General features: G+C 45.7%; 59 protein-coding genes and 2 tRNA genes (1 of these 61 cut by a window edge). 49 read left to right on the forward strand and 12 right to left on the reverse strand.

The features are described from left to right. Nucleotides 1-142 precede the first annotated feature (142 nt). The 3 genes from ACLROL_RS02885 to ACLROL_RS02895 all read left to right on the forward strand — a co-directional run bounded on the left by ACLROL_RS02885 (nucleotide 143) and on the right by ACLROL_RS02895 (nucleotide 2,735). Nucleotides 143-223, forward strand: a tRNA-Leu gene (locus tag ACLROL_RS02885). 95 nt (nucleotides 224-318) lie between these two features. Further along, the gene (locus ACLROL_RS02890; protein ID WP_413067294.1) at nucleotides 319-1,008 is read left to right on the forward strand and encodes a hypothetical protein; all 690 of its coding nucleotides are present in this window, start codon (nucleotides 319-321) and stop codon (nucleotides 1,006-1,008) included. Between the two features lie 311 nt (nucleotides 1,009-1,319). After that, complete coding sequence (locus ACLROL_RS02895) at nucleotides 1,320-2,735, forward strand: APC family permease (protein ID WP_087201653.1); 1,416 nt, start codon at nucleotides 1,320-1,322, stop codon at nucleotides 2,733-2,735. A 61-nt stretch (nucleotides 2,736-2,796) separates the two neighbouring features. Here the strand turns inward: ACLROL_RS02895 and glgD are convergent, their stop codons facing one another. After that, entirely contained in the window at nucleotides 2,797-3,912 is a 1,116-nt protein-coding gene (glgD, locus tag ACLROL_RS02900) for a glucose-1-phosphate adenylyltransferase subunit GlgD (protein ID WP_413067295.1), read from the reverse strand. Between the two features lie 2 nt (nucleotides 3,913-3,914). Further along, nucleotides 3,915-5,054: a glucose-1-phosphate adenylyltransferase gene (locus ACLROL_RS02905; protein WP_087201657.1), complete on the reverse strand. Its 1,140-nt coding sequence runs from the start codon at nucleotides 5,052-5,054 to the stop codon at nucleotides 3,915-3,917. 255 nt (nucleotides 5,055-5,309) lie between these two features. Here ACLROL_RS02905 and ACLROL_RS02910 point away from each other — a divergent pair, with 255 nt between their 5' ends. From ACLROL_RS02910 to ACLROL_RS02935, 6 genes are all read left to right on the forward strand, one after another. Then, nucleotides 5,310-5,915, forward strand: a complete 606-nt coding sequence (locus ACLROL_RS02910; RefSeq protein WP_221919446.1) for a DedA family protein — start codon at nucleotides 5,310-5,312, stop codon at nucleotides 5,913-5,915. A gap of 83 nt (nucleotides 5,916-5,998) precedes the next feature. Further along, nucleotides 5,999-7,726 carry an ABC transporter ATP-binding protein gene (locus ACLROL_RS02915; RefSeq protein WP_413067296.1) on the forward strand — a complete coding sequence of 576 codons (1,728 nt, stop codon included), beginning with the start codon at nucleotides 5,999-6,001 and terminating at the stop codon, nucleotides 7,724-7,726. Next, nucleotides 7,726-9,579 (forward strand): ABC transporter ATP-binding protein, encoded by a 1,854-nt coding sequence (locus ACLROL_RS02920; protein ID WP_221919444.1) that lies wholly within the window; start codon nucleotides 7,726-7,728, stop codon nucleotides 9,577-9,579. Before ACLROL_RS02915 ends, ACLROL_RS02920 begins: the two co-directional genes overlap by 1 nt. Before the next feature lie 7 nt (nucleotides 9,580-9,586). After that, nucleotides 9,587-10,015 carry a MarR family winged helix-turn-helix transcriptional regulator gene (locus ACLROL_RS02925; protein WP_087201665.1) on the forward strand — a complete coding sequence of 143 codons (429 nt, stop codon included), beginning with the start codon at nucleotides 9,587-9,589 and terminating at the stop codon, nucleotides 10,013-10,015. Between the two features lie 13 nt (nucleotides 10,016-10,028). Continuing rightward, nucleotides 10,029-11,747: a glycoside hydrolase family 2 protein gene (locus ACLROL_RS02930; RefSeq protein ID WP_221919442.1), complete on the forward strand. Its 1,719-nt coding sequence runs from the start codon at nucleotides 10,029-10,031 to the stop codon at nucleotides 11,745-11,747. Further along, nucleotides 11,744-12,628 (forward strand): ribokinase, encoded by an 885-nt coding sequence (locus ACLROL_RS02935; RefSeq protein WP_221919441.1) that lies wholly within the window; start codon nucleotides 11,744-11,746, stop codon nucleotides 12,626-12,628. The genes ACLROL_RS02930 and ACLROL_RS02935 overlap by 4 nt, the downstream gene beginning before the upstream one ends. Nucleotides 12,629-12,691: 63 nt before the next feature. Here ACLROL_RS02935 and ACLROL_RS02940 read toward each other — a convergent pair whose 3' ends face one another. Beyond that, nucleotides 12,692-13,354: a sugar O-acetyltransferase gene (locus ACLROL_RS02940; protein WP_246599099.1), complete on the reverse strand. Its 663-nt coding sequence runs from the start codon at nucleotides 13,352-13,354 to the stop codon at nucleotides 12,692-12,694. A gap of 209 nt (nucleotides 13,355-13,563) precedes the next feature. On the opposite strand from ACLROL_RS02940, the gene ACLROL_RS02945 reads away from it, so the two are divergent. The 8 genes from ACLROL_RS02945 (at nucleotide 13,564) to ACLROL_RS02980 (ending at nucleotide 20,997) form a co-directional block, all read left to right on the forward strand. Then, entirely contained in the window at nucleotides 13,564-14,538 is a 975-nt protein-coding gene (locus tag ACLROL_RS02945) for an ABC transporter ATP-binding protein (RefSeq protein WP_287449366.1), read from the forward strand. Next, the gene (locus ACLROL_RS02950) at nucleotides 14,522-15,388 is read left to right on the forward strand and encodes an ABC transporter permease (protein WP_087201673.1); all 867 of its coding nucleotides are present in this window, start codon (nucleotides 14,522-14,524) and stop codon (nucleotides 15,386-15,388) included. Before ACLROL_RS02945 ends, ACLROL_RS02950 begins: the two co-directional genes overlap by 17 nt. A 12-nt stretch (nucleotides 15,389-15,400) precedes the next feature. Further along, nucleotides 15,401-16,822, forward strand: coding sequence for a Gldg family protein (locus ACLROL_RS02955; protein WP_413067297.1), 1,422 nt, complete (start codon nucleotides 15,401-15,403; stop codon nucleotides 16,820-16,822). Nucleotides 16,823-16,831: 9 nt separating this feature from the next. After that, nucleotides 16,832-17,386: a DUF4340 domain-containing protein gene (locus ACLROL_RS02960; protein ID WP_413067298.1), complete on the forward strand. Its 555-nt coding sequence runs from the start codon at nucleotides 16,832-16,834 to the stop codon at nucleotides 17,384-17,386. Nucleotides 17,387-17,515: 129 nt separating this feature from the next. Further along, nucleotides 17,516-17,833, forward strand: coding sequence for a PadR family transcriptional regulator (locus ACLROL_RS02965; RefSeq protein ID WP_087201679.1), 318 nt, complete (start codon nucleotides 17,516-17,518; stop codon nucleotides 17,831-17,833). Next, nucleotides 17,830-18,603, forward strand: coding sequence for a DUF1700 domain-containing protein (locus tag ACLROL_RS02970; RefSeq protein ID WP_087209692.1), 774 nt, complete (start codon nucleotides 17,830-17,832; stop codon nucleotides 18,601-18,603). The genes ACLROL_RS02965 and ACLROL_RS02970 overlap by 4 nt, the downstream gene beginning before the upstream one ends. A gap of 3 nt (nucleotides 18,604-18,606) precedes the next feature. Then, nucleotides 18,607-19,134, forward strand: a complete 528-nt coding sequence (locus tag ACLROL_RS02975) for a hypothetical protein (RefSeq protein ID WP_087209690.1) — start codon at nucleotides 18,607-18,609, stop codon at nucleotides 19,132-19,134. 222 nt (nucleotides 19,135-19,356) lie between these two features. Continuing rightward, nucleotides 19,357-20,997, forward strand: a complete 1,641-nt coding sequence (locus ACLROL_RS02980; RefSeq protein ID WP_413067299.1) for a Na/Pi cotransporter family protein — start codon at nucleotides 19,357-19,359, stop codon at nucleotides 20,995-20,997. Nucleotides 20,998-21,115: 118 nt separating this feature from the next. Here ACLROL_RS02980 and ACLROL_RS02985 read toward each other — a convergent pair whose 3' ends face one another. Genes ACLROL_RS02985 through ACLROL_RS02995 form a run of 3 tightly spaced genes read right to left on the reverse strand, consistent with a single transcriptional unit; the run spans nucleotide 21,116 to nucleotide 22,839 of the window. Next, nucleotides 21,116-21,355 (reverse strand): hypothetical protein, encoded by a 240-nt coding sequence (locus ACLROL_RS02985; protein WP_087201687.1) that lies wholly within the window; start codon nucleotides 21,353-21,355, stop codon nucleotides 21,116-21,118. Next, on the reverse strand, nucleotides 21,355-22,461 hold the full coding sequence (locus ACLROL_RS02990; protein WP_413067300.1) for a M56 family metallopeptidase: 1,107 nt from the start codon (nucleotides 22,459-22,461) through the stop codon (nucleotides 21,355-21,357). The genes ACLROL_RS02985 and ACLROL_RS02990 overlap by 1 nt, the downstream gene beginning before the upstream one ends. A 3-nt stretch (nucleotides 22,462-22,464) precedes the next feature. Continuing rightward, nucleotides 22,465-22,839: a BlaI/MecI/CopY family transcriptional regulator gene (locus ACLROL_RS02995; protein ID WP_087201690.1), complete on the reverse strand. Its 375-nt coding sequence runs from the start codon at nucleotides 22,837-22,839 to the stop codon at nucleotides 22,465-22,467. 242 nt (nucleotides 22,840-23,081) lie between these two features. On the opposite strand from ACLROL_RS02995, the gene ACLROL_RS03000 reads away from it, so the two are divergent. The 6 genes from ACLROL_RS03000 to ACLROL_RS03025 all read left to right on the forward strand — a co-directional run bounded on the left by ACLROL_RS03000 (nucleotide 23,082) and on the right by ACLROL_RS03025 (nucleotide 26,796). Beyond that, a complete protein-coding gene (locus ACLROL_RS03000) occupies nucleotides 23,082-23,315 on the forward strand; it encodes a DUF2712 domain-containing protein (RefSeq protein ID WP_087201692.1) in 234 nt (77 codons plus the stop codon). 85 nt (nucleotides 23,316-23,400) lie between these two features. Continuing rightward, the gene (locus tag ACLROL_RS03005) at nucleotides 23,401-24,189 is read left to right on the forward strand and encodes a hypothetical protein (RefSeq protein WP_087201694.1); all 789 of its coding nucleotides are present in this window, start codon (nucleotides 23,401-23,403) and stop codon (nucleotides 24,187-24,189) included. A 4-nt stretch (nucleotides 24,190-24,193) separates the two neighbouring features. Further along, the gene (locus tag ACLROL_RS03010; RefSeq protein ID WP_287449084.1) at nucleotides 24,194-24,913 is read left to right on the forward strand and encodes a WxPxxD family membrane protein; all 720 of its coding nucleotides are present in this window, start codon (nucleotides 24,194-24,196) and stop codon (nucleotides 24,911-24,913) included. Further along, the gene (locus tag ACLROL_RS03015; protein WP_087201698.1) at nucleotides 24,903-25,622 is read left to right on the forward strand and encodes a DUF2705 family protein; all 720 of its coding nucleotides are present in this window, start codon (nucleotides 24,903-24,905) and stop codon (nucleotides 25,620-25,622) included. Before ACLROL_RS03010 ends, ACLROL_RS03015 begins: the two co-directional genes overlap by 11 nt. Before the next feature lie 11 nt (nucleotides 25,623-25,633). Beyond that, nucleotides 25,634-26,272, forward strand: coding sequence for an ABC transporter ATP-binding protein (locus ACLROL_RS03020; RefSeq protein WP_087201700.1), 639 nt, complete (start codon nucleotides 25,634-25,636; stop codon nucleotides 26,270-26,272). Continuing rightward, a complete protein-coding gene (locus ACLROL_RS03025; protein ID WP_087201702.1) occupies nucleotides 26,269-26,796 on the forward strand; it encodes a hypothetical protein in 528 nt (175 codons plus the stop codon). Before ACLROL_RS03020 ends, ACLROL_RS03025 begins: the two co-directional genes overlap by 4 nt. A 118-nt stretch (nucleotides 26,797-26,914) precedes the next feature. Here the strand turns inward: ACLROL_RS03025 and ACLROL_RS03030 are convergent. After that, a tRNA-Leu gene (locus ACLROL_RS03030) sits at nucleotides 26,915-26,998 on the reverse strand. Nucleotides 26,999-27,087: 89 nt separating this feature from the next. Continuing rightward, nucleotides 27,088-27,750: a YwaF family protein gene (locus ACLROL_RS03035; protein WP_087201704.1), complete on the reverse strand. Its 663-nt coding sequence runs from the start codon at nucleotides 27,748-27,750 to the stop codon at nucleotides 27,088-27,090. 178 nt (nucleotides 27,751-27,928) lie between these two features. On the opposite strand from ACLROL_RS03035, the gene ACLROL_RS03040 reads away from it, so the two are divergent. The 11 genes from ACLROL_RS03040 to ACLROL_RS03090 all read left to right on the forward strand — a co-directional run bounded on the left by ACLROL_RS03040 (nucleotide 27,929) and on the right by ACLROL_RS03090 (nucleotide 37,797). Beyond that, nucleotides 27,929-28,912, forward strand: a complete 984-nt coding sequence (locus tag ACLROL_RS03040) for a beta-ketoacyl-ACP synthase III (RefSeq protein ID WP_087201706.1) — start codon at nucleotides 27,929-27,931, stop codon at nucleotides 28,910-28,912. Between the two features lie 88 nt (nucleotides 28,913-29,000). Next, the gene (gene acpP, locus ACLROL_RS03045) at nucleotides 29,001-29,219 is read left to right on the forward strand and encodes an acyl carrier protein (protein ID WP_024733589.1); all 219 of its coding nucleotides are present in this window, start codon (nucleotides 29,001-29,003) and stop codon (nucleotides 29,217-29,219) included. Nucleotides 29,220-29,257: 38 nt separating this feature from the next. Continuing rightward, a complete protein-coding gene (gene fabD, locus ACLROL_RS03050) occupies nucleotides 29,258-30,178 on the forward strand; it encodes an ACP S-malonyltransferase (protein ID WP_413067301.1) in 921 nt (306 codons plus the stop codon). Nucleotides 30,179-30,235: 57 nt separating this feature from the next. After that, nucleotides 30,236-30,967, forward strand: a complete 732-nt coding sequence (gene fabG / locus ACLROL_RS03055) for a 3-oxoacyl-[acyl-carrier-protein] reductase (RefSeq protein WP_087201710.1) — start codon at nucleotides 30,236-30,238, stop codon at nucleotides 30,965-30,967. 22 nt (nucleotides 30,968-30,989) lie between these two features. Further along, nucleotides 30,990-32,228 carry a beta-ketoacyl-ACP synthase II gene (gene fabF / locus ACLROL_RS03060; protein ID WP_413067302.1) on the forward strand — a complete coding sequence of 413 codons (1,239 nt, stop codon included), beginning with the start codon at nucleotides 30,990-30,992 and terminating at the stop codon, nucleotides 32,226-32,228. Between the two features lie 12 nt (nucleotides 32,229-32,240). Next, nucleotides 32,241-32,702 (forward strand): acetyl-CoA carboxylase biotin carboxyl carrier protein, encoded by a 462-nt coding sequence (accB, locus tag ACLROL_RS03065; RefSeq protein WP_087201714.1) that lies wholly within the window; start codon nucleotides 32,241-32,243, stop codon nucleotides 32,700-32,702. Between the two features lie 12 nt (nucleotides 32,703-32,714). Beyond that, complete coding sequence (gene fabZ / locus ACLROL_RS03070; RefSeq protein ID WP_087201716.1) at nucleotides 32,715-33,143, forward strand: 3-hydroxyacyl-ACP dehydratase FabZ; 429 nt, start codon at nucleotides 32,715-32,717, stop codon at nucleotides 33,141-33,143. 40 nt (nucleotides 33,144-33,183) lie between these two features. Beyond that, nucleotides 33,184-34,518, forward strand: coding sequence for an acetyl-CoA carboxylase biotin carboxylase subunit (locus ACLROL_RS03075; RefSeq protein ID WP_087201718.1), 1,335 nt, complete (start codon nucleotides 33,184-33,186; stop codon nucleotides 34,516-34,518). A 12-nt stretch (nucleotides 34,519-34,530) separates the two neighbouring features. After that, on the forward strand, nucleotides 34,531-36,243 hold the full coding sequence (locus ACLROL_RS03080; protein WP_087201720.1) for an acetyl-CoA carboxylase carboxyltransferase subunit alpha: 1,713 nt from the start codon (nucleotides 34,531-34,533) through the stop codon (nucleotides 36,241-36,243). A gap of 15 nt (nucleotides 36,244-36,258) precedes the next feature. Beyond that, nucleotides 36,259-37,323, forward strand: a complete 1,065-nt coding sequence (locus ACLROL_RS03085; protein ID WP_413067303.1) for an NAD(P)H-dependent flavin oxidoreductase — start codon at nucleotides 36,259-36,261, stop codon at nucleotides 37,321-37,323. 21 nt (nucleotides 37,324-37,344) lie between these two features. Continuing rightward, a complete protein-coding gene (locus ACLROL_RS03090; RefSeq protein ID WP_087201722.1) occupies nucleotides 37,345-37,797 on the forward strand; it encodes a MarR family winged helix-turn-helix transcriptional regulator in 453 nt (150 codons plus the stop codon). 77 nt (nucleotides 37,798-37,874) lie between these two features. Here ACLROL_RS03090 and ACLROL_RS03095 read toward each other — a convergent pair whose 3' ends face one another. Both ACLROL_RS03095 and ACLROL_RS03100 read right to left on the reverse strand, forming a co-directional pair. Then, the gene (locus ACLROL_RS03095; RefSeq protein WP_087209670.1) at nucleotides 37,875-38,273 is read right to left on the reverse strand and encodes a hypothetical protein; all 399 of its coding nucleotides are present in this window, start codon (nucleotides 38,271-38,273) and stop codon (nucleotides 37,875-37,877) included. A 54-nt stretch (nucleotides 38,274-38,327) separates the two neighbouring features. Then, a complete protein-coding gene (locus tag ACLROL_RS03100; RefSeq protein WP_221919436.1) occupies nucleotides 38,328-39,215 on the reverse strand; it encodes a YitT family protein in 888 nt (295 codons plus the stop codon). A gap of 173 nt (nucleotides 39,216-39,388) precedes the next feature. On the opposite strand from ACLROL_RS03100, the gene ACLROL_RS03105 reads away from it, so the two are divergent. Both ACLROL_RS03105 and asnB read left to right on the forward strand, forming a co-directional pair. Then, on the forward strand, nucleotides 39,389-40,111 hold the full coding sequence (locus ACLROL_RS03105; protein ID WP_221919435.1) for an NAD-dependent protein deacylase: 723 nt from the start codon (nucleotides 39,389-39,391) through the stop codon (nucleotides 40,109-40,111). 108 nt (nucleotides 40,112-40,219) lie between these two features. Further along, nucleotides 40,220-42,094: an asparagine synthase (glutamine-hydrolyzing) gene (gene asnB / locus ACLROL_RS03110; protein ID WP_087201731.1), complete on the forward strand. Its 1,875-nt coding sequence runs from the start codon at nucleotides 40,220-40,222 to the stop codon at nucleotides 42,092-42,094. A 91-nt stretch (nucleotides 42,095-42,185) separates the two neighbouring features. Here asnB and ACLROL_RS03115 read toward each other — a convergent pair whose 3' ends face one another. Further along, on the reverse strand, nucleotides 42,186-42,791 hold the full coding sequence (locus ACLROL_RS03115) for a putative ABC transporter permease (protein WP_413067304.1): 606 nt from the start codon (nucleotides 42,789-42,791) through the stop codon (nucleotides 42,186-42,188). A gap of 211 nt (nucleotides 42,792-43,002) precedes the next feature. On the opposite strand from ACLROL_RS03115, the gene sdaAB reads away from it, so the two are divergent. From sdaAB to ACLROL_RS03160, 9 genes are all read left to right on the forward strand, one after another. Next, a complete protein-coding gene (gene sdaAB / locus ACLROL_RS03120; RefSeq protein WP_087201736.1) occupies nucleotides 43,003-43,671 on the forward strand; it encodes an L-serine ammonia-lyase, iron-sulfur-dependent subunit beta in 669 nt (222 codons plus the stop codon). Nucleotides 43,672-43,683: 12 nt separating this feature from the next. Continuing rightward, entirely contained in the window at nucleotides 43,684-44,559 is an 876-nt protein-coding gene (sdaAA, locus tag ACLROL_RS03125; RefSeq protein WP_087201738.1) for an L-serine ammonia-lyase, iron-sulfur-dependent, subunit alpha, read from the forward strand. Between the two features lie 24 nt (nucleotides 44,560-44,583). Then, entirely contained in the window at nucleotides 44,584-45,567 is a 984-nt protein-coding gene (locus tag ACLROL_RS03130) for a type II CAAX prenyl endopeptidase Rce1 family protein (RefSeq protein ID WP_413067305.1), read from the forward strand. A 22-nt stretch (nucleotides 45,568-45,589) separates the two neighbouring features. Further along, on the forward strand, nucleotides 45,590-45,976 hold the full coding sequence (locus ACLROL_RS03135; protein WP_087201743.1) for a DUF6483 family protein: 387 nt from the start codon (nucleotides 45,590-45,592) through the stop codon (nucleotides 45,974-45,976). A 4-nt stretch (nucleotides 45,977-45,980) separates the two neighbouring features. Further along, nucleotides 45,981-46,511, forward strand: a complete 531-nt coding sequence (locus ACLROL_RS03140; RefSeq protein ID WP_413067306.1) for a cob(I)yrinic acid a,c-diamide adenosyltransferase — start codon at nucleotides 45,981-45,983, stop codon at nucleotides 46,509-46,511. 24 nt (nucleotides 46,512-46,535) lie between these two features. Then, complete coding sequence (locus ACLROL_RS03145; RefSeq protein ID WP_413067307.1) at nucleotides 46,536-47,666, forward strand: exonuclease SbcCD subunit D; 1,131 nt, start codon at nucleotides 46,536-46,538, stop codon at nucleotides 47,664-47,666. Then, complete coding sequence (locus ACLROL_RS03150) at nucleotides 47,663-50,455, forward strand: AAA family ATPase (RefSeq protein WP_413067308.1); 2,793 nt, start codon at nucleotides 47,663-47,665, stop codon at nucleotides 50,453-50,455. Before ACLROL_RS03145 ends, ACLROL_RS03150 begins: the two co-directional genes overlap by 4 nt. Before the next feature lie 86 nt (nucleotides 50,456-50,541). Further along, the gene (locus ACLROL_RS03155) at nucleotides 50,542-51,876 is read left to right on the forward strand and encodes an FAD-dependent oxidoreductase (protein ID WP_413067309.1); all 1,335 of its coding nucleotides are present in this window, start codon (nucleotides 50,542-50,544) and stop codon (nucleotides 51,874-51,876) included. 43 nt (nucleotides 51,877-51,919) lie between these two features. Beyond that, the gene (locus tag ACLROL_RS03160) at nucleotides 51,920-52,402 is read left to right on the forward strand and encodes a hypothetical protein (protein ID WP_087201751.1); all 483 of its coding nucleotides are present in this window, start codon (nucleotides 51,920-51,922) and stop codon (nucleotides 52,400-52,402) included. Here the strand turns inward: ACLROL_RS03160 and ACLROL_RS03165 are convergent. Then, on the reverse strand, nucleotides 52,377-53,375 hold the full coding sequence (locus tag ACLROL_RS03165; RefSeq protein WP_221919432.1) for a DegV family protein: 999 nt from the start codon (nucleotides 53,373-53,375) through the stop codon (nucleotides 52,377-52,379). The two genes, ACLROL_RS03160 and ACLROL_RS03165, sit on opposite strands and share 26 nt — an antisense overlap. 244 nt (nucleotides 53,376-53,619) lie before the next feature. Here ACLROL_RS03165 and ACLROL_RS03170 point away from each other — a divergent pair, with 244 nt between their 5' ends. The 4 genes in view from ACLROL_RS03170 to cobA are tightly spaced (at most 6 nt apart) and all read left to right on the forward strand, a layout consistent with a single transcriptional unit that may run on beyond the window. After that, nucleotides 53,620-54,402, forward strand: coding sequence for a sirohydrochlorin cobaltochelatase (locus tag ACLROL_RS03170; RefSeq protein WP_087201755.1), 783 nt, complete (start codon nucleotides 53,620-53,622; stop codon nucleotides 54,400-54,402). After that, nucleotides 54,399-55,145 carry a precorrin-2 C(20)-methyltransferase gene (cobI, locus tag ACLROL_RS03175; RefSeq protein ID WP_413067310.1) on the forward strand — a complete coding sequence of 249 codons (747 nt, stop codon included), beginning with the start codon at nucleotides 54,399-54,401 and terminating at the stop codon, nucleotides 55,143-55,145. Before ACLROL_RS03170 ends, cobI begins: the two co-directional genes overlap by 4 nt. 6 nt (nucleotides 55,146-55,151) lie before the next feature. After that, nucleotides 55,152-56,036 (forward strand): hydroxymethylbilane synthase, encoded by an 885-nt coding sequence (hemC, locus tag ACLROL_RS03180; RefSeq protein ID WP_413067311.1) that lies wholly within the window; start codon nucleotides 55,152-55,154, stop codon nucleotides 56,034-56,036. Continuing rightward, nucleotides 56,033-56,614, forward strand: partial view of a uroporphyrinogen-III C-methyltransferase gene (gene cobA, locus ACLROL_RS03185; RefSeq protein WP_413067312.1) — the beginning only. Its footprint extends 1,008 nt past the window's final position; only the first 582 of its 1,590 coding nucleotides appear in the window; it begins with the start codon at nucleotides 56,033-56,035; the stop codon falls past the right edge of the window. Before hemC ends, cobA begins: the two co-directional genes overlap by 4 nt.

Raw genomic sequence — 56,614 nt, forward strand, 5'->3', positions numbered from 1 at the left:
GAGCACTTGACTTTTAATCAAGTTGTCCGGGGTTCGAATCCCCGATGCTTCATTTCAGACAAGCTGTAAGCTTGTCTGATTTTTTGTCTGACCGAAGAATTCAGGCGGAGCAGCCGCAAGGTTCCTCGGCAATATATAGTAAGCGGATGTGGCGGAACTGGCAGACGCGCCAGACTTAGGATCTGGTGTCTCCGACGTGCAGGTTCGATTCCTGTCATCCGCATTTTTGAACGGAATATGAGAGATAAACATGGCGGAAAAACTTAGGCAAATCAAGGTTTTCCGCCATTTCTCTATCTTTGGATACCTGGACTAATTGTGACTATATTCTTTGCAGTTAAGAAAAGTCCTGATAAACGTAAAAAGAGGAAGAGAATCCTCGTTTTTGGTATTATTACAATAATATCTTTCATAATAATGCTTGCTTTTCCATCTACTCCTGATTTACAGAAGCTGGATGTAAATTGGGAGGAAAATCAATTTGAGATTTCTGATGAGGTATATCTTGATTTAGATTACATGCCAGATAATGCCGAAATAACCTCTCTCGAAATTTCAGATAACGATATCGCATCTGTGGAATATAAAGACGGTAAAGCTTTATTAACATTTAAAAAAGAAGGAACGGCTGAGATATTTTTTATCGCGAATGACTCTGTTGAAAGCAACAAGGAAACAATAACTGTTGTTGACCCGATTGCCGAAGCAAAACGTGAAGAAGCCAAAAAAGAAGCGGAAGAAGCTCGTTTGAAAGCTGAACAGGAAGCTCAGAGAAAAGCCGAAGAAGAAGCGCAGCAACAGGCAGTCCTTCAAGCACAACAAGAAGCACAGGAAAACCAGCAATCATCTCAATCACAAGTTCAATCCGGGGGAACTGTATATTGGGTAACAAACGGCGAGGTGTATCACTCAACTGCTGATTGTCCTACACTTAGCCGTTCAAAAAATATTTATAGTGGTACTATTTCAGAAAGTGGTAAATCGCGTCCATGCAAAGTATGTCATTAATATAGAACCAGATTTGTCCGGTCTTTGGTTCGATGGAGCTGCTGGATTTAACTAGGAGGACATTTCTGAACCTTGTGGCATAACAAGAGACGTGAAAGATCAATTAGTGGGAATTTCGGACTTTTGCACAAAAGACAACTTGCCATATATTACAAGTTGTCAGTAGAAAAATTGTGCAGAAGGTAGAAATTTGCAGGTGGGTAAATTTATTTGTTGTTTCTATATAAGTATCATGTTATTCTTTGGTAGAAAAATGTTTCATGAAAATAGTTTCATGGTATGTGAAACGAGGGTTAGAAAAGGAGAAAATTATGGAACAACAACAAAAGAATGACAAGAGAATTATGTGGTACAGCCTCGCGTTCATGGCATTTGGAGGAGTTTGGGGCTTCGGAAATGTCATCAACGGATTCTCTGAATATGGCGGCCTGAAATCTATTTTTGCATGGATTATTGTCTTTGCGATTTACTTCGTGCCGTATGCACTGATGGTAGGGGAACTGGGCTCAGCGTTTAAAAATGCGAGCGGAGGAGTAAGTTCCTGGATTTCAAAGACAGTAGGACCTAGAATGGCTTATTATGCGGGTTGGACGTACTGGGTCGTACATATGCCGTATATTTCACAGAAACCGAATTCTGCAGTAATTGCTACGAGCTGGGTGCTGTTTCAGGACAGCAGAGCCAGTGAGATGAATACGACGGTCATGCAGATCATCTGTCTGGCGATCTTCCTTTTTGCTTTATTCCTTGCATCAAAAGGGGTTTCTATGCTGAAGAAGATTTCAACACTGGCAGGTACAACGATGTTCATCATGTCCATCCTTTACATCGTCCTGATGGTAGCTGCACCGGCTATTACCAATGCGCCGCTCCTGGATATTGAGTGGTCACTTGATACGTTTATGCCGACCTTTGACGTGAAGTTCTTTACGAGCTTTTCTATCTTGGTATTTGCAGTAGGCGGATGTGAAAAATTCTCCCCTTATGTAAATAAGATGAACAATCCTGCAAAGGATTTCTCAAAAGGAATGATTTCCCTTGCAATCATGGTTTCCGTGTGTGCGATCTTGGGAACCATTTCCATGGGAATGATGTTTGATTCCAACAACATACCGGATGACCTGATGACAAATGGTGCTTACTATGCATTCCAGATGCTTGGCGATTACTACAATGTAGGAAATCTCTTTGTTATCCTGTACGCCATTACTCAGTTTTTGGGACAGTTTTCAGTTATGGTTATTTCTATCGACGCGCCGCTATGTATGCTGCTCGGAAATTCCGACGAGAATTACATCCCGAAATCTCTGTTCAAACAGAATAAATACGGCGCTTACACAAATGGACACAAACTTGTTGCAGTTATCGTAAGCATTCTGATCATTATCCCTGCTTTTGGTATTGAGGATGTGGATGCGCTTGTCAGATGGCTCGTGAAGTTGAATTCCGTATGTATGCCGCTTCGGTATTTGTGGGTGTTTGCCGCGTACATTGCGCTCAAGAAAGCCGGAGACAAGTTTACAGCAGAATACAGATTTGTTAAAAATAAAAAGGTTGGTATCTTCTTTGGAGGATGGTGTTTCCTCTTTACGGCGCTTGCGTGTCTGGGAGGAATCTACTCAGAAGATCCATTCCAGCTTGCACTTAATATTTTAACACCGTTTGTCCTTCTTGGACTTGGTCTTATCATGCCGGCCATCGCACGGAAAAGCAGAAATAAGGCATAGAACAGCTTTAATATAAAAGACAGAGACTTTAGCGTCTCTGTCTTTTGTATTGCATGATTTTTTAAATTGTGTCGTGACGGCGGATATATCCAGGTTTTTCCGGGGATGCGACTACCTCGGAAGTATGCACGATCTTTGCGTATTTATCTATTACAAAGTTTTCAACATGAACATCTTTGTCGATGGATGTACCTGGAAGAAGGATAGAGTTTTTAACTACAGCATCCTTTTTGATGACACATCCGCGTCCGATTACAGAATTTTCCACCGTACCTTCGATAAGACACCCGTTAGAAACGTAGGAGTTCTTTACATTGGCTGTCTCAAAATACTGTGTCGGGCAAGAATCATTTGTTCTTGTATAAATTGGCCAGTCGCTGTTAAAGAGTCCCATAGCTGTTTTCAGATTCAGAAGAGAAAGGTTGGCGTCGAAATAACTCTTAAAGTCAGTGATGGCTGCAAAGTAACCATGGTGTGCAACACCGCGGATATCAAGCTCCTCGCATTCGTAGTTGACGACCTGGGAGAGGGTGTATGTGGAAGAAAGCTTCCGTGCCTTCTTGATCAGATCCAGGAAAAGATCCTTGGACATGATGTATGTATCCATGAAGATGTTGCGGTTTTTTGCGCTTCCCTTATTGTGTTCGATGGAAAGGACCCCTTTTTGTTTATTCAGGTTTAGAATATCACAGTTGAGGAATTCTTCCTTTGCATTGTCAACGCTATGATAAAGCATCGTAATGTCGGCGCCGGACTCAATATGAGTCTGAAGAAGAGTGCTGAAATCGGCTGAGTACACCATATAGCTTGGAGCGATCACTACGTATGGGTATGTAGCTTCCTTGATATAATCAAGGTTTTCCACATATGCGGAAATATCTGTGTTATAGATATTGTTTTCTGCATTCGTCTCAGAGAAAAGAGGAATCAGTTTTCCGCGCTTGGAGTTGATATTGTAGTGACGGCCGGTACCGAGGTGTTCGATCAGAGAGCGCGGTTTCCGGCGGATATACACCTGGATTTGGTCAATTCCGCTGTTGCTCATATTGGAGATAGGGAAATCGATAACCCGGTATCTTCCAAGAAAAGAAAATGCTCCGATCGGACGATACTCGTGGAGTCCGTCTACGGTAATATGATTTCCGGCAAAATTTATAATACCAAATGCTTTGCTCATAATTATTCAGCCCCCTTTACATTTTTGGCAACCAACTCGATATGTTCGCTGTCTGCACTTCCAACGACAGCTCCTTTTCCAATCTTCACATTGTCGGAGACGAGAGCTCGTGTTACAGTAGCGCCTTCTGCGACTTCAGCGCCCGGCATGATGACGCTGTCGATGACTTTAGCGCCTTCCGCGATCTTGGCACCTGTAAATAAAACAGAATTCTTTACTTCGCCTTCGATGATGCATCCCTGTGTGACAAAGGCGCGATTGACCGTTGCCTGAGGTCCTACATAGTGAGCCAAAGCAGTTACGTCTTCTGTGTAGATCTTCCATGTAGGGTCGTTGAGATCAAGTTCATTGTTTTTGTCAAGAAGATCCATATTTGCTTCCCACAGAGAATCAATCGTTCCTACATCTTTCCAGTATCCTTTGAATTTGTAGGCAAAAAGATTTTTACCATCATTCAGAAGCTGTGGAATGATGTCTTTTCCGAAATCGTGGTTGGAATTTTCATCTTTTGCATCGGCGATGAGCATCTTGCGCAGGAGCTTCCAGTTGAAGATATAGATACCCATCGAAGCCAGATTGCTCTTTGGTTCAGCCGGTTTTTCCTCGAATTCCACGATACGTCCGGTTTCGTCTGTGTTCATGATACCAAAACGGCTTGCTTCTTTGATCGGTACTTCGATAACTGCGATCGTAGCATCGGCTTTGCATTCATTGTGATAAGCAAGCATTTTTGCGTAGTTCATTTTGTAAATATGGTCTCCGGAGAGAATAAGGATATATTCCGGAGAAAAAGAATCGACGAAGTCAATATTCTGCGTGATGGCATCAGCAGTCCCGCGGTATACGTCCAGGTTAGCATCCGCTTTTTCACGAGGCGGAAGTACATATACACCACTGTCCTTCGCATCCAGACCCCAGCGGCGTCCGGCGGCAACATAGCTGTTCAGAAGGATGGATTCGTACTGAGTCAGAACACCGACATTGTCAATACCGCTGTTTGCACAGTTGCTCAAAGGAAAATCAATGATGCGGTATTTGCCTCCATATGAAACGGCTGGTTTTGCGACTTTGGTTGTAAGGTCATGAAGACGCGTTCCCCTTCCGCCAGCCAAGATCATTGCCAACATATTGTTTTGTTTCATGATGTGCCCTCCCTTTTCTTTTGCTATGAAAGTATTATACAATTTTGTTGTGATTCTTTCCATATTTTTGTGCAAATAAATGAAAAAAAACAGTTAAAAATAAGTTAAGAATAATAGAATTGACAAAAGCATGGGAAACTGATACATTATCTGTGATTTGAGACATACAATGGAATGAGACAAAAGCCTTGCTGTGCCAGGAAATCTTTTTTGGCACGTACGTGCGGATGTCACACAGAGAAATGGAGAGTGTCGATGGAAGCTTACGTAATCGAACTGTTGGAGAAATTCAGTTATGGGGGAATGCTTTTTCTGATCATGTTGGAAAATGTGTTTCCGCCTATCCCTTCGGAAGTGATTTTAACATTTGGCGGTTTTATGCTTGCCCATACAAAACTCAGCATGCCGGGAATGTTTTTGGCGTCGGTAACCGGTTCTGTGATCGGGGCGGCAGTTCTTTATTTTATAGGAAGCAAGATACCGATTGACAAGCTGGATCATGTACTGGCCAACAAGTGGGTCCGGAAGCTTGGATTCAAAGAAGGGGATATAAAGAAAACGCTTGGCTGGTTTGACCGGCATGAAAATCTGGCTGTGCTGCTGTGCAGGTTTGTGCCTGTAGTTCGGAGCCTGATTTCGATACCAGCGGGTATGGCAAGGATGCCCTTTGTACGTTTTCTCGGATATACAGCCCTTGGAAGTGGAATATGGAATATGATATTCCTGACAGTGGGGAAAAAAGCAGGGGATAATTGGCATGAGATCACGGAAATTTTTGATCGGTATTCCAATATGATCCTTGCCGTGGCAGCAGTGATCCTGGTCATTTATTTCCTGTATAAAAAGAAAAAAACAGAATAAAATTTCATGGAAAATCCGGATTGACATCCTGAATTATTGAGCATACAATGATTGCAGATACAACTATTGTGTGGAGGTGTGGAATGTTAAGAAGGATTTTTTCTTATATGCATCAGTATAAGATATATGCGGTTCTGGCGGTATTCTGTGTCGCTGCGGAATCGATCTTTGAACTGATCGTTCCAGTTATCATGGCAGATCTGATAGATGTGGGTGTGGCAGGTCGGGACAGACAGTACATCTATGCAAAAGGCATACAGATGGGAGTCTGTGCGATTCTTGCCCTGATACTTGGGGTAGGAAGCGCACGCTTCTCTGCCTTGGCAGGACAGGGCCTCGGCGCGGAACTTCGCAAAGCAGAGTATGAAAGGCTGCAGGCATATTCGTTTTCGAATATTGACCATTTTCGGGTGTCTTCTATCGTCACAAGGCTTACGAGTGATGTGACCAATATCCAGAACTCAGTATCTACGGGACTTCGCCCGTTCTGCAGGGGGCCGGTTATGCTTGTTTCTGCCACAGTGGTTGCCTTTACGATGAATGCACGGCTTGCTCTTGTGTTTCTCGTGGCGCTCCCGACGCTTGCTGTTCTTTTGTTCCTGATTGTAAAAAATGTACGTCCGCTCTACAGTAAGATGCAGAATGCCATTGATCTGGTCAACCGGATCATCCAGGAAAATCTCACAGCGATCCGAGTTGTCAAGGCGTATGTGAGAGGCGATTATGAGACGGCCAAATTCGAGGAAGTCAACCTGAATCTAAAATCGCAGTCGGAAAAAGCATTCCGTCTGGCAGCTCTCAATATGCCCGCCATGCAGATCGTCATGTACGGGACGATCCTTGGACTGATCTGGTTTGGCGGCCGCATGATTCAGAACGGGGAGATGCAGGTCGGAGAACTGACTGGTTTTTTGAGTTATGTCATGCAGATATTGAACTCTCTCATGATGATCTCCAATGTCTTTCTGATGATGACAAGATCTATGGCCTCTGGAAGCCGAATTCTGGAGATTATAGATGAAAAGATCGACATCACGGATCAGGATGCGAAAGATTTGGAAGTGAAAAAAGGATCCATAGAGTTTGACCATGTGTCATTCAAATATAAAAAAGACGCAGAGGAGGAAGTACTAACTGACATTACCTTGAACATTCCGGCCGGAAGCACATTTGGAATAGTCGGGCAGACTGGCTCGGCCAAGACAACACTTGTGCAGCTGATTCCTCGCCTATACGATGTGACAAAAGGAGAGATTCGCATTGATGGGATTCCAGTAAAAAACTATCCGCTGGAACATCTGAGAGATGCGATAGCGGTCGTACTGCAAAAAAATACGCTTTTCTCAGGAAGTCTGATCGACAATCTCCGGTGGGGGAAAGAAGACGCTTCGATGGAAGAAATCCGGGAAGCGTGCCGCATCTCCTGTGCAGATGAATTTATAGACAGGCTGTCAGATGGATATGATACGGAAATGGGGCAGGGAGGTGTCAATGTCTCCGGTGGACAAAAGCAGCGTCTGTGTATCGCACGGGCGATACTGAAAGAACCTAAGGTGCTGATTCTGGATGATTCCACAAGCGCCGTAGACACGGCGACAGAGGCCAAGATCCGGGAAATGCTGGCTTCCCGTCTGCCGGATATGACAAAAATCATTATTGCGCAGCGTATCTCATCGGTACGGCACGCGGATCAGATCCTGATTTTAGACGACGGCAAGACCGCGGATATCGGCACCCATGAGGAGCTTTTGCGCAGAAGTCCGATCTATCAGGAAATCTACGAGTCCCAAAAGGAAGGAGCGCAGTTATAATGGCGAGATATATTGGATATAAAAGACCAAAAGATATAGGAAGAACCCTTCGTTATCTCATACGCTATCTGGGAGGACATAAGTGGATGTTCCTTTTTGTGGCTGTGCTTGTCCTGATCAGTACAGGGGCCAACATCATGGGGACATACCTCTTGAAGCCGGTTATCAACCGTTTCATCCTGCCTGGAGATGTAACGGGGCTTCTCAAAGCTGTGACAGGCATGGGATTGTTGTATTTTGTGGGTGCATTTGCAACGTTCGGGTATAATCAACTCATGGTAAAAACAGCTCAGAAAGTGATAAAAGAGATTCGGCAGGACCTTTTCGCTCATGTGCAGAAGCTGCCGCTTAAGTATTTTGATGCCCATACCCACGGGGAACTGATGAGCAGATTTACAAACGATGTAGATACCGTTCAGGAAGCAATGAACAATAGTTTTGCCATGCTGATCCAGAGTTTTCTGATGCTGACAGGAACGATCACGATGATGCTCGTCTTAAGTGTCAGACTTACCCTTATCGTTGTCGTATTCCTTTTGTTGATGGCCGCTTTTATCAAATTCAATGGCTCCCATAGCCGGAAATATTTTCAGCGGCAGCAGGAAGAGATCGGAAAGATCAACGGTTTTGTGGAAGAGATGGCGGCAGGACAGAAGGTAGAAAAAGTGTTTAACCATGAAAAAGTGGATTTTGAAAGATTCTGTGAAATGAATGAGGCCCTTCGAAAGGAATCCACGAACGCCCTGACTTTTGCCGGAATGATGGTTCCGACGATCGTGAGTCTGTCCTATGTCAATTACGCGGTTTCCGCTTGTGTGGGAGGACTCTTTACATTGTCAGGGATGCTGGATATCGGAAGTCTTGCTTCTTACCTTGTGTATGTGAGGCAGAGTGCTATGCCGATGAACCAGTTTACCCAGCAGGTAAATTTCCTTCTGGCGGCTCTGTCCGGAGCAGAACGGATCTTTGACATGATGGATGAAGAACCGGAGATCGACGAGGGGGATATCACACTCTGCAATGTGGAAAACAGAGACGGAAAATGGGTGGAATGTGAACAGAAGACCGGGAATTATGCATGGCGGGAAGTGAAAGACGGACGCGCTGTACTGACACTTCTAAAAGGGGATGTGAGGTTTCACGATGTGGAATTTTCCTACGTACGAGGCAAAAAGATTTTAAATGGAATCTCTCTTTATGCGAAACCGGGGCAGAAGATTGCGTTTGTCGGATCCACTGGTGCTGGAAAAACGACAATCGTGAATCTGGTCAACCGTTTTTATGAGATCGATGCCGGAACGATCACGTACGATGGGATTGATATTCGCAGAATCCGGAAAGACGATCTGAGACGTTCTATGGCCATGGTCATCCAGGATACCCACCTCTTTACAGGAACCATCGCCGAGAATATTCGATACGGAAAGCCGGATGCCACGGAGGAGGATATCCGTGAGGCAGCCAGGGTCGCCAACGCAGATTCCTTTATCCGCAGGCTGCCGCAGGGATACGATACGATGATTTACGGAGATGGAAGCAATCTTTCCCAGGGACAAAGGCAGCTTTTGGCTATTGCGCGGGCGGCTGTCGTCAAACCGCCGGTTCTCGTGCTGGATGAGGCGACAAGTTCCATTGATACAAGGACGGAACGGCTGATCGAGAAAGGAATGGACGCCATCATGGAAGGAAGAACAGTGTTTGTCATCGCGCATCGTCTGTCCACGGTACGCAATTCCAAAGCCATTATGGTACTGGAAAAAGGCGAAGTCATCGAGCGGGGAGACCATGATGAATTGCTGCAACAAAAGGGAAGATATTATCAGCTCTATACAGGGCAGTTTGAACTGGAGTAAGAGAAAGATGGAAAAGAACAAGATCAGAGAGATCATGCTGCGGATCGATATGGAAAGAAGAGAGATCTTAAAACCACAGTTTTTGAAGATCGGGCTTACGATCGGGCAGGGACAGCCGCGGATTTTAAATTATCTTAAAAAATATGGCGCCATGACACAGAGAGAGCTGGCCGATTTGTGCTGCATCGATGTGACAACTATCTCAAGAACACTGGATAAAATGGAAGAGAAGGGGCTTTTGGAAAGAAGAAAAGATCCATCCTGCAGGCGGTCTCATCAGATTGTCCTGACTGAGGAAGGGCTAAGAAGGGCGTCGCAGGTACAGGATATCTTTCAGGATATCGATGAACAGATATGGAAAGGATTTTCAGAAGAAGAGATGGAAACATTGTATGAGGGACTTGTTAAGATGGAAGAAAATCTCAAAAAAGTGTAAAGGAGAACGAGCCATGAAACAGCTTTATACAAGGTGGGGGAGGGACGTGGATCCGGAGCATGTCCTGGAAGAATATCCTCGTCCGCTCATGAAGAGAGAAAAATTTATGAATCTGAATGGCTGGTGGGATTACCGGATCACGAGAAGTCGTTCCATGGAACGTCCAGGTGTATATGACGGAAAGATACTCGTGCCGTTTTCCCCGGAAAGTGCGCTGTCTGGTGTGAAGCGCCAGGTAAAGCCAGGAGAGACACTCTGGTACAGAAGGAGTTTTCAGCATCCAGCAGCCAGCGGACGAGATCGCATCCTCCTCCATTTCGGCGCTGTCGATCAGATGTGTATCGTGTATGTCAACCAGAAAAGGGCTGGCAGCCACAAAGGAGGCTATCTGCCGTTTGATCTGGATATCACACGCTTTTTGAAAGAAGGAGAAAATGAGCTGTGTGTACAGGTTCGGGATGTCTCAGACACTTCCTATCATGCCAGAGGAAAGCAGAAACTGAAGCGGGGCGGGATGTTCTACACAGCCCAGAGTGGTATCTGGCAGACGGTCTGGATGGAAACAGTCCCGGAAGATTATATTCGGGAACTTCGATGCAGGCCGGATTACGATAAAAAAGAAGTAGAGATAACCGTCTTATCGGATGCAAAGATGGATGTCGCAGTTGATCTGGAAGGAAAACTCTTTGCTGGAATGACGAATATTCCCATCCGTATTCCGCTTGAGAGAATGGAAAGCTGGACACCGGAACATCCGTATCTCTATCTCTATACAGTAGTGGCAGGAAAAGATCGGGTGGAAAGCTATTTTGCCATGCGATGTTTTACAGTGGAAAAAGACAGACGGGGGATCCCGCGTCTGTGTCTGAACCACAGACCATATTTCCAGAAAGGGATCCTGGATCAAGGCTACTGGCCGGATGGCCTTTACACGGCGCCTTCCGATGAAGCCATGATCTTTGATATCACGGCAATGAAAGAAGAAGGGTACTGTATGATCCGCAAACATTGTAAGATCGAACCGCAGAGATGGTATTATCACTGCGACCGTCTTGGCATGATCGTATGGCAGGATATGGTAAATGGAGGGAGTGCGTATCATCACTGGTTTGTGACGTATGCAGCCACAGTGTTTGGACTTCTCCATATCCGTGTCACAGACCGGATGAAGATGTGGCTGTCGAGGAAAAGCCCGGAAGGAAGAAAGGAATTCGAAAAGGAGATCAAAAGTACCATAAAAGTGCTGTATAACCATCCATCGATTGCTGTGTGGACTCTTTTTAACGAAGGATGGGGCCAGTTCGATACGGCACGGTTGGAACAAAAAATGAGGGCGCTGGATCCTACGAGACTGATCGATGCGGCCAGCGGATGGTTTGATCAGGGAACCGGAGATTTCCAGAGTACTCACAATTATTTTTTCCGTCTTGGTGTAAAACCGGAAAAAGAAAGGGCATGCATTCTTTCAGAATTCGGGGGATTTTCCATGAGAGTAAAAGGTCACTGCAGCACGATGCAGATGTATGGCTATCGGATCTTTGCTGACAAAAAGAAGTTTCGACGGGCGTACAGAAACATCTGGCAGGAAGTGGCGGAACTTGAGAAGGACGGTCTTTGTGCAGCTGTCTATACGCAGCTGAGTGATGTGGAGGACGAAGTAAACGGCATCCTTACCTATGACCGCGAAGTACGAAAGACAAGATTACAGAAAAGAAAGGAACAAATAAGATGAAAGTGATAAATTTTGGCTCGCTGAATCTGGACTATGTCTATCATGTGGCACATATTGTGGCGCCAGGGGAGACGCAGGATACCGCAGACCGGACGATCTTCTGTGGGGGGAAAGGCCTGAACCAGTCCATCGCCCTGGCCAAGGCGGGGGTGGAGGTATACCATGCAGGGATGGTCGGGGAAGGAGGAGAAGCCCTGATCTCCATGTGCGAGAAAGAAAAAGTCGGAATTCACTACATCTGGAAGATACCAGGACCGTGTGGTCACAAGATTATCCAGGTAGATGAAAATGGGCAGAACAGCATTCTCCTATACGGGGGAGCAAACCAGAAGTTTACAAAGAACTATGTGGATGAAGTGCTGGCCGATTTCAGCGAAAACGATGTCGTATTGGTACAAAATGAGATCAATCTGGTGGATTATATTATAGAAGCAGCGTCAAAGAAAAGGATGAAGATCATTTTCAATTTATCTCCTTACAATCAAAATCTGGAGAAATGCGATCTGGCAAAAGTTTCTCTTTTTCTGCTCAATGAAGTGGAAGCGGAACAGATGACAGGGAGAAGCGATGTTGAGGGGATGCTTCAGGAGCTGAAATATCGTTTTCCGGCTGCAGAAGTCGTGCTCACACTTGGAGAAGAAGGCTGCATTTATCAGGATGCCTCCCGGACGTTCCACCAGGAGAGCTTCCACGTCCCTGTCAAAGATACGACAGCTGCGGGAGATACGTTCACAGGTTATTTTATCGCAGCGAAAGTATTTGGGCTGGATGTGAGAGAAGGACTCATCATCGCATCCAAGGCGGCAGCCATAGCGGTCATGAGGGAAGGAGCAGCTTCGTCCATTCCCGAAAAAGCGGAAGTGCTGGATATGGAATTGTAAGAATAAAAAACCAGGGGACCGGATAACGGATTCCCTGGTTTTTGGGTATAAAGTGCGATTTCATTACAAGCCGGTATCGTACACATTCGAAATATCCGGAATGTCCAGATCGATCTTCCGGCTGCGGAAGTAATATTCCCGGTCGTGTTCGCCGATCTCTCTCATGACATGGCATGGATTTCCGACAGCTACCACGTTGGAAGGGATATCTTTTGTGACAATGCTTCCGGCGCCGATGACGGTGTTGTCTCCGATGGTCACTCCAGGGAGGATCACACTTCCTGCGCCGATCCATACATTTTTTCCGATGTGCACGTCGATATTGTACTGCATTTCCAGGTAGCGCAGTGTAGGCTGGATCGGATGTCCGGCTGTAGCGATTGTCACATTTGGGCCGATCATCGTCTTATCTCCCACATAGATATGTCCGTCATCGACGAGGGTAAGATTGAAATTTGCGTACACATTGTTGCCAAAATGGACATGATGGCCGCCGAAATTTGCGTGGAGAGGCGGCTCGATATAGCATCCTTCCCCAATCTCGGCAAACATATCTTTCAGAAGCGTCTGCCGCAGTTCCAGATCGTGGGGACGTGTCTGATTGAAGTCATAGAGCTTTTCCAGACAGTCAAATTGCTTTTTTAAAATCTCTGGATCGTAGGGAATGTAAAGTCTCCCTTCGGCCATTCTTTTTGCCGCATCGGCAGAATCCATCTCGTATTTCATATTTTGTCATCCTTTCTGAATAGCAGTTATATTGTAAAGACTATCATAATATAACCGGAATGAAGAAGCAAGATGAAGGGAGCGAAAATGGTCGGGCGGTTTCTTTTTTTTAACACATTTTATGCACAGAATATACACATTTTGCTGGTAATGTAGTCCGTAGACTTGAGCAGGGGGATCCCTGCGAAAAGATATATGAGAAAGACTGTATGGGAGGGACAAAAACATTGATCGAAGTAAAAAATCTGGTTAAAAAGTATGGAAATCATACAGCGGTTGACCATCTGAGTTTTCAGATCGAAAAAGGCCATATTTATGGACTGCTGGGGCCTAATGGCGCTGGAAAATCTACTACAATGAATATTATGACGGGGTATCTCGGCGCAACGGAAGGCGAAGTTCGGATCAACGGACACGATATTTTGAAAGAGCCGGAAGAGGCAAAAAAGGCAGTTGGCTATCTGCCGGAGATACCTCCTCTTTATGTGGATATGACGGTAAAAGAGTACCTGATGTTTGCGGCGGAACTTAAGAAAGTAAAGAAGCAGGACAGAAAAGATGAAGTCAATAAAGTCATGAAACTTGTGCGGATCTACGATGTAAAAGACCGTCTCATTAAAAACCTTTCCAAAGGGTATAAACAGAGAGTGGGGCTTGCGCAGGCAGTACTTGGTTTCCCGGAGACGATCATCCTGGATGAGCCGACAGTAGGGCTGGATCCGAAACAGATCATTGAGATCCGGGAACTGATCCGGGAACTTGCAAAAGAGCATACGGTCATCCTAAGTTCTCATATATTGGCGGAAGTGAGGGAAGTATGCGATCACATTATGATCATATCCAAGGGAAAACTTGTGGCAAGCGATACACCGGAAAATCTGGAAAAACAGATGGCCGGACGTGAAGCTTTGGAGATTGAGACGAGACTTTTGCCAGAACGGACAGAGGAGATTTTGTCCAAAGTGGCGGGAATCACGAATGTGACCTATCCAAAGTCAGAGCCAGGCATCACGAGAGCCCTCATAGAAGCCGAGCCGGGTCTGGATGTGAGAGAAGAGATTTTCCGCGCATTTGCAAGGGAGGACAGTGCGCTTCTTACAATGTATCAGCAGAAGAAGACGCTGGAAGATATCTTCCTTGAACTGACACAGGAAGGGGGGACAGCATATGCTGGCAATTTATAAAAGAGAATTTAAATCCTATTTTTACTCTATGACTGGAAGTATTTTTATCGCGTTTTTAGCTGTCATCACAGGGATATATTTTATGGCATACAATCTGCACAGCGGATATCCGTATTTTTCCTATTCATTGAGCGGAGTCATGTTTGTGCTTCTGATCGCCGTCCCGGTGCTCACAATGCGGAGTTTTTCTGAAGAACGAAAAAATAAGACGGATCAGCTCCTTTTGACTTCCCCGGTCAGCGTAGGGAAGGTGGTGGCAGGAAAATATCTTGCCATGGTCACAATATTTCTCATCCCATGCATTATTTTCTGTGCGTACCCGCTGATCATCAAAACACAGGGAAAAGCATATTTTCTTGCGGATTATACGGCCATTTTTGTCTTTTTCCTCATGGGGTGCGTTTACATCGCCATTGGAAGTTTTCTCTCAGCGCTGACGGAAAGCCAGATCATTGCAGCCATCAGCACATTTGGCGTCCTGATGATCCTTTATCTTTGGGAGGGGCTAATGAGCTTTCTGCCGTCCAATGCCATCGGAGGAATGGCTGGAATCTGGATCATTATGACACTTTGTGTCATGTTTGTTTATCATATGACAAGAAATATCGTGCTGAGCAGCGGTATCGAGGCAGCCGGCAGTATTGTGCTCCTTGTCATTTATTTCGTAAAATCTTCAGTGTACGAGGGGATTTTGGAAAAAATACTGGGAAACTTTGCTCTCACAAACGTGTTTACCAACGTTTCCGATAATAATCTGCTGGATGTAAAAGGAATTGTCTTTTATCTGACTTTGATCGGGGTATTCTTGTTCCTGACTGTACAGACCATTCAGAAAAGAAGATTTAGTTAGGAGGGACAGGACATGTTGAAATGGAAAAAGAAGACACCACAGGAAGAGAAGGAAAAGGTAAGCGTAAAAGACAGGTTTCAAAGCGTCCAGAGCAGAAAGGGTACATACAGTGTCGCTATGGCTGCGGTCGTCATCGTCATTGCGGTTGTCATAAACCTGATCGCAGGTCAGCTTCCGGATAAGGTAACGCAGATTGATGTGAGTGATAAAAATATTTACGGGATTTCCTCAAAAAGTAAAAAGATACTAAAGAATCTGGAACAGGATATTGTATTTACTGTCTATGCAGACCGATCGGATACAGACGAAAGGATCAAGACGTTTCTCGACAAATATACAGCTTTGACAGACAAGATCACAGTAGAATGGGTGGATCCAATCGCACATCCTCAGCAAATGCAGGAGAACGATGCGCAGAGTGACTCTATCGTCGTTTCCTGTGAGGAGACAAATAAAAGTGTCTCTGTACCGTTTACCGATATCATCGTGTCGGATTACAGTTCCTACTATACGACCGGCTCCATCTCAGAATCTGAGTTCGATGCAGACGGACAGCTCACAAGTGCTGTAAACCAGGTAACAAGCGATGTGAAGAAGAAGATCTACCGGACATCAGGACACGGAGAGATGACGCTTTCCACTTCCATCGAAGAAGAACTTGGAAAATCCAATATAACGACAGAAGAGCTGAATCTTCTGATGACGAAGGAAATGCCTTCAGACTGTGATATGCTGTTGATCAATGCACCGTCGAGCGATATCTCAGAGCAGGAAAAGACAATGCTTCTGGATTACATGGGAAATGGAGGCAAAGTCATCTATATCATGGGCGATCCCATGGCAGACACTCCGAATCTGGATGCCTTTATGGAACAGTACGGAATGAAAAAGATAAGCGGATATATCGCTGATATGCAGCGCAGCTATCAGGGAAATTACTACTATATCTTCCCTCAGGTTTCCGCTTCCGGCACACTGGCACAAGGATTGGAAAGCGACATGGTGCTGATGATCAATTCCGGCGGTTTTGTGAAGATGAGCGATCAGAGGGATACCCTTACGGTAGAGAATTTCCTCACGACATCAGAGCAGGCATATGCGGTAACAGAAGAAGAACAGACACAAGGCGAATATGTCCTTGGAGCTGTCGCATCCGAAAATGACGCGAAACTGACAGTTCTTGCATCGGAAAGCATGGTTGATGCTCAGGTTACGGATTATTTTTCCAACTTGGATAACTCCACACTCTTCCTGAACATGGTTATGAATAACTTCGACGATGTGGAAAATGTGTCCATCAAAGCGAAGAGTCTGGCAGTCCAGTTCAACACTGTACAGCATGCTGGAGCGATCAGCAGCTTCCTGATCTTTGGGGTACCGGGCATCGTTCTTGTATGTGGATTTGCCGTATGGATGAAGAGAAGAAAGGCGTAGGTGGAAGCAATGAAACAGAAGAAAGGTCTGATCATTCTTATTTTGATCCTGTTGGCGCTTACAGTTGTCTATTTCGGTATGAGAAGCATGAACGCCAGAAAACAGGAAAAGCAGGAAGAAAAAGAAAAAGCAGAAATCATTCAAGTCATAAAAGTGAAAAATCTGAAAGAAATCGCATACTCTGCGGATGACGGAAGCAGCATGGCATTCGTAAAAGAAGACGGAACATGGTATCTGAAAGACGACAAAGAGACTGTGCTTCGGCAGACAGCCATTCAGTCTATCGCAGATCAGGTGTCAGATATACAGGCGGAAAGAGAGATCAAGGATCCGGACAGCATCGAAAGCTATGGACTGGATACGCCGCTCTATACGATTACTGTTACCGACGAAGACGGGACAGCACAGAATATCTACATAGGAGATGGCGCAGGCTCCGATTACTATATGACAACAGGGGACAAAGAAAAGGTATATACTGTTTCTTACTCTCTTATAAATGCGCTGGAGTTTGACAAAGACACGCTTGTTGATACGTCTGAAGAGACAGAAGCTGAAGAGTAAAACAAACAAAACCCCACAGGAAACGATCAAGATTTCCTGTGGGGTTTTGTCGATCATACTATTGTTTTATGATCAGTACTTGACAATGTATAGTAGTAGGTATAGTATAATATTAAAAGGAGGAAAGGTATGAATCCACAATTTAAAAAAGGGGTGTTGGAGATGATCGTGCTGGAATCAGTCCGGAACAGGGATATGTACGGGTATGAACTGGTCACAGAAGTATCGAAAGTCATCGACGTAAATGAAGGTACGATCTATCCGCTTTTGAAACGGCTTACGAATGAACATTATTTCGAGACATATCTGAGAGAATCTTCGGAGGGGCCGCCAAGAAAGTATTATCATCTGACCGCGGCAGGGATTTTATATCGGGATCGTCTGGTGGCAGAGTGGGAAGAATTTCAGAAGCGGGTAAATCTTTTTTTGAAGGAGCGGAACGTATGAATAAAAGGGAGTTTTTGGATGAATTAAAGAGTCATCTCCGGGTCCTTGAGACAAAGGAGCAGCAGGATATTCTGGATGAATATGCACAGCACATTGATCTTAAGATCAAAAGCGGCCAGAGTGAGGAAGAAGCCATCAGTGACTTTGGAAATATTGAGGAACTGGCATCTGACATTCTGGAAGCTTATCATGTGAATCCGGAATTTGGCACACAAGGGCAGGAGAAGAAAGAAAAGAATCTGGTTGGATCCGCAGCATCACTGTTTGGAAAAGCTGGAAACCATGTAAAGATGATCGGGAAAAGCCAGAGAGAACAATGGGAAAACTTAAAAGAAAGACGCAGAAAAGCGAAAGAGGATGCAGATGCGCAAGAGACAAAAAGAAGAGGTTTTAAAATGCTCAGGGAGAGATTTCAGATAATACATAAGAAATTTTCCCATGCCAAAAACGAGCATCGCATGCTGTCGCGAATAGGAGAATGGATGTGTAATATATGTATTCTCTGCTGGAACAGTATCCTGTTTCTGTCGGCATTGATGTTTGGAGTATCTGCACTTTTTTTCCTGTTTGCTTTTGGATGTCTTTTTGTCCTTGTATTCGGCGGATATCCGGTAATCGGAGCTTCCCTCTTAAGTCTTGGTTTTTTTGCTGCCTTTGCATCTATGGCTGTTTTGTTTGGCAGCTGCTTCCGAAGATTCAGGAAAAGGAGGATACAGGCTCGGTCAGCAGCTGATTTCCCGGGAGAACCGGAAGAAAGAATGGAGGAATAGGACGTGAGAAAATATAGGAAGCATGCGCTGATTGTTTTGCTCATCGGAGCTTTGACAGCAGGAATCGGAGGGGGAATCGCAGCGATAGAGTTTTTCTCCCTTGACTATGGCGGCCGGAAAATTGTAGGCATGGTAGAAGAAAAGGTAACAGAGGGGAACTTCCCAGTGGATCCGTCGAAAGAGGCGGTTTACATCAATACATTCAGCGTTCCGAAAAGCCAGCATACGGAGGTCATATACGACGAACATGTGTCGGAAAATACGGTAAACTACAGGATTTCTTACAACGCACAACAGATCGGCCAGCCTTATTTTGAGGAAAATATAGAACGGCAAGATGGATGCCAGTACTTTCAGCTCTGTATGGAATGGAAAGATACAAATGAAGTTGCCAACCTGTTTGACGCCAGAGATATGATCTTAAGCGATCTGAAAAAAGGAAAGATTGGATCTTACGAGATACAGTATATCGAAAAAATCGAATTCCGGATCAATCCGAAGAACAAGGAGCAGCTGGTTGTCTGGAATTGACAGAGAAAAGGATGTGTAAAGACGCGCACATCCTTTTTAAATGCGGAAAAACTTTGTTAAAAATTATGCGCCAATGTAAAATCCATGTAAAAATTGTTAATTTTACGTATAGTCTATTGCAAAAAATGAAAGTTTCAGGTACAAATGTAAGTGCAGTGTTAAAAATAAATAAGAAATATGTAAAATTTTTGGCGCGGAAAAAGTCCGCAGGAGGAAGAGAAAATGAAAATCACAGACATTCTGAGTCTTTTGGGGGGACTTGCGCTGTTTCTTTACGGAATGCAGATGATGAGTTCTGGCCTGGAAGCGGCAGCAGGAAACAAGATGAAGAAAATTTTGGAGAGACTTACGGCCAACCGGTTCCTCGGAGTGCTGGTAGGGGCAGGAATTACCGCAGTCATTCAGTCATCGTCCGCCACCACCGTCATGGTAGTGGGGTTTGTAAATTCCGGTATGATGACGCTTCGCCAGGCAGTGTGGATCATCATGGGGGCAAATATTGGTACGACGATCACAGGTCAGCTGATCGCGCTTGATGTGGGAGCACTGGCTCCGGCTTTTGCGTTCCTCGGGGTGGCCATGGTTGTGTTCGTAAAAAACAAGAAGGCACACCATTACGGATTGATCGTGGCAGGGCTTGGAATCCTGTTCCTTGGTATGGAGATGATGAGTGGGGCAATGATGCCGCTTCGCGATTCGGAAGCGTTTGTATCTCTGATGACGAAGTTCTCCAACCCGCTTCTTGGAATTTTGGCTGGTGCAGTCTTTACGGCTATCATTCAGTCATCTTCTGCATCCGTTGGGATTCTGCAGGCACTGGCGACAAGCGGGCTTGTAACGCTTCCGAATGCGGTATATGTACTGTTTGGACAAAATATTGGTACATGTATCACAGCTGTCCTGGCGGCTATCGGAACAAGCAGAAATGCAAAAAGAACGACGATCATCCACCTGTCATTCAATATTATCGGAACAACGATCTTTACGATCGTGTGTATGCTCACTCCGCTTACCAGCCTCATCGAAGGATTTACACCAAACAATGTGGCTCAGCAGATCGCCAATATGCATACACTGTTTAACGTCGTTACAACGATCCTTCTGATTCCGTTTGGAACATATCTGGCTTCCTTTGCAGAAAGGGTTCTTCCGGATAAAGAAGAAGATATGTCCGGAGAAATGCATCTGGAATTTATCCGTCCGATTGAGATGAAAGGGGAGCACCACATTGGTACATCCGCTATCGCCATCAATGGAATCAAACAGGAAATCCAGAGAATGATCGGAATGACAAAGGAAAATGTGGATCTGAGCTTTGCAGCCGTTGCAGAAGGCAAAGGGGAGCTGCTGTCAGAAGTGGAAGAGAAGGAAGAGTACATCGACTATCTCAATAAAGAAATATGTAAATACATATCTAAAAATATTGTCAAAGAGACAAACCAGAAAGATGCCAAGTATATGAGCGCACTTTTTAAAGTGTGTGGAAACCTGGAACGTATCGGGGATCACGCCATGAACATCTGCGAGTACACGAAGATGATGGATGAGAAGGGGATCTCGTTATCGAAACCGGAGCTGGAAGAAGTGGCATCTATGAAGACCATCTGTCTGGAGGCGCTGGAAATCCTCGAGCAGATTAAAAAAGGAAGCAAAGAAGATTTCCGCAAAGTAGAAGCGGTGGAAAAGAAGATCGATGATATGACAAAAATATATCGTCAGAATCAGATCGACCGGATGGAAGCAGGACAATCTTCTGATGAGGCAAGTATCCTCTACTCAGAGATGCTCACAGACTTTGAACGTATCGGGGACCACATCCTGAATATTGGGCAGGAGATGGGACTTGGAAAAGTCGGAGCGTAAAGAAAGTAATATTTGAAATTGAAAAAGGATCGGCTGCCGGTAAGACCGGGGAGTCGATCCTTTTTGCAGAAAATGCTATTTTTTGAAATCAGATATCCGAGATTAGGCAACTTATGCATTACTTTACCAGTTCCCATTCTCCAATCCATTTGTTATTTGTATAATCATATTTTCTTCTGTACAATTTTCCGTTTTCATGTTTATATCTCCAATGTATACCACTCTTTTTTATACATGCTTGCTCTATTCCGACTTCAATTTGGGCATAATGTGCTTGTGCTGGCATTGCAGCAGATAATATCAAAAAATTTAAACTTCCTATACAAATAATTCTTTTTAATATGCTTTTTGTACTCATTAATTCTCTCCCTCATAAACAGGTACATATTCTAATGCATCAGGTATGTTTTCGAAGGTGGTAGGCGGTTGACCTTCGACATACAACGTGTACCCATCTGGCACTTTTATAAAATAAGCATTTTCTGGTGTGATTTCAAAGGAGCCCTGCACATCTTCTGGAGGTATGGGATTTATTCCTTCCGGGACGATAAAAAGTGATATGAGCATAATTGTAAGCAGAAAGACAATATGTGTACGGAAGAGCACTTTCTTATTTTTTTCATGCGGCCTTTTCAGCAGCATGTTAATCCGCAGTTCTATCTGTGTCTTGTCCGCAAGTGCCAGATCATATTTCTTTGTACACGATGAGAGCTTTGCGGCACGAAGCAGAGACTTGGCATACTCTAATCGTTTTCGCTCATTCATTTCCTGGGAAACTACAAAGTCATTGGAAAGTTCAAACGCCAAATTCAGCTTTTTCCTCATAAAATATGCAAACGGATTCCACCAATGAACCGTAACTAAAATATCTACCAGAAATTTCAGCAACAAGTCGTAATTCCGGTAATGAGATATTTCGTGCTGTATGACATATTCTATGTCTGAAAGCCTGCAGTCCGGTAAAATCATGATCGGCTGAATCAATCCGAAAATGGCCGCTGTGTACTGATTCGGTATGATCGCTACATGAAAATTGGTCATTTTTACGTTTTCTAAGCAAGCCTGGTAATGCGGCGTAAGTGCTTCTTTCTCAACTACATACTGCATTAAATATTTTCTCGTTGTTTTTCTGAGATAAAAATAGCGGATTAGTAAAATTGCCGCGCCGCATGTCCAGATCAAGGCAAAAAGAAAGGAGACTGTCATCTCCAAATGAAAAAGAACGACCGGGTAATTTGCGATATCTACGAGTATTGGAAGTATTTCTGTGTCGTAAATGGAGTAGGTAAATGGAAAGTTTATCGGAAACAGCATTCTGCACATGATGACAACCATAATTCCAAACAGCAGTTTCACACTTCGAAGGAATATTGTATTTGACTTATACAATATAAAATACAGGTATCCTGTTAATACTGCGATCGTAAGAAAACAGATCAGAACCGGTCCCAGCGAAATAATCATTTTCTAATCCTCCAGTTCCTTTTTCCTTTTTTCGATAATGGACTCTAATTGGGATAAGAGTTCCTTATCATTCATCTCATTAATATAGAAAGAAAAAATATCTTGTCTTTTTAATGTATTTCGGATTCCCTCCTCGATTTCATCCGGATACTCTTTCCGGTCGACGATGGGGATATAGCTTCGTGTCAGTACCGTCCCACTGTATACAATATCTGCTACTTTGATATATTGCTTTTTGATCAAGCTTCGCAATGCAGCCTGAACTGTGTTAATGTTCAGATCTTCCCGTGCGTGGACAATCTCCGATGCAATCATCGGTTTCCCTGCATCCCATAAAATTTTCATAACGTCAGCTTGTCTTTTCGTTAAGTTTAACATTAATCATCACTCCTTATCTAGTATATTATAATATATAATTAAAAGAAAATCTACCTTTATTAAAAAATAATTAGGATTAGATGATAACTATGTCCAAATTACGGCATTAAACCAATTGAATTTCATCATTACAGAAAAGTTATTAGTTAATTTAAATTATAAAAAAATAACAAATTAAATATTGATAAAACAAAATTGAAATGATATAATCAGAAAGCGTCTTACAGAATTAAGACGTAAATATGACGTATTCAAGTGAAGGCAAAGGTACAATTGCAACATACTGGCTTGCTCTGTTTAATAGTTCACATACATTGGCATCTGGAACTCATAATGTAACACAGGGAAGTGGAGCGCATTATTATAGTGCGAAAAGTAATGCTAGTAAGAGCAATGTGTGCTTGGCAGTGGAAAATAATAATAATACTACAAATACTTATACAGTAGCTGGATATTGGGATGAAGAAACAGACTAGAAAATGGTAAAGCAACTTAATAACTAACTGAAAAAATAATTGCTTCTGTTCCACATCAAAAATACTACAAAATATGGAGAGTTTTATGAAATATCAAATAACAAGAATCTTAACTGACAGAAAAAAGGCCGCTATGCTGGCGATATTACTTCTTCTTCCTTCAATAGAGGTCTTTCAGATCTTATATGACAGTTTGGCAAATAAATTGGAGCTGCCATATCCTTTGTACGCCACGTTCCTGTCTTTGTACTCAAGAGGACATGTATTTCAATCTTTATATTTGTGGTTTATGCCGCTGTATCTTCTTGTGATCATCGGAGAAGACAGCGTGGAAGATTACTCTACAGGATATAAGAATGTGCTGATGTGCCGGATAGGACGATCTGCTTATATAAAAAACAAATTGAAATCAGGATTTTTGATGCCATTCGCAACGATTGTATGCGGATTACTTCTGAATCTCATCCTTATTCAAATTGTTTGCCAGGGTGGGACACATTTAAAGTTTGATGGAGAATATATGGTCTATGACGCCGGAACAATGCCAGGTACCATGTTGTTTAAGTGGAGTTATACGCATCCGCTTTTGGCAAATCTTGGATATATTTTTATAACCGCTCTCTTTTGTGGGATGATCGGTATGGCAGGAGTGATGTTTGTCATCGTACTGCACGACAGGAAGATTGTCTATGCACTCACATTTGCCTTGTGGTTTTTCCCAGTTTTGTTAAAAAATTCTTTTATGCTTATTTTTCAGCCGTTCAGCGAGTATGGACTGCTCACGCTTCTTCCATTGGGAATGTGGATCCTGGGACTTTATGTCCTGATACTGATTTTACTGCTGGTATGGGAGGTAAAGTTTGTTGAGATTTAAATTCATGATTTTGACAGGATTCTATTTGGTTTTCTGTATTTTTGATATTTGCTTTTCGAATATACCTGTACTTGACGCAAGGAGTGTGGGATATATTACGGAAAACGATATATTTATGAGTCTGCATGATTCGGCAAATGGATACAACGGGATACTGAAAATGACGATTGTTTATACGATGCCTGTTTTGCTTGGTATATATTTTGTGAAAGAGAAAGAAACTTCGTATTGGATGATCAGGCAGAAGACAAGAACAAGGTTTAAACAGATCGAGGTGCTGAAGGTCATCCTTGTATCCGTGATTTTTGCAGTCATCCATCAGGTAATTGACATGGCGTTTACAATGTGGTGTTTTCCCAAGTTATTATTGAGAGAATACTCTTTTGCTGCATACACAATAATATTCGCCATATTTGCCTGTGTGTTTTATATACAAACTGGATTGATATACCAGATTTTCCACGACAAATTCAAAATGGAGATATCTTCTTTGCTTGGAACGTTTGTAATCAACTTTTTGCAGTATATCATCATAAAGTACTATATCACGAATGTTTGGATTCCGGCCAAAGATTTGATGATCGCTTTTGAGTATTCCTGTGGAAATATTATGCTTTCCTCTGTGGCATTTACTATATCCAGAGGGGTATTGCTTGCTGCCGCGTTGTATATCATCAGCCAGATCATATTTGAGAAAAAGGATATTATGAAAAATGAAAAATAGAAAGGTTTCGTTTCTGCTGCTTGTATCCATGCTGTTGATTCAGCGTCTGCTGTATCAGACTACGGACTTGGAGCTGTATCAGTTTCCATTTGCCAGCAGTCTGAGGATTTTTGACGGTCAGACAAGCAATATATTGATGATTTTATATGTATTGATCCCGATCCCATATGTTTTGTTCGAATTTAGTGGGAAGGTCAAAGGATTGCTGGAAGGGTATGGAAAACTTTTTGTGATCCGTTCTTACAAAAGAGAATGGCTGTACTTAAAAACCATCGGAAAATGTGCGTTAGAGCTCATCGTGATCATAGGTGTTCAGACGTTGATGTTTTTGTGGGGCCGTCAAAAATGGGAGGAGATTTCGGCTTTGCAGGCAGGATTGGTTCTTGCAGCTTATTGGCTGGGATTGTTTCTGCTCGTCATGCTGCAGATGTGTCTGGAGTTTTTTATGGATTCCAACTATGCAAATCTTATTATAAATATATTTTTTGTCCTTTCATTGTTTATAGGGACTGGTACGATGAGATCGGAGAGACTGTACGGTATAGGAATCCTGTTTTTCCCGAATCTTTTTTTTGGGACTCGAAATGGTGCGATACAACAGGGGGATATCGATGTAAACTATGAGTTTGCGCTTACATATTTAGTCATGGCGTCAGTGATCGTATGTGTTTTTTCAATACAAAAGTTTAGAAAAAAAGATATCTTTTAACGGAGGGATTTATGATTCTGCTACAAAATATAAACAAAACGATAAAAAACAATAAGGTTATAGATGATGTGTCCTATGAATTTGAGAACGGTAAAGTATATGGTCTATATGGACAGAATGGTTCGGGAAAGACGATGCTTATGAGGGCGATCAGCGGTTTGATCCGTCTGGACAGCGGAAGCATCGTGATCGACGGAGAGAAGCTGCATGAAACCATCTCCTTTCCTCCGGATACGGGCATTGTCATAGAGAATATGGAGCTTTTGCCAGGATGTTCAGCAAGCAAAAATTTAGAGCTGCTTAGTAAGATCAAAAAGAGCGCGGAAGCTGAAGATATCAGACATGCTTTGCAACGTGTAGGATTGGATCCCGATTCAAAGAAAAAAGTAAAAAAGTTCTCTCTTGGAATGAAACAAAGATTGAATATCGCACAGGCGATCTTCGAAAAGCAAAATATTATATTGCTTGATGAGCCGACAAATGCTCTGGACGAAGAAGGAGTGCAGCTGATTTATAATATTATAAAAGAAGAAAGGGAAAGGGGAGCAACGATCATAGTTGCAACGCATCATAAAGAAGATTTAAAAGAGTTGTGCGACGTGATCCTGAAAATTTCATCGGGTAAAATTGTAGAGGAAACAGTATTATGAAACGGAAAAAAGTAATCGGAATCTGTTTTGGCGTCATTGTGTTTGTTTATGCGTCTATAGGAGCAGTCTTTTTTCTCTCGGCCAAGGAAAAGGAACTGTTTACCAAACAGGAAGAGAATGTGAAAGAGCAGGAAGTCCCGATGAGAATGTCAGAACAAGAAGAAAAAGTAAATAGGGATATAAAGGATGTTTATTCCAGGTTAGAGAACGGAACACTGAAAAAAGAGGAGCTTTTGGCAGATATCCTGGAAAGAAAAAATTATCTCCAGGACAACATCACAAATGTGAAAATGGAAGAGGAGAAATTTCAGACTTTGGTGTATCATAGCTCCTATCTGACTAGTCTTGGGGAAACATGTAAAAAAAATGAAATAGTTGAGACGGCGCGGGATATACACTCGTATCTTATAGACAGATTAAGAAGTGAGCCGAATGAAGAAGCAGAATACCAATTTGTCCAGCGGCTGAAAAATATCCATGAGGAGTCGGCTGATGAGCTGGCGGACTGCATTATGAAAAAATAAAAATAAAAATTGATTTACTTACCCGGTAAAATTCTGTTGATGCAACATCACAGATTCTTGCCGGGTTTACTGCACAAAAAAAGGAAATCTCGATTTGAGATTTCCTTTCTGTTATCAATGCGGATAGCAGGACTTGAACCTGTACCCCCTCGCGAGGACTAGAACCTGAATCTAGCGCGTCTGCCTATTCCGCCATATCCGCTTGACAAGTGATATAATATCATAAAGTTTTAGATTTTGCAAATACTTTTTGAAAAAATTTGAAAATTTTTTTGGAGACCCGTAAGAGGGTCAAAATCTGTGCCTTGCATGAGACGAGAGAAATCGTTTTTGCCATACAAAGTGCAGGAGGAGAGCGCCTGCCAAGATAGCCAGGATGTAGAATACGATGCGCACAGGGTTGCCAAACCGGTGCGTGATGACCGATATGACAGCCTGGGACATTTCATAGTACGGGCTGATATAAAACATATTGATATCTGCGATCCTGCCGATGGACAGATTCAGAATTTCGGCCAGGAGGCAGAGAATGCCAAAAAGAAGAGCGGACATGCGAAATCCTCGCCATGTGTAGTCTGCGATTCCAGACAGACCACAGACAAGTCCGATGCCGATGAGGGCGATATGCCAGAGATAGGAATGAACGGTCAGGGCAGGGATAGGATAGTGCATGCCTGTCGTGTCCAAAAAGACGAAGATTCCGCCCAGGAGAGAAAAATCCATCAGAAACGTATAGAAGACTCTTTGGATATGACTTCTGCGGAAAAATGGAAGGAGGATCAGAAGGTACATGGGGATAGAGCAGAGCTGGAAAGGAAAATACCACCAGTCGTACGTACCGCCATTTACACAGAAAGTAATCACATACTGTTTCCACAGTTCGCTGAGAGCCATGAAGATCCCGACGGCAGTCAAGACGGTTTCGATATGTAGGGGAAAATGTCCGGATTTCATGGATACGCCTCCTTTTGTGTCATACAAAATTTCTCATGGAAATAGGGTAAAAGGTTTTGTGAAAAATATACGTTCTGACTACATTATAGTACAAAATCTCTTGACAGGACAGTGTCCTTGTAATATAGTTTGAATGTCAAAGTATTTTAAGTTCAAAATAAAAATCTGGAGAAAACATATGATAGGAAGAATATGCGGGACGGGATCCTATATCCCGCCTAAAATTTTGAGCAATGATGACCTGTCTGAGATGGTTGAGACAAATGACGAATGGATACAGGAACGCACCGGCGTGAGAAGACGCCACCTTGCAGACAAGGAGACGACATCCTTCATGGCTTCTGAGGCGGCAAAGCGAGCGCTGGAAAATGCCAAGATAAAGCCGGAGGAGATCGATTTCATCCTCGTGGCGTCCAGTACGCCAGATGTTCTTTTCCCGAGCGTGGCATGTACCGTGCAGGAAGAAATCGGGGCAGTCAATGCGGCCGGATATGACATGCAGGCGGCATGTACAGGATTTGTATTTGGATACCAGACAGCGCAGGCGTATATTGCGGCAGGGATTTACAGGACCATACTTGTAATTGGAAGCGAATGTATTTCTTCGCTTGTGGACTGGACCGACAGAGGCACATGTATCTTATTTGGAGACGGAGCCGGGGCAGTCATCCTGCGGGCAGAAGAAGGTACACCTTATCCTCCTGCAGCTCATCTGGACGGAAGCAGAGGGGAGGCCCTCATCTGCCATAACCGATGCACGGCAGAATTTTTGGAATTCCTTTCAGACAAGGAAGGGAAGGAGATTCCGAAAAATTTCTACATCCAGATGGATGGAAGAGCAGTCTTCCAGTTCGCAGTGCGCTCCGTACCTCAGGTTACGGAAGAAGTTCTGGAGAAAGCAGGACTTACAGTTGAAGATATCGACTGGTTCGTCCTCCATCAGGCAAACCGCCGCATTGTGGAAGCGGTGGCCAAAAGGCTGAAGACAGATATCGGGAAATTCCCGATGAACCTTCAGGAGTATGGAAACACTTCCTCAGCAAGTGTCCCGATTCTTCTCGATGAGATGAACAGAGAAGGAATGTTAAAAAGAGGACAGAAGATCGTCCTGGCCGGTTTCGGCGCGGGGCTTGCTTACGGGGCGTCAGTCCTTGAGTGGTAATGAGAGATCATTCATATGGTAATTTCCGGCACTGCCGGATTACAAATAAAACCTATCAACAAGAAAAAAGGAAAAGGAGAATATCATCATGTTAGAAAAAGTAAAAGAAATCGTAGCAGAAAATCTTGGAGCAGACATCAACACATTGACAGAGGAGACATCTTTCAAAGATGATCTTGGCGCAGATTCCCTGGATCTTTTCGAAATGGTAATGGCACTTGAAGAAGAATACGGAAAAGAAATCCCGACAGAAGATCTTGAAAAGCTTACAACAATCGGAGAAGTTGTAGAATACTTAAACAAATAAGAAGAGAATCAGGTGCATGGACAAAGGAGCAGGATTCTATGAGTAAGATAGCATTTATCTATCCGGGACAAGGCGCACAGAAAGCCGGGATGGGAAAAGATTTTTACGAAAACAGCGAAAGCGCAAAAGCAGTGTTTGACAAGGCGTCAGAACTTCTTGATCTGGATATGAAAGAACTTTGTTTTGAAGAAAACGACAGACTGGATCTGACGGAGTATACCCAGGCAGCGCTTGTGACGACCTGCCTTGCGATGACGAAAGTCATTGAGGAGAAAGGAATCCATCCGGATGTGACGGCAGGGCTGAGTCTCGGGGAATACTGTGCGATCGCAGTAGCTGGAGGAATGGCTGAAGAGGACGCGATCCGCACTGTGAGAAAAAGAGGGATTCTCATGCAGAATACCGTTCCGGCAGGGGAAGGCAGCATGGCGGCTGTGCTCGGTATGGAAGCGTCAGATATTGAAAACGTGATCGAACCGATCGATCAGGTTACGATCGCAAATTACAACTGTCCGGGACAGATCGTCATCACAGGAGCGGCAAAAGCGGTGGAAGAAGCAGCCGAAAAGCTGAAAGAGGCCGGAGCCAAAAAAGTGATCCCTCTTAATGTAAGCGGACCATTCCATTCTCCGCTTTTGAAAAAAGCCGGAGATGAGCTTTTAAAGGAGCTTGAACAGGTAGAGACCCATCCGCTTACGATCCCATATGTGACAAATGTGACAGCCGAGTATGTAAAAGATAACAAGGAGATCAAAGCCCTTCTTGGCAGACAGGTAGCATCTTCCGTTAGATGGGAACAGAGTATCCGCAAAATGATCGAAGAAGGAACAGATATTTTCGTGGAGATCGGACCGGGCAAGACACTTGCAGGATTTATGCGCAAGATCGACCGGAATGTAAAGATGTACAACATCGGCGCATGGGAAGACGTGGAAAAAGTAGCAGCAGAATTGAAATAACACGAACAATACCCACATAGGGGCAGCAAATTTGATATGCAATAAGGAGTATAGAAGATGGCAGAGAAAGTAGCAGTGGTAACAGGAGCATCCAGAGGTATCGGAAGAGCGATCGCAATGGAACTTGCAAGGACGGGAGCCCTTGTGATCATCAACTACAATGGTTCCAGGGAAAAAGCAGAAGAAGTAAAATCCATGATCGAAGCGGAAGGAAACAAGGCAGAGATCATGCAGTGCAATGTGGCTGATTTTTCAGCGTGCGAGGCGATGTTCCAGGAAATCATCAGCACATACGGACGTGTCGATATTCTTGTGAACAATGCAGGAATCACAAGAGACGGCCTGCTCATGAAGATGACGGAAGCAGATTATGACGCCGTGATGGATACGAACTTAAAAGGGGCGTTTAACTGTATCCGGTTTGCTTCCCGGCAGATGCTCAGACAAAAAAGCGGACGGATCATCAGCCTTTCCTCTGTAGTCGGGGTGTATGGAAATGCAGGACAGGCAAATTATGCTGCCTCCAAGGCGGGAATCATCGGGCTTACAAAAGCTTGTGCCAAAGAGCTGGCTTCCCGCCACATTACAGTCAATGCGATCGCACCGGGATTCATTGAAACAGAAATGACAGAAGTATTACCTGACAAGGTTAAAGAAGCAGCGAAAGCGCAGATTCCGTTCGGAACATTCGGACAGCCGGAAGATATTGCCAAGACAGCAGCCTTCCTGGCATCGGAGGACGCAAAATATATAACCGGCCAGGTCATCTGTGTGGACGGCGGAATGTAAAGAGCAAAAAAAGGAGATAGAAATGAAAAGAAGAGTAGTTGTAACAGGATTAGGAGCTATTACTCCGATTGGAAACAGCGTACCGGAATTCTGGGAAGGAATCAAAGCCGGAAAAGTGGGGATCGGAGAAATCACAAAATTCGATACTTCTGAGTATAAGGTAAAAATCGCAGCCGAAGTAAAAGGGTTTGAAGCAAAGAACTATATGGATTTCAAGGCTGCAAAGAGAATGGAACCATTTTCACAGTATGCAGTTGCTGCTGCACTTGAAGCGTGCAAGGATGCAGAGCTTGACATGGAGAAGGAGGATGCATTCCGTGTCGGTGTTATCATCGGTTCCGGAATCGGAAGTCTCCAGGCCGTAGAAAGAGAATATACAAAGATCGTGGAGAAAGGACCATCCCGTGTTCATCCTCTGATGGTGCCTCTCATGATTTCCAATATGGCGGCGGGCAACGTGTCCATTCAGCTTGGTGCAAGAGGAAAATGCACCAACGTTGTGACAGCATGTGCTTCCGGTACACACTGTATCGGCGATGCATTTCGGGCAATCCAGTACGGCGATGCGGACGTGATGTTTGCCGGCGGTACGGAGAGTGCGATCTGTCCGACAGGAGTGGCAGGATTTACAGCCCTTACGGCTCTTACGACATCCAATGATCCGAAACGTGCTTCAATACCGTTTGACAAAGACAGAAGCGGATTTGTTCTTGGAGAAGGTGCAGGGGTTGTCGTGCTGGAAGAACTGGAACACGCAAAAGCAAGAGGCGCAAGGATTCATGCTGAAGTAGTAGGATACGGCGCAACCGGAGATGCATACCACATTACATCCCCGATCGAGGATGGAAGCGGCGCGGCGCGTGCGATGCAGGATGCCATGAATGAAGCAGGGGTAAAACCGGAAGAGATCACATATATCAATGCTCACGGTACAAGTACGCATCACAATGACCTGTTTGAGACGATCGCCATCAAATCAGCTCTTGGCGATGCGGCGAAAGATGTGGTCGTCAACTCCACAAAATCCATGATCGGACACCTTCTCGGTGCAGCAGGCGGGGTGGAATTTGTGACTTGCGTGAAATCCATCGAGGATGGATTCATTCACCAGACGATGGGAACAGTGGAAGCAGACGAAGAGTGCGATCTGAACTACGCCATCGGCGCTCCGGTGGAAAAGGAAGTGCGCTATGCCATGAGTAATTCTCTTGGATTTGGCGGACACAATGCGACACTGCTGATCAAGAAATTTGAAGAATAGAGAGGGTATGACATGGAACTGGAACAGCTTATTAAACTGATCAATGTCGTTTCGGATTCCAAATTGACGGAATTCAAATACGAGACAGAAGAAATCTGCATCAAGATGGGAAAGAAAGAAGATGTCAAAGTTGTGACAGCAGAAATGCCGACGCAGACAGCAGCACTCCCGGTTGTACAGCCAGCCGCATCTGTGACAGCAGAAGCTTTGCCGGAAGAAACACAGGCGTCCCAGCAGGAAGGCAGCCTTGTGACATCGCCGCTGGTCGGAACATTCTATGCCGCACCGGCAGAAGACGCAGAGCCGTTCGTAAAGGTGGGCGACAAGGTAAAGAAGGGCCAGGTGCTTGCCATTGTGGAGGCTATGAAGCTGATGAATGAGATCGAAAGCGAATATGACGGAACAGTGGCAGAGATCCTTGTGGAAAACGCGCAGGGAGTGGAATACGGACAGCCGCTTTTTAGAATTCAGTAAGGAGCAGAAGACATGAAACATTTGGGAATCAAAGAGATCGAACAGATCATCCCGCACCGCCATCCGTTTCTTCTTGTGGATTACATCGAAGACTACGAACCGGGCGAATTTGCGGTTGGATATAAATGTGTGACATTCCGGGAAGATTTTTTCAAGGGACACTTCCCGCAGGAGCCGGTAATGCCGGGAGTCCTGACAGTGGAGGCGCTGGCTCAGGTAGGGGCAGTGGCCATCTTGAGCAAAGAAGAAAACAAAGGAAAGATCGCTTACTTTGGCGGTATCAACAAATGCAAATTTAAAGGGAAAATCATTCCGGGGGATAAGTTAAAACTGGAAACACGTATCATCAAACAGAAAGGGCCGCTGGGAGTCGGGGAAGCCATCGCAAGCGTGGACGGGAAAGTCGTTGTGAGCGCAGAACTGACATTCATGGTCGGCTAAGTGTAAGGAAGAAACAGACAAAAAGAGGTCGGAGGCAGATATGATTAAGAAGGTATTGATTGCAAACAGAGGAGAAATCGCTGTGCGGATCATCCGCGCATGCCGCGAGATGGGAATCGAGACAGTGGCGGTCTATTCGGAGGCAGACAGAGAGGCGCTGCACACACAACTTGCAGATGAGGCAGTGTGCATCGGGCCTGCTCCGTCCGCAGAAAGCTACCTGAGTATGGATCAGATTTTGAGCGCTACGATGATCACAGGGGCAGATGCGATCCATCCGGGATTCGGATTTCTTTCGGAAAACAGTAAGTTTGCCCAGCTGTGCGAGAAATGTAATATCACATTCATCGGACCGAAATCCAATGTGATCGAAAAACTGGGAAACAAATCCGAAGCCAGAAATACGATGATATCTGCCGGTGTACCGGTCATTCCAGGCACTACAGAACCAATCTTTGACGAGGAGAAAGGAGCTCTGGAAGCAGAGAAGATCGGTTATCCGGTCATCATTAAGGCGGCTCTGGGCGGAGGCGGAAAGGGTATGCGCGTCGCAAAGAAACCGGAAGAGTTTGCCTCTGCCTTCCAGACTGCGCAGAAGGAAGCGAAAGCTGCGTTTGGGGACGACACAATGTATATCGAACATTTTGTGGAACGTCCGAGACACATCGAGTTCCAGATCTTAGCGGACAAATACGGAAACGTGATTCATCTCGGGGAGAGGGACTGCTCCATCCAGCGGAACCACCAGAAGATGATCGAGGAGTCCCCGTCCATCGCCCTGGATGAAGAACTGCGGAAAAAGATGGGGGAAGCGGCTGTAAAGGCGGCAAAAGCAGCTTGTTACGAAAATGCCGGAACCATCGAATTTCTCCTGGAAAAGAATGGAAACTTCTACTTCATGGAGATGAATACCCGTATCCAGGTAGAGCATCCGGTAACAGAATGGGTAACAGGCATCGACCTTGTCAAAGAACAGATCCGCATCGCCTCCGGTGCAGAACTGAAATTTCGGCAGGAAGATGTAAAGCTGACCGGGCATGCCATCGAATGCCGGATCAACGCGGAAAATCCAGAAAAGAATTTCCGTCCTTCCCCGGGAACGATCACAGATATTTATCTGCCGGGAGGGAAAGGAGTGCGGATCGATTCAGCCATCTACAGTGGATATACAGTTCCGCCGTACTATGACTCTATGCTGGCAAAATTGATCGTACATGCAAAATCCAGGGAAGAAGCCATTATGAAGATGAAGAGCGCGCTAGGCGAAGTCATTATCGAGGGAATCGATACCAACGTGGATTATCAGTATGACCTGATCAATAATCCGGATTACCAGAGCGGAAATATCGACATTGAATTTATCGAGCGTCTGTAGGAGAGATGAGACATGAAGTTAAAAGATATGTTTAAAAAGACAAACAGGAAAAACTATATATCGATCCATTCTTCCGACAACCAGGGCAGACCAGAAGTGCCGGAAGGACTGCTGAAAAAGTGCAATGCCTGCAAGGCGGCCATTGTGACGGAGGATGTAAAGTCGAATTACTATATCTGTCCGAAATGCCATAACTATTTCCGTGTTCATGCGAGACGGAGAGTCGAGATGATCGCAGACGAGGGGACGTTCGAAGAGTGGGATCAGGGACTTACCGGAGGGAATCCGCTTAGTTTTCCGGGATACGAGGAGAAGGTCAAAGCGCTGCAGGAAAAGACAGGGCTAGACGAAGCGGTACTGACCGGAAAGGCAAAGATCGGAGGCGTGGAGACTGTGCTTGGTGTCTGTGACGGACGCTTTATGATGGCCAGCATGGGAGAAGCGGTGGGAGAAAAGATCGCCCGCGCGGTAGAAAGAGCCACCAGTGAAAAGCTTCCGGTTATCATCTTTGCATGCTCCGGAGGAGCAAGAATGCAGGAAGGTATTGTCTCCCTTATGCAGATGGCAAAGACATCCGCCGCCTTAAAAAGGCACAGTGACGCCGGACTGCTTTATATCTCCGTTTTGACAAATCCGACGACAGGCGGAGTTACGGCAAGTTTTGCCATGCTTGGAGATATCATCCTTGCGGAGCCAAAAGCGCTGATCGGGTTTGCCGGACCGCGCGTCATCGAACAGACGATCAGACAGAAACTTCCGGAAGGATTCCAGAAGTCCGAATTTCTTTTGGAACATGGCTTCATCGACCGTATCGTAGAGCGGGAAGAGATGAAAGAAGTCCTGACAGAAATTTTGAAGATGCATGAAAGATGCGAAGACAAAACAGGCGGATGCCCGGACTGCTGCAGCCTTGTAAAAGAGGAAGTGCATACGGAGTACAAAGGTCTCACATCCTGGGAGAGAGTACAGATTTCCAGGAAAAAAGAACGTCCGGTGGGAAGCGAGTATATAAAAGAACTTTTTGACGGGTTTATCGAATTTCATGGGGATCGCTATTTCAAGGACGATCGTGCCATCATCGGCGGGATCGCGCGTTTCCATGGCGTGCCGGTCACTGTCATCGCGCAGGAAAAGGGTACGACGACGAAAGAAAACATCGAACACAACTTCGGAATGCCGTCCCCAGACGGATACCGGAAAGCGCTGCGCCTCATGAAGCAGGCAGAAAAGTTCCACCGGCCAGTCATCTGTTTTGTGGACACTCCGGGAGCATTCTGCGGACTGGAGGCGGAAGAACGAGGACAGGGAGAGGCGATTGCAAGAAATCTCTATGAGATGTCTTCCTTAAAGACACCGATCGTATCTATCGTCATCGGAGAAGGCGCAAGCGGCGGCGCGCTTGCCATAGCTTTGGCAGACGAAGTGTGGATGCTGGAAAATTCTATCTACACTATTCTTTCCCCGGAAGGATTTGCATCTATTTTATGGAAAGATGCAAAGAGGGCAAAAGAGGCAGCCGGTGTGATGAAACTCACGGCAAATCATCTGAAAAGTCTGGATATCGTGGAACGTGTCATTGCAGAGCCGGAGAATTTCACAACAGCAAACCTGCAGGATGTGACAGACAAAATCGATGCATATCTGGCAAAATTCATTTGTGATCACGCAGCAATGGACGTGGAAACTCTCGTTGAAAAACGGTATCAGAGATTCCGCAGGATTTAGGAAAGGACAGAGAAATTGAGAACAAAATGGCCGCCGATTCAATTAGGCGATAAGAAAATAGAAATCCCGCTGATCCAGGGAGGGATGGGAGTCGGGATTTCCCTCGGAGGGCTTTCTGGTGCAGTGGCAAAAGAAGGGGCTGCAGGAATCATTTCTAACGCACAGATCGGTTTTCGGGAGGAGGATTTTGAGCAGCATCCTTTTGAAGCCAACTTGCGGGCGATGAAGTCGGAGTATGAAAAGGCGAGAGAGACGGCGCCGGACGGGTTCATTGGATTTAATATCATGGTTGCCTTGAAGAATTATGAAGCATATGTGCGCCATGCCGCATCTCTTGGATGTGACATTATCATATCCGGAGCCGGGCTTCCGACGGATCTTCCGAAATATGTGGACGGATCCGAAACGAAGATCGCGCCTATCGTGTCCACGAACAAATCCGCAAATGTCATCTTGAAATACTGGGATCGAAAGTATAAAAGGACAGCGGATCTTGTCGTGATCGAGGGGCCAAAAGCAGGAGGGCACCTCGGATTTACAAAAGATCAGCTGAAGGAATACGATGAAAAGACATATGAGGAAGAAATCCGGGACATACTGGAAACAGTGAAAAGCTATGGAGATAAGTATCATGTGCATATTCCGGTCGTGTTGGCAGGCGGTATCGACACGAAAGAGAAAGTGGAATATGCGATGAACCTTGGCGTGGATGGGATCCAAACTGCAAGCCGGTTTGTGACGACAGAGGAATGCGATGCAGACATCCGCTACAAAGAAGCGTATCTGAAGGCCAAGAAAGAAGACATCCGTATCGTGACAAGTCCGGTGGGAATGCCGGGAAGAGCCATCATGAATCCATTTATGGAGAGAGTGATGGAAGGAGAAAAGTTTACTCCGAAAAAATGTCTCGGCTGCCTGCACAAATGCAGTCCGGCAGAGATTCCGTACTGTATTACGGAACGACTCGTAGCAGCGGCGAAAGGGGATGTGGAAGAGGCACTCCTTTTCTGCGGAGCGGATACGTACATGCAGGATCGGATCACAACAGTTCACGAAGTTATCGAATCACTTATGGGATAAAGCGAAAGAAGGAGCAAAGGCGTGGATGCATATAAAGCGATAAATGATATACTGGTTCATTTGTTCAACGAAATCTGGGAGTTGGAAGAAAAAGCAGTCATTACAGAGGAATATAAAGATATTACCAACAATGATATGCATATCATCGAAGCTGTAGGCCTTGGAAAAGGAAACAATATGTCTGCCATTGCGAAAAAGCTCAAAATTACCGTCGGATCTCTCACGACTTCCATGAACAGTCTCGTAAACAAAAAATATGTAGTAAGAATGAGAAGCGAGGAAGACAGACGGGTAGTAAACATCCGGCTCACGAAAAAAGGGGAGAAAGCCTATCGGCATCATGAAAACTTTCACAAAAAAATGACGGAGGCGGTAGTGGCTTCCCTGAAAGAAGACGAGATTCCGGTACTTGTAAAGACCCTTCACAGTCTGTACGACTTTTTTGACGGATACAGAGATGAAGAATCCCAATGACAGCATGGAAATAAACAAACATACGAAACGGGACGGCATCCCAGGAAGGGGGGCCGTCCCGTTTTGACAATTCCTGTCTAATTCCATTCTTCCAAAAAAGATGAGAAAATCTCACAATAATCCTTTGCGGAGGCATAATCCCTGTCCTCGACAGAAACCACATCGGAATGCCGGATTGCCATATAGACAGGATCCTGATCCTTTATGTGAATGTCTATCGACAAATAGATTCCATCTTTTTGATCAGGGAATATCTTTTTTGAAAGTTTCATATCCTGGACGATGGCCAGAAATTTGGAAATGTCTTCTTTTTCCGATAAGACATATTCGGAGTCGCCGCGGTTCATCTGAATACTGGCAATATCCTCCGCTTTCAAATCAGCGATGACATCCGGAGTGTCCTTCCTTTTGTACAAAACCACGCCCAGTATACAAATAAGAATAAGGAAACAAAAAACCATTAGTTTCTTTTTCATGATGACTCCTTTCTCTTAATATGCTTTAATAGAATTATAGCATATTTTTGTGATTTACTTTGTAGTTTTTCCTTTTGTGTTTTTGTAAATCTTACTGCTTGAGAATCCGTGTCCTTTTACTTCGTTGACGCGTGCGATGATCATGAATGCTTCCGGATCGATGCTTGTGACTTCCTGGTTCAGACGGGCCAGTTCCCGGTTGGAGATGACGGTAAGGATGATTGGCTGATCCGTGTGGAGATATCCGGTCTCCCCATAGAGGATGGTGGAGCCGCGGTCCAGGCGTCCAACGATCATCTCATTGATTTCTTTATACTTTTTGCTTATGATCTTGACCTGTGTCTGGACATGTCCGGTCAGGAGCACTTTGTCCAGGACGACGGTATAGATCAGGACAAGCAGAATACCGTAAATGATCTGCTCTTTGTCTGAGAAAAGCATCTGTGAGATCAGGATGGCAAAATCGAAGACGTAGAGCATAACAGACACCGGAAGTCCGAATTTCTTGTTCAGGACAAGCGGCGGGATATCCATCCCACCGGTGGACGCTCCGGCACGGATCACGATACCGATGGCAAAGCCGATCATCAGACCGCCGCAGACGGTAGACAGCATCTTGTCCTGCGTGATCTGGGAAAGTTCCGGAATCTTCTGGAAGACGCCAAGTATGATCGGATAGAAAAAACTGCTGATCAGTGTGGTAAAAGCGAACATCTTTCCAAGGACAAGAGCCCCAAGGATAAACATGACCGCATTAAAGCAAAATACGAATGCGGACAGCGGGACATGAAAATAATGTTCAAAAGCAAGACCAAGACCTGTCGTTCCCCCTGTGATCAGGTCATTTGGAAGAATAAATATGACTACCCCAAGTGCGTAGATGGCATTTCCTACCAGAATTGTAATAATATTCAGTAATTTCTTTGTGACATTCTGTGACATAAAACCTCTCTCCTTCCTGCCCATATGAAAACAGTATACACGACGCATAAGGAGGCCGCAAGAAATTCGCCGGAAAAGAGAAAAGTTTATCAGCAGGCTAAAACTGTGCTATACTAAAAGAAAAGTGTGGTAACGCAGGGAATTACAGGAATCGGAAAGGAGCAAAAGTGGGTATGGATGAGATACAAAGACTGCAGAAGATGACAGAGGAAAGCAATAGGATCGTATTTTTCGGCGGAGCGGGCGTCTCGACGGAGAGCAATATCCCTGATTTTCGGAGCGAGGATGGTTTATACAATCAAAAGTATAAATATCCACCGGAAACGATCATAAGCCATTCATTTTTTCTGAGAAATCCGGAGGAGTTCTACCGGTTCTATAAAGACCGGATGATGTGTCTGGATGCCAGGCCAAACCCGGCACACCGAAAGCTGGCTGAACTGGAGGCAGCCGGAAAGCTCTCGGCGGTCGTTACCCAGAATATTGACGGACTCCACCAGAAAGCCGGAAGCAAAACGGTGTATGAACTTCACGGCAGTATCCACCGGAATTATTGTATGAAATGTGGAAAATTTTACGATGCCTCGTATGTGAAGGAGGCCGTTGGGATCCCGCGCTGTACGTGCGGCGGAATGATCAAGCCGGACGTGGTCCTCTATGAAGAAGGGCTTGACATGACGACGATCCAGAAGTCGGTGGAGGCCATAGTAAACGCGGATATGTTGATCATAGGCGGCACATCTCTTGTGGTTTACCCGGCTGCCGGGTTCATCGACTATTTCAGGGGCAAATATCTTGTCGTCATCAACAAGGCGGAAACTGCGAAAAGTGTAGATGCGGATCTTGTGATCCGCAAGCCCATCGGAAAAGTCATGGAGCAGATTCATGTTTTATAATCGGATGTCTTGCAATCCTGACAGAATTTCGGTACAATAAGAAGTTGTTATGAAAAGAAATAAAGACGTTGACAATGATTGATAAGAGATGATAAAGGAGAAAAATTTATGTGCGGTTTTGCAGGATATGCAGGATTAAAAGAATATGACCCGTCTGTCATCAAACAGATGACAGATAAGATCCGTCACAGAGGACCGGACTCTCAGGATGCCTTCGTGGAAGGCGGCGTGGCGCTTGGCTTTGCAAGGCTTAGTATCATTGACCTGGAAGGCGGTTCCCAGCCGATGTTCAATGAAGACAAGAACCTCGTACTGATTTTTAACGGAGAGCTATACAATTTCCAGGGTATCAGAGAAGAGCTGATTCGCTGCGGACATGTGTTCTCCACACATTCCGATTCCGAGATCCTGCTTCACGGATACGAAGAATGGGGAAAAGAAGGACTTCTTGGACGCCTTCGGGGAATGTTTGCATTTGTGATTTTTGACAGAACAAAGAAGACACTTTTTGGCGCGAGAGACCATTTTGGAATCAAGCCGTTTTACTATTATAACGAAGGAGATACACTCCTGTTTGGATCCGAGATCAAATCCTTCCTCGTTCATCCGGATTTCAAAAAAGAACTGTTTGAAGAAAAACTTCCGGATTTCATGACATTTGGATGTATCCCTGGAGAAGAGACATTCTTCCGAAATGTATACAAGCTTCTTCCAGGACATTATTTCACATATGAAAACGGAAAACTGGATGTGCAGACTTACTGGGAACCGACGTTCGACATCGATGAAAATCAGACGATTGAAAGCGTGGCGGACAAGCTGGACGGTGTCCTGGATGATTCTGTCAACAAGCACATCATCGCAGATGTGCCGGTATGTTCTTTCCTTTCAAGCGGGGTAGATTCCAGCTACGTGGCATACGAGCTGAAAGACAAGGTAGATCTTACGACATTCACGATCGATTTCGTGGAACAAAAATACAGCGAAGCACCGCATGCGAAAGAGCTGGCAGACGAGATTGGAGTCAAAAATATCGGAAGAAAAGTGTCTGCTGAAGAATACTTCCACGATGCGGAGAAGATCCAGTATTACATGGATGAGCCGCTGGCAAACCCGAGTGCGAATCTTCTGTACTACATTTCCAACCGGGTATCCAAAGACTTCAAGGTAGCCCTCTCCGGGGAAGGGGCAGATGAGATGTTTGGCGGCTACAATATTTACCACGAAAATATCTCCCTTGGGAACTATCAGAAACTTCCGAAATGGCTGAGAAAAGCGGTTGCGGCAGTCGTATCTCCGCTCCCGAAATTCAAAGGAAAAGGATTTTTGATCCGCGGAAGCAAAGACGTGGAAGAGCGTTATATCGGAAACAGCAATGTATTCAAATACGAAGAGAGAGATTCTTTCTTAAAGAAAAAATATCCTAGCAGAAATCCGCTGGATATCGCAAAAGAATTTTATGACAAAGTGCCGAATCTGGACGATGTCTCCAAAATGCAGTACCTGGATTTCAATATGTGGCTGCGCCAGGAGATCCTGCTGAAGGCGGACAAGATGTCTATGGCCAATTCTCTGGAGCTTCGCGTTCCGTTTATGGATATCGAAGTGTTCAAGACAGCAAGGACGATCCCTGCAAAATGCAAGGTCAATGATTCCAATACGAAGCTGGCATTCCGTGCCCTTGCGGACAGGAAGTTCAGCAAGAAGAGCGCAGAGCGCAAGAAGCTCATGTTCCCAAGCCCGCTTCCGAACTGGATGAGAGAAGACAAGTACTACCAGATGATTCGCAAAGAATTTGAAGGCGAAACCGCTGCGAGATTTTTCAATCAGGAGAAGATCCTGGCTCTTCTGGAAGAGCACAAAGGCGGAAAAGTCACACATTCTATTCAGATCTGGGTTGTGTACACCTTCTTGATGTGGTACAAAGCGTACTTCACAAACAATGGGGATCTGGAAAAAATAGAAGCGGACTGTGCGCATTAATTCGGTTTATTTCATATGGAGAAAGTTTGAAGGGCAGCCTGAACATAATGTTCAGGCTGCCCTTTTTGCAGTGTATCATTGATATGTAAAATCAGCGAGGCATCGTCACACCGAATCCGATATTCGGGTGGAATACGGAAAAAGCAAAATCTGCCAGGAAAAGAAGAACAAGTATTGCGCACAAGGCAATCCGGAGTACCCGGGGGATCCGTATGATCAGACTGTTCAGTTTCGGCGCTGCAAAGTAGAGAAAGAGGACACCGCCTGTCCCGAAGAGAAGAAGTCCTTCCAGGCAGACAAAGCCTTTGATATTGATCAGGGAATCCCGGTAATCCCACCAGCGCATTTGGTAAACATGCCAGAGTACGGATCCGGTCACAAACTCCATGATGCCAGCCATCAGCATAGTAAGAAAAAATACTTTTCGGGGACTGGAAGAAAAGCGCCGCAGGAAACATACGACAAAGGTGCCTCCGAATCCATAAATTGGAAGCCACGGTCCGAAAAGCATGCCGCGGTTTACGATCATTCTGTCATAATATACGTGAAGGAGTACCTCCCAAAGCCAGCCTACAAAGGAAAATATAAAGAACATAAGGATCAGGGCGGAGGCGGCGTAACGTTGTTTTCCGTTTTCCAGCCAGTCACGTTTTTCTGTTTTGATGAATTGTTTTACTGTTGTATATGCTTTTATCATAAAGTTCGCCTCCGATTTCATTCCTTTCATTTGACACTATTGTAAAACATAAAGTGAAAAAACTGTGAAAGCGCATCTTAGAATATTCTAAAGATTTGCATCTAAGTTTTAAGAATTTATGAAGCATGTAAATTTTGTGAAAGTCCTTTTTTGCAAGATGGAAATGTGGTATATTAGGGAGAGCAAAGAGACTTTCCGGGAGGATAGGAAGATGAATTTTTTAAGTATATTTGATGTTATCGGTCCGAATATGATCGGACCATCCAGTTCACACACGGCAGGAGCATGTTCTATGGCGCTGCTTGCAAGGAAGATGTGTCCGGAGCCGGTCAAAAAAGTAGTGTTTACTCTTTACGGATCTTTTTCAAAGACGTACCACGGACATGGGACAGACCGTGCGCTGCTTGGGGGTATGCTCGGTTTCGAGACGGACGATGCGAGGATCCGGGATGCCTTTGACTGGGCAAAAAAGATGGGTGTCGAGTATGAGTATGTGATCGACGAGAAGACTGTCACAGACCATCCGAACACAGCGGATATGGAAATCACAGGAGTAAACGGACACCATCTCTCCGTGCGGGGAGAATCCATCGGGGGCGGAAAGATCAAGATCGTCCGTATCAATGGAATCGATGTGGAATTTACAGGAGAGTACAGTACTCTCATTGTGCGGCAGATTGACAAGCCGGGTGTCGTGGCACACATTACACAGTGTCTCAGCAAAAATGATGTGAATATCGCATTCATGAGACTGTTTCGGGAAGACAAAGGGGCGACCGCTTTTACTGTCGTTGAATCGGATGAGAAGATTCCGGAAGAAATTCTGGATCAGATTCGTGAGAATAACAATGTGCAGGATCTGATGCTTGTGCAGATGTAGGAGGAAAGAAAAATGGATTTTATTTCAGGACAGACATTATTGGAAGTCTGTGAGAAAGAGCAGCTTCCGATCTCGGAAGTCATGAGACAAAGAGAAATCACATGCGGCACTCTGGATGAGAAGCAGGTACAGGATAAATTAAAAGAAGTACTCCGAATCATGAAAGAAGGGGTGCATGAACCTCTCCAAAATCCGAAGAAGTCCATGGGCGGACTGATCGGCGGCGAGGCAAAACTTGTGGCTGATCATGAGACAAAGGAGGATTCAGTGTGCGGCACAGTACTTTCCAGAGCCATCGCGTACAGTATGGCGGTGCTGGAGGTTAACGCTTCCATGGGACTTATTGTGGCTGCGCCGACAGCCGGATCCTCAGGTGTGCTTCCAGGCGTACTTCTGGCAGTCCGGGATACGAAAGGACTCTCAGATGAGATACTTTATAAAGGACTTCTAAATGCCAGTGCCATCGGATATATTTTGATGAGAAATGCGTCTGTATCCGGGGCTGAGGCCGGATGCCAGGCGGAAGTAGGAGCCGCATCAGCCATGGCGGCAAGCGCGGTCGTGGAGATGATGGGCGGTACGCCGAAGATGTGTCTGAGCGCTGCATCCACTGCCCTTTCCAACCTTCTCGGCATGGTGTGCGATCCGATCGCGGGACTTGTGGAAGCTCCTTGTCAGAGCAGGAATGCAGTAGGAGTGGCAAACGCCATTACCTGTGCGGAACTTGCCTTGAGCGGAGTAGAAAATGTCATCCCGTTCGATGAGATGGCAGAGGCTATGTACCGGGTAGGAAAGAGCCTTCCGTTTGAGCTCCGGGAGACAGCGATGGGAGGATGTGCCGGCACGCCGACAGGCTGCAGGCTTGGATGTGACATCTGTGGCAAATAGTTCAACTGGAAGGAGACGATGCGAATGAACAGACAAACGAAACCTTTGAAACCGTGGCATGGCGTCATTGTGCTTGGCCTGTCGGCGGTCTGTGTCTTTTTGATCGGGCCGGCTCTTGGGGAGCATATGGGGCTTTATGGCACTCTTGTGAGTGAACTTCTGCTGCTTTTAGTGGCAGTGGGCTGTACATGGATCTTTCAGGGGGATTTCCGGAGTGTGTTTCCCATCAGAAAACCGACCTTTTACGGGATGTTCGGAACCTTTCTTTTATGGATGGGTGTCCTGATCCTCACGCTTGCGCTGACGATGCTTATCACATATTTCTTCCCGGCAGAAATGCTTGGAACAAGTATGGGATTGTCTTATACCTTTATGGGAGTTCCGGCGCTGGTGGCGGTAGTCATCGTAGCAGTCATGCCGGCATTCTGTGAGGAAGCGGTATTCCGGGGAGTGGTATTCAACAGCTTCTGGCCTCTTGGGAGAGGAAATAAATGGATTCCGATCATTCTCACAGGGTGTATTTTCGGAGCTTTCCACGGAAGTATCTGGAGATTCTTTCCGACAGCGATTCTGGGGATTGCCATGGCATACATTTTGGCAGAGACGGGCAATATGGTATACGCGATGTTTTTCCATGCCATCAATAATCTTCTGCCGCTCCTGATGACATTTGCGCTTCAGTTTGTCTGGAGGATTATATACTTTGCCTCCAACAGTTCCTACGATGCTGCCATCTATGGTGCTTCGGCAAATTATGGGATTTCGTTTGCATCGGTAGGAGTTTACATTGCAGGAAGCGGGATTGGTCTATTTTTCATCTATATCGGCAACTTTCTGCTGCACAGAGGAAGACCGGGATATGAAGGAAAGATCTTTTCCGGAAAAAGAAAACGGCATTTGTATATTCTGATCATTGCATCGGCGGTACTGTTTTTCCTTGGAATTGCTTCCATCGTGGGATCGGCAGCAGCTCAGGGACTGGGGTACATGATGCGGTATCATCATTAAAAGATAGAAGGACAGAGGAAACATGGGATTAAAACAGGATTTTAATGTGAGACGACTGGAAGATCAGGGACGCTTTCTGGCGAAGCTGATCCTTGGAAAGGAGGAAGCATCTTACGAGCTTCCTCCATATGAAGAGATGGACAACGATGTGGACCGTCTGTATCGGAGAATTTTGGCGCTTGCAGACAAAGGAGAGATCAATCAGGCGGAGAATGAGCTTCTGGAAAGTCTCGAAGAAGGGGATTTCCGGATGTTTGAGATGGCGCTTTGCTTCTATCTGCATCTGGCAAGGTTTGATGCGGACTATCTGGAAGAACATGGATTTTCACGGGAGGAAGTAAGCGAAGGCATCGAAAACCTGGGGGCAGATTTTGGCGTCAGCGGACTTGAGATCAGTGCGGGGGCTTAGGAAGATGACAGAAAAAGGACGAATCCATATCTATTGCGGAGATGGAAAAGGGAAGACGACCGCGGCCATCGGACTGATTGTCCGGGCTTCCGGGCGTGGAAAGCGGACGCTGCTTGTTCGTTTTTTAAAAAAAGAAGACTCCGGAGAACTTTTTGTCCTGGATGCCATCCCTGAGGTGGAGAGGATGAAGATGCCGGATACGAAAGGATTTTACTGGACGTTAAAGGATGAAGAGAAAAAGGAGCTTAAAAAAGCGTACCATGATGCATGGGAAGTCATCCAAAAGAAAGCGGTATCCGGGGCATACGATCTTCTTGTCATGGATGAGCTGATGGCCGCGTACGGATACGGGCTTGTGCCTAGAGAAGAGGTAGTACGTTTTCTGAAAGAGAAACCGGAACACCTGGAAGTCGTCATGACGGGGAGAGATCCCGACGAAGCGATTCTATCTCAGGCAGATTATATCTCTGAGATCCGTGCAGTGAGGCATCCTTTTGAAAAAGGAGTCCCTGCCAGGGAAGGGATCGAATTTTAGTCGGGAACAAGAAGGAGGAAGAGTATGAGACTGCTGCACATATCCGATTTGCATCTGGGCAAAAGAGTCAATGAATACTCCATGCTGGAAGATCAGAAGGATATTTTGAAAAAAATCATAGATATCGCAGATCAGGAAAAAGCAGAAGGGATCCTGATCGCAGGAGATGTATACGATAAGCCGGTGCCGCCGGCGGAGGCGGTAAGGCTTCTGGATCAATTCCTGAACAGTATGGTAAACCGGAGCATTCCGGTTTTTTTTATAAGCGGGAATCATGATTCCCAGGACAGGCTGGCTTTCGGGGCAGCTCTTTTTCGGAAAAGCGGTGTGTACACGGCCGGGGAGACGCTGTGCGAAAAAATTACCGTGCAGGATGAATTCGGACTTCTGCATATCTGGATGATGCCTTTTCTAAAGCCGGCTTACGTAAAAGCGGCATGCCCGGGGGAGGATCCGGAGACGTACACGGACGCGGTGCGTATCGCTCTCGGGACGCAAAAGATGGATCCCGAAGAGAGAAATATCCTGATCGCACATCAGTTTGTCACAGGAGCAAAGACATGTGAGTCAGAAGAGCTTTCCATCGGAGGACTGGATCAGGTGGACGCTTCCGTGTTCGATGAGTTTGATTATGTGGCGCTTGGACACCTTCATCGTCCGCAAAGTGTCGGAAAGGAGAAGATCCGATATTGCGGGACTCCTCTTAAATATTCTTTTTCGGAAATCAGGGACAAAAAATCCGTGACCATTTTGGATATCCGGGAGAAAGGGAACACAAAGATAGAGACGATCCCCCTGATCCCTAAAAGGGATCTTGTGGAGATCCGAGGCACTTACATGGAACTGACAGCAAAAAGCTTTTATGAAAACCTGGATCCGGAAGCTTATTACCATATCACGCTGACAGATCCGGAAGATGTGCTGGACGCGCTTTCAAAGCTCAGGCTGATCTATCCGAATATGATGAAGATGGATTATGACAATGACAGGGCAAGGAGCCAGTCGGAATTTGAGGCAGCCAAAGAGATGGAGAGAAAAAGTCCGGAAGAACTTTTGGAGGAATTCTATGAGATGCAGAACGGACAGCCCTTATCGGAAAAGCAGAGAAAACTGGTGTTGGAAATGATGGAAGAAATCTGGGAGGGAAGTAAATGAGACCGGAAAACCTGATACTGTCCGCTTTTGGCCCCTATGCCGGAAGGCAGGAGATTCCATTTTACAAACTTGGGTCAAAAGGGATTTACGTCATAACCGGCGACACAGGAGCCGGCAAGACGACATTGTTTGACGCCATCACGTTTGTTCTCTATGGAGAGCCCAGCGGAAATTACAGAAAATCTGATATGCTTCAAAGCAAGTATGCGGGCGAAGGGGAGGAGACGTATGTGGATTTTACCTTTTCAGTAGGAAAAGAAGTGTACCGGGTAAGGAGAAATCCTGAATACGTAAGAAAAAAGAAGAGAGGAGAAGGATTCATCACACAGAAGGCAGATGCCATTTTGACGCTCCCGGACGGAACGGTCGTAACCGGAGCCAGGGCGGTAACGGAAAAATGTGAGGAAATCCTTGGACTTCGCCGAGAACAGTTTACCCAGATCGCCATGCTGGCGCAGGGGGAGTTTCAGAAGCTTTTGATGTCTTCGACGGAAGAAAAAAGCAGGATCTTCCGGATGTTGTTCCACACAAAGCCATACCAGATTTTTCAGGAAAAAATCAGGGAAAAGGCATCTGCCGTAAAAAAAGAGTACGAATTGCTCGATCGTGACATCCGGCATTACGCGGAAGAAATCTGCTGTCCGGAAGAAATGACGGAGGAAAAGAAACGCTGGGAAGAGGCACTCTTAAGTCCTCATGCAGAGGAATGGATTTCGGCAGCGGAGGAGATTGAGGAAAAGATCGAAGGAAAGATGAAAAAGTTGGATGAAACGATCCGGCAGGCAGAAGGACGGGCAGAGCATTCCGGGCAGAAGGTCCAAAAGACAGAGCAAGAGCTTCTTGCCAAAAAAGGGGAGAAAAAAGAAGAAGAAAAGCTGCTGAACTTGCTTTCGCAGGAAGAAGAAAAGAAAAAAGTACGGGATAAGGCGGAAGAAGAGGCAAAAGGGACGGAGGATTTAAAGGAGAGGATCGTAAGGGAGAAAGAACAGCTGGAAAAATACAAAGAGGCTGCCAAGACAGAGAAACAACTGGAGGAAAAGCGCCGTGAAGAATCAAAGACGGCCATGCTTCTGGAGAAAAAACAAGGGGAATATAAAATCAGGAAGCAGACACTTGAAAAAGTGAGAAAAGAACTTTCTGAATTTCCTGTGTCGGAAGAGCGATGGAAGAGTTTGGCGGAGGAAAGCCAGAGACTGGAAGAGCGGTACGGGAAACTGATCGCTTTTCGTGAAGTGTGCAGACAGTACCAGGATGCAGTGAGACGTCTGAAGCAGGAACAGGAACGGTATCTTCATATACGGGAGCAAAGCCAGGCTGTACAGGAGTCCTGCCTTGCCATGGAACGCGCCTTTCTGGATGGACAGGCAGGAATCCTGGCCGAACAGCTTTCAGAAGGAGAACCATGCCCTGTCTGCGGAGCAAAAGTGCATCCGAAGAAGGCGAAGCGTCCTCTCCACATTCCGGACGAGAAAAAGCTGAAAGAAGAAAAAGAGAAGCTTTCAAAAATACAGAAAAAAGAGGCGGAACAGAGCAGGCTGGCAGGCGAAGCAAAAGGGCAGCAGGAGACAACCGGGCGGAATCTGAAAGAACAGGCCAATATGCTTTGGACGCAGGAGATAAAAGGTCTTCAGGAAGCTTATACAATGATGAAGACAGAAGGGATCAGGCTGGAGGAAAAGCGGAAAAAACTCAAAAGTGAAGAGGAACAGCTGATATCATTTCGGGAGAGAAAGAAAGAACTGGAAACTCAGAAGAAGAGATTGGAAGAGACTGCGGAGAAAGATCAGGAGGAGATCCTGTTTTTGGAAAAGAGGATTGCGCAGTGCACAGCAGATCGGAAATCGATGGAAGAAAAACTGGAGGCAGATCGGAAAAAGCTTCTTTACTCTTCCTATGAAGAGGCGAGACAGGTTATCGCCGGGATGGAAGAAAGAAAAGAGCAGATGGAGATCAGGCTGGAGACAGCCAGAGCAGATTTCCGGACACTGGAGAACGAAATCGCAGCTTGCCGTTCTGCCATCCGGGTGTGGAAAGAACAGCAGGAAGAAAAAGGAAGCCAGGAGAGTGCGCTGATACGAAGAAAAGAAGAGATGGAGTTGGAAAGGAAAAAAGCTCTGGAAGAGAAGGCAGTCTGTCTGAAAGAAAAAGACCATCTTCTTCCAATATTAAGGACAAATAAGAGAGCAGTGCAGGAAATCAGAAGACTTTGCCAGAAGCAAAAAAAAGCGGAAGAGTCTTACCGGATTGCAGGCAGTCTCTCCGATACGGTAAACGGAACTTTGGCGGGGAAAGAGAAGATCATGCTGGAGACATATGTCCAGACTGCATATTTTGACAGAATTCTTTTGCGTGCCAACAGAAGGCTGCTTGTCATGACTGACGGACAGTATGAGATGACGAGAAAACGGACGGCGGCTGACAGACGAAGCCAGAGCGGGTTGGAGATCAATGTAATCGATCACTATAATGGCACGGAGCGTAGCATTCATTCTCTCTCCGGAGGGGAATCCTTCCAGGCGTCCCTTTCCCTGGCGCTTGGGCTCTCCGACGAGATTCAGGCGATGTCTGGCGGCATCCGACTGGAGGCTATGTTTGTGGACGAAGGATTCGGAACTTTGGACGATGAAGCACTTGAAAAAGCGGTAAAGGCCCTTGTGTCCATCAGCCGGGGGGATAAGCTTGTGGGTATCATTTCCCATGTGGCAGCGTTGAAAAATCGGGTCGAAAAAAAGATTGTTGTGACGAAAGACAAAACAGGAACAAGCAAGGCGGAAGTTGTGATCGGCTAGTATGCCGCGGGAATGTATAAAGAAGCCCAGGAGGGAAATCTTATAGATAGAAATATCTTATAGATAAGATCATCTGGGAGGCATTTATGGAGTCTATTTGGAAACAGACATATGAGATCGCAAGCAGACCTTCGCTTTGCGGGGATATACGGACAGAAGCAGTAGTAATTGGAGCAGGAATGACAGGGATTCTCACGGCATGGCAGCTGCAAAGAGAAGGAATCCGGACAGTTGTCCTGGAGGCAGATCGGATTGCATCCGGGCAGACAGGGCATACGACGGCCAAGATTACAGCCCAGCACGGAGATATCCTGGCAGATTTTGTGCGGGAAAAAGGGTTTAAGACAGCGGCAAAGTACGTGCGGGCAAATCTGGCAGCAGTCAAAGAGTATGAAAGGATCATATCCGGGGAAGGAATCTCCTGCGATTTTGAAAAGACAGATTCCTATGTCTACGGGCAGGAGGAAGAGCGAATGAAAGAGGAGGCAAAAGTGTCAAGACAGCTTGGCGCCCCGGCTTTTTTTGTGAAAGATATCTCGTTTCCAGTTTCCCACAAAAGCGCTGTGCGGTTTTCTGACCAGGCACAGTTCCATCCGTTGAAATTTGCAGACGCTCTGGCAAGATCTCTCACGATCTATGAGAAAAGTCCGGTAAAAGAAGTGGAAGACCATAAAGTGATCACACCTGGAGGAAGTGTTGCGGCAAAACACATCATTTTTGCAGCCCACTTCCCATTTGTGAATTTTCCGGGAATGTATTTTGCGCGGATGCACCAGGAACGATCCTATGTCCTTGCAATTTCCGGAGCAGGAACGATCGATGGAATGTACATCGGAACAGGAAAGAAAAGCTACTCGTTCCGACAATACGGAAAGTGGATCCTGTTTGGAGGAGAAGCCCACCGAACCGGAGAAAATGCGGAAGGCGGAAAATATGAGAAACTGAAAAGGGCAGCAGAACAATTTTTTCCGGGATGCCGCGTGGAAGCGGCCTGGTCTGCCCAGGACTGTATGACAGCTGATAAGATTCCGTTTGTCGGTACGTACGCTTCCTCGAAACCGGGATGGTATGTAGCATCTGGATTTCAGAAGTGGGGGATGACTTCCTCCATGGCAGCCGCCATGATTTTGCGGGATCAGATCTGTGAGAGGCCCAATCCATATGCGGATGCTTTTGCACCGGCCCGATTTTCTGTCGGGGAGATCGGTCCGGTTGGAAAAGACACCGGGACGGCGGTCAAACAGCTTGTAAGTCCCATCTTTCGAGGCGGGATCCGGTGTTCCCATCTTGGATGCCGACTCGTGTGGAATCCGGATGAACAGACATGGGACTGCCCTTGTCATGGGTCGCGTTTTGACCGGCAAGGCAGAAAAAAAGAAGGACCCGCACAGAAAGGGATCTGCTGTAAAGATGCACAATGAGCATTGTCTTTTCATATGGTAATAAAAAAAGGATATGCAGAATATGGCATTTGTTTCCTATCAAAAAGTGACAGGGATCATCCAGAATATTCGAAACGGATCCTCGTGCTGTACGCTGATCGTATCGATCATGACACAAAACGGGACAGTAAATATGGCAGTATCCCAGGATACGATGGTCGTGGACTGCGTAAGGCTGCGCCCGGGGATGCGCGTAGCGGCTTTCTATGACAGCAATCTTCCGGTTCCGGCTATCTATCCTCCGCAGTACCAGGCTGAGATTATCACTCTCCTTCGGAGAAACCAGGAAGTAACGCTTCGCTATTTTGACGAGACACTGACCGCGGAAGACAACTCTCTTCGCCTTAATATTTCCCCGGGAACGAACATCGAGACGATCAACGGACAACGATTCCTCTGTGATCCGGGGAATTCGGATCTCCTTGTATACTATACGGCCACGACATTCAGCATTCCTCCGCAGACATCTCCGCAGAGGATCATTGTCGTCTGCCCTGCGCAGTAACATAAAAAGGTAGGCGGATGGAAAGGGGTATTTTCCGTCCGCCTGTACTGATTGCGTTATTGGAGAGACGGTTTTCGAAAACCGCCTTTTTTATTACACCAATCCCGATAGGAGTCGGGCCGGTGTGGACGCCGATAGTCGCGCCGATCTGACAAACAGGGAGTGGATCAATCTGATCAAAAGAGGAAGATAGTTTCTGGAGCAGCATGTCATGCAAAAGCTGGCCTTCTTGCTTCTCATGTCCGTATCCGATGATCAGACTGCATTCCTTGGGAGTGCACTGGTGGTCTTTAAAATACTGAATACAAAGGTCACAGAGTGACTCCAATGACCGGCGGCCCCTTTTGATGCCGGCAGAATGAATTTCCCCATCATAGAATGTGATCAGCGGTTTTACATTTAAGAGAGAGCCGGCAGTCTTTGCTACTTTTCCGATTCGCCCTCCGTGTTCCAGATGATCCAGTGTGTCCACAGTAAAAAAGATCCGGGCAGAAGGAATCAGATTCTTCATGCATGCTTCGGCCTGAAGGACGGACAATCCGCTGTCTCTCAGGCGGCACAGTACAAGGACGAAGATTCCCTGCATCAAAGTGGCAGCCATGGAATCCAGAACGACAACCTGGGTGTCCGGGTAGGTTTCAGACAGCATATCGCGCGCGATCTTGGCTGACTGGATACAAGAGCTTAATTTGGATGAAATGCACACACAGAAAATATCCTGGCCAAGCCGGGCTTTTTCTTCGAAGATGCGATAGAAATCTTCTGGTGAAGGTGCAGCCGTCTTCGGGTAGACACAAGGGAAGTCCACCATCCGCTGGTAGAAATCTGGAAGTTTTAGTTCCGCTCCTTCTTTTAAATAGTCTGTACCATTAAATGATACGAGAAAATGAACAATACGAATGTCCTTTTGGCGGAGAATCTCTTCCGGAAGATCGCAGGATCCGTCGCAGATAATGCTAAATTTCTGTTCCATTTACAACGCCTCCGTTTTTATTCCTATACTGATGTCGGGATCAAAGGGGGGCTCCTGACATTATGATATCATTGTAACAGTTCTATGCAAAAAAGGTAAGATTTTATTTGTTTTTGTGTGCGTAAAACCCAGGAATGGCCTGATTGACAGTGATTTTTCAAGATGGTATTATGAGAAAGAAAATGCGAGGGATGCTGACAGGCATCCCTGTTTGGTGTACGCTCATAATGGACAGGAGGCGAAGATGAAAAAAGCAATACTTGCAGTCAGTTTTGGAACGAGTTATCTGGATACACTGGAAAGGACGATCGGCGCCATAGAGCGGGAAGTGCAGGAAGCATTTCCAGACCGAAAAGTCTATCGGGCTTTCACAAGCGGCATGGTCCTCCGGAAGCTGAGAGAAGAGATGGGGATCCACATTATGGATGTGGAGGAGGCGGTGTTGGCCATGGAGCGCGACGGTGTGGAAGAAGTGTTTGTCCAGCCTACTCATATTATAAACGGATACGAATACGAAAAGATGAAAATTATGCTTCAGCCGTACAGAGCGAGATTCGTTCGTATGGAGATGGGAATGCCGCTTCTTTCTTCTGTGGAAGATTACAGTGAAGCTGTCCGCGCAGTCATGAAAGAAGCGGGACTGGAAAAGAACGAGACTCTTGTACTTATGGGACACGGAACCGAACATCACACAAATGCGGCGTATCCGGCTCTGGATTATATGTTCTGGGCAGAAGGATTCCGGAATGTGGTTGTCGGAACAGTGGAAGGATTTCCGAAAATCAGGGATGTCATACGCAAATTAAAAGAGCAGAAGGCGGAGAAACTGCTTCTCATGCCATTCATGATCGTAGCTGGAGATCACGCCAGAAACGATATGGCCGGGGAAGAGGAAGGATCCTGGAAATCCATGTTGGAAAAAGCAGGGTTTCAGGTACGGATATGCATGAAAGGCCTGGGAGAGATGGACGGGATCCGCAGAATGTTTGTCCGTCATTTGTCAGAAGCGGAGGAAAAGAAAAGATGAGAGGAAAATTATATGGAGTAGGCGTTGGACCGGGAGAGAGCAGCCTGATGACACTGAAAGCGGTACGGACGATAAAAGCCTGCGATATCATCGCTGTACCGGTGTCCGATCCAGGTCTGGAGATGCCGGTGTACGAAGAAGCGGGAGAGAAAACGTATGCAGGATATAAACAGGAATGTGTGGCATACCAGACAGCACTGCAAGAAGTACAGGAGATGCAGGAGCGAGGAGTTTTGTATCTTCCGATGCCTATGAGTAAAGAAAAAGAAAAACTGAAGGCAATCCACAATGCAGATGCGGACTGGATAAGAAAGGCGCTGGACAAAGGTCAGTCCATCGCTTTCTTGACACTTGGAGATCCGTCCATCTATTCTACCTATCTGTATCTTCATAAGCGGATATGCAAAGAAGGATACGAAGCGGAGATTATCCCCGGTATCCCATCTTTTTGCGCAGCTGCCGCAAGGCTTTCGATAGGATTGGCTGAAAACAAAGAGCAGATCCACATCCTTCCGGCATCTTATGGAGTGGAGGAAGGAATAAAGCTCCCGGGAACAAAGATATTGATGAAGGCAGGAAAGAAGATGCCGGCTGTGAAAGAAGCGTTGAAAGATGGACATCATTCTTTCTGGATGGTGGAAAACTGTGGAATGTCAGAAGAAAATATCTACGAAAGGCCGGAGGATGTACCGGATGATCCGGGCTACTTTTCTCTGATCATCGTGAAAAAACGGGAAGGGTAAGAAAAAATGGAAAGACAGATAAGGATTGGAAGCAGGGAGAGCATACTGGCAGTACGTCAGGCTCAGATCGTAAAAGAAGAGCTTCTGAAAGCCAGCCCGGGTTTGGAGATAGAAATCGTGACGATGAAGACAACAGGAGACCGCATTCTGGATAAAAGTTTGGAGAAAATCGGAGGAAAGGGACTTTTTGTGAAAGAGCTGGATTATGCTCTTTTGGAGGGAAAGATTGATCTGGCCGTTCATAGCCTGAAAGATATGCCTATGGAAATTCCGGAGATGCTTCCGATACTTGCGCTTACCAGGCGGGAGGATCCGAGAGATGTCATGATTCTGGAGCCGGGTAAAAAAAGTCTGATTCCCGGAGATATCATTGGCTCATCCAGCAAACGAAGAACTCTGCAGGCAGGGAAACTGTACCCGGGATGTATATTCAAAAATATAAGAGGCAATGTACAGACTCGTCTTCAGAAGCTGGAGCAGGAAGAATACAATGCCACGATACTGGCGGCTGCCGGGCTTCGCAGGCTTGGAATGGAAAACTGTATAACCCGCATTTTTTCTATAGATGAGATGATTCCTTCGGCAGGGCAAGGAATCCTTGCGGTACAGGGAAGGAAAGGAGAGAAGATCCCGGGGATAGAATCGGTTGCTTGTCCGGACAGCATATGGGCGGCAAAGGCTGAGCGGACGTTTGTCAGAACATTAGACGGAGGCTGTACTTCCCCTGTAGCTGCATTTGCCAAGGTCTGCGGCAATGAGATCTTTTTGCGTGGGCTGTATTACCACGAAGCGGCCGGGGAATATGTGACGGGATCGATATACGGAGATACGACAAGAGGAGAAGCGCTGGCAGAGGAGCTGGCTAATATCCTGAAAGGAAAGTATGAATGATGGAAAAGAAAAGGATGGACGGGAAGGGATCAGAAAAGAAAGGAAAAGTCTGGCTTGCAGGGGCAGGTCCGGGAGACGCCGGGCTTCTCACATGGAAGACGGTTTCTCTGCTTAAGACTGCTGATGTGGTCGTCTACGATGCTCTCGTCAGTACCGAGATCCTAAGTATGATCCCGGACCAGACTGAGATGATCAATGTAGGAAAACGCCGGGATCATCATCTCGTACCACAAGAAGAGATCAACCGTATTCTTGCAGAAAAAGCGAAAGAAGGAAAGCAGGTGGTCAGGCTAAAAGGGGGAGATCCGTTTGTGTTCGGAAGAGGAGGAGAAGAGCTGGAATTTCTGGAATCGGAAAGGGTTCTTTTTGAAGTGGTTCCGGGGATTAGTTCCTGCACGGCAGTTCCGGCTTATGCGGGGATTCCGGTCACACACAGAGACTGTGCATCGTCCTTTCATGTGATCACGGGACATATGAAAAAGGGGAAAACGCCGGACATAGATTATGAAGCCCTTGTCAGGATGAACGCGACTCTTGTTTTTCTCATGGGAGTTACGGCTCTGGAAGAAATCTGCGAA

It is taken from the genome of Sellimonas sp. (genome assembly GCF_047234585.1).
GTDB lineage: Bacteria > Bacillota > Clostridia > Lachnospirales > Lachnospiraceae > Sellimonas > Sellimonas caecigallum.

Coding starts and splice junctions, on each gene's coding strand:
- ACLROL_RS02895 (WP_087201653.1), top strand. CDS start 1,320: ATGGAACAACAACAAAAGAATGACAAGAGAATTATGTGGTACAGCCTC.
- glgD (WP_413067295.1), bottom strand. CDS start 3,912: ATGAGCAAAGCATTTGGTATTATAAATTTTGCCGGAAATCATATTACC.
- ACLROL_RS02905 (WP_087201657.1), bottom strand. CDS start 5,054: ATGAAACAAAACAATATGTTGGCAATGATCTTGGCTGGCGGAAGGGGA.
- ACLROL_RS02910 (WP_221919446.1), top strand. CDS start 5,310: ATGGAAGCTTACGTAATCGAACTGTTGGAGAAATTCAGTTATGGGGGA.
- ACLROL_RS02915 (WP_413067296.1), top strand. CDS start 5,999: ATGTTAAGAAGGATTTTTTCTTATATGCATCAGTATAAGATATATGCG.
- ACLROL_RS02920 (WP_221919444.1), top strand. CDS start 7,726: ATGGCGAGATATATTGGATATAAAAGACCAAAAGATATAGGAAGAACC.
- ACLROL_RS02925 (WP_087201665.1), top strand. CDS start 9,587: ATGGAAAAGAACAAGATCAGAGAGATCATGCTGCGGATCGATATGGAA.
- ACLROL_RS02930 (WP_221919442.1), top strand. CDS start 10,029: ATGAAACAGCTTTATACAAGGTGGGGGAGGGACGTGGATCCGGAGCAT.
- ACLROL_RS02935 (WP_221919441.1), top strand. CDS start 11,744: ATGAAAGTGATAAATTTTGGCTCGCTGAATCTGGACTATGTCTATCAT.
- ACLROL_RS02940 (WP_246599099.1), bottom strand. CDS start 13,354: ATGAAATACGAGATGGATTCTGCCGATGCGGCAAAAAGAATGGCCGAA.
- ACLROL_RS02945 (WP_287449366.1), top strand. CDS start 13,564: ATGGGAGGGACAAAAACATTGATCGAAGTAAAAAATCTGGTTAAAAAG.
- ACLROL_RS02950 (WP_087201673.1), top strand. CDS start 14,522: ATGCTGGCAATTTATAAAAGAGAATTTAAATCCTATTTTTACTCTATG.
- ACLROL_RS02955 (WP_413067297.1), top strand. CDS start 15,401: ATGTTGAAATGGAAAAAGAAGACACCACAGGAAGAGAAGGAAAAGGTA.
- ACLROL_RS02960 (WP_413067298.1), top strand. CDS start 16,832: ATGAAACAGAAGAAAGGTCTGATCATTCTTATTTTGATCCTGTTGGCG.
- ACLROL_RS02965 (WP_087201679.1), top strand. CDS start 17,516: ATGAATCCACAATTTAAAAAAGGGGTGTTGGAGATGATCGTGCTGGAA.
- ACLROL_RS02970 (WP_087209692.1), top strand. CDS start 17,830: ATGAATAAAAGGGAGTTTTTGGATGAATTAAAGAGTCATCTCCGGGTC.
- ACLROL_RS02980 (WP_413067299.1), top strand. CDS start 19,357: ATGAAAATCACAGACATTCTGAGTCTTTTGGGGGGACTTGCGCTGTTT.
- ACLROL_RS02985 (WP_087201687.1), bottom strand. CDS start 21,355: ATGAGTACAAAAAGCATATTAAAAAGAATTATTTGTATAGGAAGTTTA.
- ACLROL_RS02990 (WP_413067300.1), bottom strand. CDS start 22,461: ATGATTATTTCGCTGGGACCGGTTCTGATCTGTTTTCTTACGATCGCA.
- ACLROL_RS02995 (WP_087201690.1), bottom strand. CDS start 22,839: ATGTTAAACTTAACGAAAAGACAAGCTGACGTTATGAAAATTTTATGG.
- ACLROL_RS03000 (WP_087201692.1), top strand. CDS start 23,082: ATGACGTATTCAAGTGAAGGCAAAGGTACAATTGCAACATACTGGCTT.
- ACLROL_RS03005 (WP_087201694.1), top strand. CDS start 23,401: ATGAAATATCAAATAACAAGAATCTTAACTGACAGAAAAAAGGCCGCT.
- ACLROL_RS03010 (WP_287449084.1), top strand. CDS start 24,194: ATGATTTTGACAGGATTCTATTTGGTTTTCTGTATTTTTGATATTTGC.
- ACLROL_RS03015 (WP_087201698.1), top strand. CDS start 24,903: ATGAAAAATAGAAAGGTTTCGTTTCTGCTGCTTGTATCCATGCTGTTG.
- ACLROL_RS03020 (WP_087201700.1), top strand. CDS start 25,634: ATGATTCTGCTACAAAATATAAACAAAACGATAAAAAACAATAAGGTT.
- ACLROL_RS03025 (WP_087201702.1), top strand. CDS start 26,269: ATGAAACGGAAAAAAGTAATCGGAATCTGTTTTGGCGTCATTGTGTTT.
- ACLROL_RS03035 (WP_087201704.1), bottom strand. CDS start 27,750: ATGAAATCCGGACATTTTCCCCTACATATCGAAACCGTCTTGACTGCC.
- ACLROL_RS03040 (WP_087201706.1), top strand. CDS start 27,929: ATGATAGGAAGAATATGCGGGACGGGATCCTATATCCCGCCTAAAATT.
- acpP (WP_024733589.1), top strand. CDS start 29,001: ATGTTAGAAAAAGTAAAAGAAATCGTAGCAGAAAATCTTGGAGCAGAC.
- fabD (WP_413067301.1), top strand. CDS start 29,258: ATGAGTAAGATAGCATTTATCTATCCGGGACAAGGCGCACAGAAAGCC.
- fabG (WP_087201710.1), top strand. CDS start 30,236: ATGGCAGAGAAAGTAGCAGTGGTAACAGGAGCATCCAGAGGTATCGGA.
- fabF (WP_413067302.1), top strand. CDS start 30,990: ATGAAAAGAAGAGTAGTTGTAACAGGATTAGGAGCTATTACTCCGATT.
- accB (WP_087201714.1), top strand. CDS start 32,241: ATGGAACTGGAACAGCTTATTAAACTGATCAATGTCGTTTCGGATTCC.
- fabZ (WP_087201716.1), top strand. CDS start 32,715: ATGAAACATTTGGGAATCAAAGAGATCGAACAGATCATCCCGCACCGC.
- ACLROL_RS03075 (WP_087201718.1), top strand. CDS start 33,184: ATGATTAAGAAGGTATTGATTGCAAACAGAGGAGAAATCGCTGTGCGG.
- ACLROL_RS03080 (WP_087201720.1), top strand. CDS start 34,531: ATGAAGTTAAAAGATATGTTTAAAAAGACAAACAGGAAAAACTATATA.
- ACLROL_RS03095 (WP_087209670.1), bottom strand. CDS start 38,273: ATGAAAAAGAAACTAATGGTTTTTTGTTTCCTTATTCTTATTTGTATA.
- ACLROL_RS03100 (WP_221919436.1), bottom strand. CDS start 39,215: ATGTCACAGAATGTCACAAAGAAATTACTGAATATTATTACAATTCTG.
- ACLROL_RS03105 (WP_221919435.1), top strand. CDS start 39,389: ATGGATGAGATACAAAGACTGCAGAAGATGACAGAGGAAAGCAATAGG.
- asnB (WP_087201731.1), top strand. CDS start 40,220: ATGTGCGGTTTTGCAGGATATGCAGGATTAAAAGAATATGACCCGTCT.
- ACLROL_RS03115 (WP_413067304.1), bottom strand. CDS start 42,791: ATGATAAAAGCATATACAACAGTAAAACAATTCATCAAAACAGAAAAA.
- sdaAB (WP_087201736.1), top strand. CDS start 43,003: ATGAATTTTTTAAGTATATTTGATGTTATCGGTCCGAATATGATCGGA.
- sdaAA (WP_087201738.1), top strand. CDS start 43,684: ATGGATTTTATTTCAGGACAGACATTATTGGAAGTCTGTGAGAAAGAG.
- ACLROL_RS03130 (WP_413067305.1), top strand. CDS start 44,584: ATGAACAGACAAACGAAACCTTTGAAACCGTGGCATGGCGTCATTGTG.
- ACLROL_RS03135 (WP_087201743.1), top strand. CDS start 45,590: ATGGGATTAAAACAGGATTTTAATGTGAGACGACTGGAAGATCAGGGA.
- ACLROL_RS03140 (WP_413067306.1), top strand. CDS start 45,981: ATGACAGAAAAAGGACGAATCCATATCTATTGCGGAGATGGAAAAGGG.
- ACLROL_RS03145 (WP_413067307.1), top strand. CDS start 46,536: ATGAGACTGCTGCACATATCCGATTTGCATCTGGGCAAAAGAGTCAAT.
- ACLROL_RS03150 (WP_413067308.1), top strand. CDS start 47,663: ATGAGACCGGAAAACCTGATACTGTCCGCTTTTGGCCCCTATGCCGGA.
- ACLROL_RS03155 (WP_413067309.1), top strand. CDS start 50,542: ATGGAGTCTATTTGGAAACAGACATATGAGATCGCAAGCAGACCTTCG.
- ACLROL_RS03160 (WP_087201751.1), top strand. CDS start 51,920: ATGGCATTTGTTTCCTATCAAAAAGTGACAGGGATCATCCAGAATATT.
- ACLROL_RS03165 (WP_221919432.1), bottom strand. CDS start 53,375: ATGGAACAGAAATTTAGCATTATCTGCGACGGATCCTGCGATCTTCCG.
- ACLROL_RS03170 (WP_087201755.1), top strand. CDS start 53,620: ATGAAAAAAGCAATACTTGCAGTCAGTTTTGGAACGAGTTATCTGGAT.
- cobI (WP_413067310.1), top strand. CDS start 54,399: ATGAGAGGAAAATTATATGGAGTAGGCGTTGGACCGGGAGAGAGCAGC.
- hemC (WP_413067311.1), top strand. CDS start 55,152: ATGGAAAGACAGATAAGGATTGGAAGCAGGGAGAGCATACTGGCAGTA.